The following is a 47,904-nucleotide window of genomic DNA, read 5'->3' on the forward strand; positions in this document are numbered from 1 at the left end:
GAGGAGCTGGTGGATAACCGCCGCTCAGGGCGCTACCCATGAAAGCTGGTTTATGCCCAGTCAGAACGGATGGATATTCGGGAGCGGATTAGCAGGCTGTTGAAAAACGTTATCGAGGCCGCCGAGACAAGGAAAAAACAGGCGAAAAAGCGGAGTTTAGTGAACTAAATGAGCATTTTGAGCCTGTTTTTGACGCGGTATTCGGCAACGCAGATAGATTTTCAACGACCTGTTAGAGAGCAAGCAACGGAGTGTAATACCCTCCCGCAACCACCAACCTGAGCACTCCCAGAACAGGAGTGCCTGCCGATGCCCCTTCAGCTTGCCATGCCCGTGGATGAGGCTATCTCCACCGTCTCGCCGCTGACCCGTTATGACTGGCCCGCGCTGTTACAGCAGCTGGATGAGCGCGGCTTTGCCGTCTTCCCCGGCATACTGGATCACTTCAGCTGCGATGCTCTCGCTACCCTTTACCCCCATGAGACCGCCTTTCGCAGTCAGGTGATCATGGCCCGTCACGGTTTTGGTCAGGGCGAATACCGCTACTTCAGCTATCCGCTGCCCGCCATCGTCCAGCAGTTGCGGCAACAGCTGTACCCCCTGCTGGTGCCGCTGGCCAATCACTGGGCAACACGGTTGCGCCTGCCTCAGCACTTTCCAGCCGAGCATCAGCATTTTATTACGCAGTGTCATCAGGCGGGACAATGCCGCCCTACCCCTCTGTTGCTGCGCTATGGTCAGGGTGACTACAACTGCCTGCATCAGGACTTATATGGCGAGCAGGTTTTCCCGCTGCAACTGGCGGTATTGCTGTCTGAGCCCGAGGAGGATTTTCAGGGGGGCGAATTCGTGCTGACCGAGCAGCGTCCACGGATGCAGTCGCGGGCACAGGTCGTCAGGCTTAATAAAAGTGATGGGGTGGTGTTCGCGGTCAGTGCCCGCCCGGTGAAAGGCAGCAGAGGTGACTATCGCGTGCTACAGCGCCACGGTGTCAGTGAGGTGACCGCTGGCCGGCGTTTCACACTGGGCATCATCTTTCACGATGCAGCGTAACGCCAGCAAACGTATTGTCAGAAGACAAAGCGGCCACCTGTTCGGGTGGCCGTTGAGTTAATCAATCAGGGAATGGCCCTCAGTTGACGATGCGTTTGAACTCGTCAAAGAAGGTGGGGAAGGTCTTTGAGGTACAGCCCGGATCATTGATGGTGATCGGCGCGGTACCGAAAGAGGCCAAGGCAAAACACATGGCCATGCGGTGATCGTTGTAGGTATCAATGGCGGCAGACTGCAGCGCCTTCGGCGGCACGATACGGATAAAGTCGTGACCTTCTTCCACTTCTGCACCGACCTTGCGCAGCTCGGTGGCCATGGCAAACAGACGATCAGTCTCTTTCACGCGCCAGTTGTAGATATTGCGGATGCAGGTTTCGCCATCGGCAAACAGTGCAGTCGTGGCGATGGTCATGGCCGCATCGGGGATGTGGTTGAGATCCACGTCTACCCCTTGCAGCTGACCATTGCCGCTGACTTCAATCCAGGTCTCGCTGTAAGTGACGGTCGCGCCCATCAGCTCCAGCACCTCGGCAAAACGGGCATCGCCCTGCACACTGGCGGTGCCGGTGCCATGCACACGTACCGGACCCTGACCAATGGCGCCAGCGGCCAGGAAATACGAGGCGGATGAGGCATCCCCTTCCACCATGATCGAACCGGGGCTGGTGTAACGCTGACCTTGCCGGATCACGAAGGTATTAGCGTCCGGCTGCTCGACCGTCACGCCAAAGCGCTGCATGACATCCAGCGTGATATCAATATAGGGGCGAGACACCAGCTCACCTTCCACCCGCACCGTCAGGGTGTCTTTGGCCAGCGGGGCTGCCATCAGGATGGCCGTGAGGAACTGGCTGGAGATATTGCCGCGAATACTCACTTCGCCGCCGTTCAGGCCCCTGGCATGGATCGCCAGTGGCGGGTAATTGGGGTTTTCCAGATAGTCGATGTTGGCACCGGCCTGACGCAGGCAGTCCACCAGATCACCGATGGGGCGCTCCTTCATGCGCGGCTCACCGGTCAGCACAAACTCGCCCTGCCCCAGACACAATGCCGCCGCCAGTGGACGCATGGCCGTGCCTGCGTTGCCAAGATACAACTCCTGAGGAGAGGCACTGCTGATAGCGCCTGCATTACCGTGCATCCAGCACTGAGTACGATCTTCTGACAGACGATAGCTCACGCCCAGTTGCTTGAGTGCGGTCAGCATGTGACGGATGTCGTCACTGTCGAGCAGATTGGTGATGTGAGTTTCACCTTCAGCCAGAGCAGCCAGCAGCAGAATGCGGTTGGACAGACTTTTTGATCCGGGCAAGGTGACCTCACCGCGGGCAGTCTTCACAGGAGATAGCGTCAGAGAGTTCATGCTCATCAGGCTCTTATAATGCGTTAACGAAAGGGCATCATTCTATGTGCCGATGGCCTCAATGTCACACGACAAGCCGACTGATTTCAGGCCGTCACCAGCGGCCGTGCAGGCAGCAGATAATGCAGCGCATAACGCAGCATCACATAACCCACCGCCAGTGTTGCCATCAGCAGTTCACCACTGGCCAGCAGCCTGATCTGCGCGACATAGTCCTGACTGAATGGCCACTGATGCAGCAGCGCCGCTACCTTGTATTGCGCCGTGGCACTGATGACCAGCGGAAAAGTAAAGGCTGCATAGCCGGGGCTGAACGGTAGCCGTAACAGGCGGAAGAACGCCAGATAGATCAGCGCCGTCATCAGCACGGCAATACCGAACAGCAACGCCACCAGCAACAGTGAAGGCTCGGCGGTCAGGGTCAGATAGCCCGCCAGACTCAGGCTGGCCGGCGCTGCCAGAATGGCGATGGTCGGCTTGGACGCATCAGCCACTTCACCACAGAAAATCAGGCGATACAGCATCACCGGCAGCATCACCGCATAACTGCACAATCCCATCCACAACAGTGCATGAGACAGCGGCAACCAGTCTCCACCCGGCGTCGCCACTGCCGCCACGATGATCCCCACAGGTGGGACAAACCAGCTGGGCAGCAGATGCTGCACTTCAAATACCCGCAGGCGATGCCAGAGGAACGTCAGCAGGAAGATGACATGCAATGCCACTGCGGCGAGCCATAAGCCCTGCCCCAGCCACGGCATGTGCATGCCCAGCGCTTTGGACACCACCATGGTCGCCATGGCAAAGGTCGGCACAACGCTGCCCACCACCGGATGTTTGAGGTCGGCCAGCAGCAGATGGGGGTGCATGACAAACTTGGTCAGCAGAATCAGCAGCAATACCGACGCCAGCATTGCCGATGACAGCTGTGCCAAGCCCTGCAATGGGAAGGCATTCTCCCAGCACCAGCCAAGGCTGGCGATGCCCAGTGCCAGACCCGCCATGGGTGTTGGTGCCGCCGCAACCTGAACTCGTGTGATTTTCATCATGACGCCCCACATCAGTCATCTACGGCAGCGATCATAGGTCTTGCCTTCAGCAGGGCATATCCATATGTTTTTTAGATATTGTTTAGATTTTATAAACGACTACTGATACACCGTTTAAATCAGAGTGGGCCACCATGATCAAAATCACCGTCAGGCAGCTGGAAGCCTTTGCCGCCATCGCCCGTCACAGCAATCTGACCGATGCTGCCAGTGAACTGAGCCTGACCAAGGGTGCGCTGTCTCAGGCGCTGCAACAACTGGAGCAACGGCTGTCTACCCCGTTGTTTGATCGCGTGCATCCGCGCCTGAAACTCAACAGTGAAGGGCTGGCGCTGCAGCCACTGGTCGAGGAAGCCCTGAGCCGTCTCGGTGATATCGAAGCTCACTTCGACCCGGAGCATATTCACGCCGGGCAATTGCGTCTGGGCGCCAGCCAGACCATCGGCAACTACCTGCTGCCAAGGCTGATCGCTGATTGCAGCCGAGAAGGACGGCTGATCCCGGATATCCGCATCACCAATACCCACAACCTCTGCGAGCTGCTGCAGGCCTTCGAGATTGATCTGGCACTGATCGAGGGGGAAAGCCATCTGCCGGAGCTGATCACCGAAGAATGGCTGGAAGATGAAATGCTGGTGGTAGCGGCACCAGACCATCCTCTCTGCAAGCAGGATGAAATCCATGCCGAAGCGCTGGCCGGGCAGATCTGGATTCTGCGTGAAGCCCATTCCGGCAGCCGCGAACAGTTCGACCGTCAGCTGCGTCCGCTGTTTTCACATTGCGGCCAGATCGTCCAGCTCAACACACTGGAGGCCGTCATGCTCACCGTGGAACAAGGCGTGGGCTTGAGCTTTATCTCCCATCTGGCAGCCGCTGACCGTATCCGCGAAGGCAAATTGAGAGCCCTGCCCATCACCCGGCACTTCCCGCGCAAATTAAGGCTGGTGTGGCACAGCAAAAAGTTTCATTCAGCGGCACTGAAGAGCTTTTTGCAGATGTGCAGGGGGTTTGGAGGGGGAGCGGAATAGGTGGCATGTGCCGGAAACAAAAGCCCGAGTGGTAAGCGGCGTGCTCAAGTCTGGCAGTGCATAGTGTTGTATTAACCAGTGCGCCTCCTTCCTTAACTAGATTAGGGGTGTTTAGACCCAACTCATATGAACTCAGTACAGCTCGTCCAGCCTGCAGCAGCCCATTCCAAGTTCTCAGGTATGAGATAGCGATTACTAGTATTCGCCAGATGCTGGTGAGCCATTTCCTCAGCGGTGTTAAACAGTAGTTTGGAGGTATCAGTACTGGGGCTCTGAGTACTGTACTCAGCTGGCGCGAGTAGCCATTGACTGGCTTTCACAGGATTCAGCTTGGCTTTCCCAAGGTTAACCTGAATGGCAACAAACTCCTGCCGCATGCGTTTACCTTGCGGGTCTTGCCAGCGCAGCATGGCGCCGAGTAGTACCCCTTCACCGAGTTCTGGAGCTTTGAGCCTTGCAGTCAAACCGCCAAAGTCGTGCTCGCAGGCCTTGCCCAGCAGGTACTGCATCAGCTTAGAGTTGAGATCGAGCATATGGGTATCAGGTCGGTTTACAGCCAGCATACGATCCAAAGTCACATCCATACGCTGTGATGCCTTCATGGATAGCCCCATTTCGTGCATCACCTGCTCGGACAATCGTATACGCATAAGCCGCTCTTTATGACTGCGCTCCACGATCTGGATGCCCAACTGTTCGAACATGCCTAGGACGAAGCTGTAGAGATGCTCGACGGTGATTTCAAGCTCGTCGCGTAGCTCATTGGGGTCGCTGGTGGCGGCGTGGACAAACAGTTCTCGTTGTTTGGCGGCAGCAGTGCGTGCCTGCTTTAACGCTTCATCGATACGCTCTCGGGTACGGTCGATGCCGAGTTTTGTGGCTTGTTGCAGGATCACTTCCACATCAATCAGCTCGGCCAACTGACCGAGGATTTCGTCTTTCAGGCCATCATTGAATTCATGCTGCTGAACCTCGGCCAGGTCAGTCACCACGCTGTCGATTCGCTCATACATCAGGTCGACGATGTTCTGATCCAAGCTGTCGGTTTGCTGGATGTTGAACACAACAACCTTCTTTTTCTGCCCGTAGCGGTACAGGCGGCCAATGCGTTGTACGAGGCGCATCGGGTTCCAGGGCAGGTCATAGTTGACCATGACGTGGCACTTGCTCTGAAGGTTGATGCCTTCCCCTCCAGCCTCGGTCGAAATCAGAAAACGTCCTTGTTCTTCAAAGCGCTTGATGGCTTCACGCCGTTCGGCATGCTGCATGGAGCCATTGATTAACTCGACTTGGTCATTGCCATAGTGCTCTGCTAAAGCATCCCGCAGATAGTTTTGAGTAGTGCGGTATTCGGTAAAAATAAGCACTTTCTCATCGGCATTGGTTGCGTGAATTTTGCGGATGATTTCTTCGATAAACAGCTTCAGCTTAAGGTCATTCGCCTTTAGTGCGGCGGCCTCAGCAATCAGATCTTTCAGCAGCTGCACCTCGCCCGCAAAGAACTCGCGTGCGTCGCTGGTGAACTGTTCTTCCCATTCACCCAGGTAGCGCTCATCGCTGGGCTCTTCAGCAGACGTACCGTTTACTTGATCGTCGAGTAGGCGCTGGAGGCGATTACACAGGGCCCGGTGAATGGCCGCTGCGCTGGAGGCCGCCAGTTTGCGGTAAACCGTCATGACGAACCCAATGGTGTTACCTTTACGGCCTAGCGATTCACCTGCGCTGTAGCCTTTGCGCAGATAGTCCTGAAGCGTTTTATCGAACTCTACGGACTCCAGACTGCTGGGCACCTGCAAAGCCTTGGTGATCTTACCTTGGAAGATGAAGTTCCCTTCTGCGTCCGTTACATCGGCTTTGTGGTTGCGGAATACCATGTCATGCAGGATTTCAGGTTTCAGGTTGAGCGCCATCAGCTCGGTACGGCGCTCAGGGCGCAGCAGCTCTAGCAGTGCGACGAATTTGTCCTGCATGCCCTGGTGAGGGGTCGCGCTCAGCAACAGCATGTGCTTGGTTTGGCTGCGCAGACTTTTCGCCAGGTCATAGCGCTCAGAACTGTCCAGCTTTTGCCCGTACTGGCGGCGGCTGAGTCGATGGCCTTCGTCAAAAATCACTAGATCCCAAGGTTCTGCCTGGAGCAGGCTTTCCAGGTGACCTTCCTGCTTGAATCGATCCATGGAGCCGATGACACAGTCGTGCATCTTCCATTGGCGGGGTTCATTGATGAAAAAATCCTCGCCATAGATCTCGAACTCTTCGAGTTTGAACTTGTGATAGAGCTCTTCCTGCCACTGCTTGGTCAGGCCAGCGGGCGTGATCAGCAGGATGCGTTTGACCAGATCTCGCTGCCGCAGTGCATGCAGCAGCATGCCGGTCTCGATGGTCTTACCTAACCCCACATCGTCTGCAATTAACCAGTTGAAGTTGCCGGATGCGAGGATGTGGTGCACCAGATGAACCTGGTGAGGCAGTGGCTCAATTTCTAGGTGGGAAAGGGCACCGGTGTTTTCATTCCATACCTTGATGGCATGGGCCAGCATGCGCAGACGCATACGCTCTGCATCGTGTGCTTCGGTTTTACTGGTGGTGACAAATCGATGTTTAACCCCTTTTACCTGACGCAGGTATTGATAGGGCAGCCAATGGCGCTCACCACACTCAGGAAAGTCAACCAATACTTGCTCGCTGCCTGCCAAGGTACGCTGCTGCATGATGACGCCCTGCCCTAGTGAGCGAACACCACTACCAGGGGTTTCGTCGACCACGTCCATGCCATTTTGAAAGCCCGAGCGCACGGCAGATGCATCGACATAGGCCAGCTTCTTCTCCGGACTGAACCAGTGAACCTGAAGCTGATCTTCGGCCTCTTTAACAATGGCCATTTTGACGATACCTCTGCGTTCATTCTGGCCGCTGGGTAGTGTTTGGCTGACCCAGCAGCCTGGAACGTGGGTAAGTCTGAGGGGCTTCATGGGCTAGTCCTTACGGCTCAATGCTTGGAGGGTTGGTCGATATTTTGTGTGTGTAAGGCAGAAACAAGGGGCGCTGCTGACCATTGAGGCGGTGCTTCATCAGCATCACCGTCACTGCTCTCTTCCTCAGTCTCAATGTCGCTAGGCATTTCAGCGTTTTCAGGCTGTTTCTTCGAGCGCTTGTCGGCATTGAGCGACGGCGTTTCCTCTACTGCTGGCTTGTCACTGAAATAGCAGCTGGGCTCCTGCGGATGTTTGGTTTGAAACACGCCATAGGCCCTAAGAATTTCGGTTTTCTCACACTCCAAGGTGTCGTACAGACCTAAATCGCTGTATTCCTCGGCAGGTAGCTCGCGAGGGTTACAGAAGTCAAAGTGCTGGTTGGCGGGTAAGCAACCTTGCAGATTGGCGAATCTGAACCATAGGTATCGAGCAAAGGCCCTAAAAGCGCGGCGTAGGGAGTTGTTCTCATACCAAGTAGCAAAGAGGCTTTCGAGGAAGACCTCAATTTCTTCCACCTGCGGTAGTGACTCAAATGAGCGCACAATCAGCAAGGCTGTAGGCCAGGACAGTACTTGGTGAGAAAGGCGACTACTACCGGTCTTATCAAAAGCTATCCAATAAATATCGTTCTCGGCCCAGATCACCTTGATATGCGCTGCGAGGATTAACTCGTCAGGGGTGAGCCCTTTATCGATTTCTCTCTCCAAGGCAAGACGAGTTGCTCCCCAGCCGCTCATGACAAAAATCTGCTGAACCAGAGGGAGAGTGCTGATTGACCAGTTGGCTCTACCGATCAACTCGGCGGCTTTCTGTAGCGCACGGTCTTCGCGAGATATTTTGCCTGTAAGCCAGTCTTCGGGTTCGGCAGTGGAGGCTTCCTCACCGTCGAAGATTTCATCTGGGTCAAAGGCGTATGCCGAATAGTAGTCATCCAGGTCACGGAAGTCCTCGACATCATTCTGGTTGCCGTCTTCCTGCTCTGTCTCAAGCTCGTAAATCGATAAATCCTGTGAATCATGATCGAAATCGATGGGGTCTTCAGGATCCTCATTGCCCAAACTCCACTGAGATGAAGTCGGGATGTTTAGTTCTAGATCAGTCAGCGCAAGGTCTTCAGCATCCTCGTCCTCATCATTCTCGTCAGATATTTGATCGCCAGGTTGGGGCTCAGACGCAGGAAACTCCGGGGTTGGCGATGTCGCTGCTGAATCGTCTAGCTTTGATAGCGATTCAGCAAAACTCGATGACTCTTCAACCTCCAAATCTGTTGATTGGACAGAGATTAGTGAGCGCCCTGATTTGTTTAAAATCTTGACCTTGGCTAACCCTTCTTCAGCTTCTGTATCCTTCCGTGGATGCGCAAGTTTGAGAATGCTTTTCGTGGGCTGCTGGGCGTTCTCATCCTCAGTCGGATGCTCATCGGAGGAGTCGTCTGTAGCAGCTGGAACCGCAGCAGTTGCGTCATCAGCTTCGGGCTCATCAAGAAATGATGAGGCTTCAGATGGAGTTGATTCTGATTGGCCCTCCCACCAGCCGTCAGTTTTCAAAGAGGGGTATTTAGAAGCCGTGTTCTGAATAAAGGTTAACGAATCATCGACGGTCGCGGTCAACGCCTTGTTCGTTGGAGCTGATGGGCCTTCCAGGGTCGTCAGATGCTCGGCTGCGTCATTGAGGAATGCCAGGTCATTGTATGTTGGGAGGTCGTCTGTCGACTCTTCAGGCTCAATCTCGACAAAGGCCTGCTGCTGGCGTTTCAAAAGGAGAGCACGCTGCTTGGCCTTTGCCCCATCTATGGGGCGGCGTTGTAGCATGTACACACGACTGAGCAGATTCAGGAAGTCAGGTTCTTCAACCGTTTCAATGGCTTCCAGGAGAAGCGACTCGGCAGCCTGCAATTTGCCAGACGCGACCAGATCGTTGACGTCTTGGATGAGCAGTTCTTTGCTGCGTTGCTTGCTCTTGATCGAGAGCGTTTGCGGTGTGCGATGCTTTTTGAAGTGGAGAATCAGTTCAAGCCTGCGCTGTATATCATCTGCTGACTGATGACTTTTCAGGAATTCGGTAAGGAGCGCCCTAGCAGTGGCACGCTGCCCTTGAATAATCAGCAGCGAAATGGCTTGAATTAAGCCTTCGGAAGAGTGGCCTTTCAGACACAAACGGATCTTCGTCTCTAGCTCTTTTGGATCCGATGCGGCATAACCCCACAGTTTGTCTAACAGTGCTTCCCAATCCATTTCTATGCCGACTCCTTAACAGCCCAGCCTAGCTAGCCCTTCGCAAATCGTGGCACCTATGGTTACTTTTGTCGTCCGTCAAATTATCCAGACCGATTTAGTGGGTACAGGCAAGCAGTCACCAGAACGTTAAGTTTTCGCCCATACATCTCAGCGATCTATCATTACAAAATTAACTCACATCAACGAGCATCGAAAGCTTTACAAACCTAGAGCCTTGGTTTAAGGACTGGATCCTCAGCTCCTTTTTAATGCCCAACGATCGCATATCTTCGATAACGAGTCTCGAAAATTAATGATGGCTTAATAGTCTAGCCAGTAATACGCGAAAGAACGGCCCGATAGGCGCGGAATACACAACTCACTGAACGGATTAAAAACAACAAGGACGCCTTATGCAGCCTGTAACACCCACCTCTCTGCTCATGCAATTTGACCGGGGCCTGAACCACGCAGCCAGTTATCTGCTGTGTGGCCTTAAACACCTCGCACTCTGGCTCACAGGGCTGCTCTCCATCTGCCTCTACAGCGGGCTGATTTTCGATTACAACGAAGGGCTCGCGGATATTTCCCAGTTCGGGTGGGTCCTCATGTTACTGGCACTCCTGCTGGTCTGGCGGCATTGCCACTATGCACGGCTCTTTGGCTATGGCTTCTGGCGCGGTCTGGCACGAGGGCTGGCCGCACAGGGTGTGGCATTGATCACTGAGATGACCGTACTGGGATTAATAGTGCTGATGGTTTTGTCACCAGAATGGCAAACCGCTAACAATGCTATCGGCGAGGGAGATGTCGCCACCAAGACATATCAGTTACTTGGCCAGATACTGGTACTGCTGGCCCTGTATTTCGGTGCTCCGACTCGCCCACTCCATGATACGCTCCCTCTGCCGAAGCCAGAGACAGCACGTCAGGACCCCACCATCTCCCCGACTCTCGACAAGGAAGTAACGCTGTGAAATGCCTGTACCCCCTGTGTGCACTGATGCTGCTCAGCCTGCCATTCCAGCCTGCTCAGGCCAGTACCGATGCAACCCGGCTGATCGAGGGCTGCACTGAGCTGGTCAACGTCTATACCAAACGCGATGAGCTTCGCTTCGCCGCTGCGCAAACCACGTCGCTTTCCGAGGCCATGCGCGCTGGCTATTGCCGGGGCGTGCTCGATGAGTATCAACGCCATAACTACTGCACCACCCAGGACTGGCGAAAGCTGGCCAATACCATTGCCAGTCAGGCCCTTGAACAGCCACAAAATATCGACTCACTGCTGAGAAAAGCCTGTGGACACTGAATGCCGTCTTACCGAGGCCCAGGCAGTGCAGCAGCTTTTTGGCATTGCATTGTCTAAACATCCGGTACTGCGGCATTCGGTCAGCACGCTGGTCACGGCACTCACCAAGGATAAAGTCCTGCACTTACAGAAAGTGAAAGAATTCCACACTACAGGTAGTCGCAGCCGCAAGACACTACCGGCCAGTGATCTGACTACACTCAGTAATGCCATCATTCTGCAGGGCATTTTCGGCGAGCCCAAAATTGTGCGCAGCCTGTTCACCGATCCAGCAACCCGCAGCGGGCACGCCGACCGGGCCAGGAGTCTGTTACTGGAGCGGCAATCGGTGGCGAGCGTAGGGTTAATCAACCAGGAGCTGCTGCGCTTACTGAGCATGCTGGACTCTCCGGACGACCTCAGGCAGAAGCGCTTGCCAAACCCGTTCGATAACAACGTTTTCCCGCAGATGGGGCTCAGTGACTACGGTGGCAATCTGCTCAGGGCTCTTGCCTGCCAGACAGCTTCACTGTCGCTGGGTGACAGCATGATGGCCTACTACCTCAAAGGCGAGCTGGAGCAGGCTTACCTGGCTGCCAGTGAGCTGCAAACAGAGAACGTGATATTGCTGCAATATCAACGGGTGATTCTGCGTGACTACAGGGAAGCTCAAGCTTTTGATGAACTTTTGGACGCCTGGCGATAAAAAGCCTTGGTAGTGGATTCCACTAATAAATACTGGCTCCGTCTTCACAGAGGAGCCAGCCATGAGCACCATCGAACACATCCTCGCAACCTGTTCCCATCAGGTCAGCCCTTGCTACCAGAGCAAAGCCATCGCAATTGATCAGGCCCTAAAAGCCGGCATTCCTTTCACTGCCCTTGGCGGAAAACGTGTGCGCTGCTGCAGCGGACTGGTGCGCTTCAAGCTGGGCTACGCCTGGCGCTTACTCTACAAGGTCGGCGCGCAGGGTTATCTGCCACATAGTCTGGTCAGCCGTCAGTGTTTTGACCGTGAACTGAAGCGAAGGCGGGTTCTCAAATCCTAAGCCCCGCAACACTTCAATTCACTGGAGATATCTCTATGACTGCAATGATCGCTCTGAATCAACCACTGCTGGCCGCTGATGGCCTGGAGCTGCAAGTAAGCCAGCTGGACTTCGCTCGCCTGAAACACAAATACACGACATCTTCCGAGGCTGAAATGAGCGTTGAGGAATGGGAAGCAGGCGAGCTGGAGTATCGCCGCTTTCTGACCCTCAAATGTCTCTATCCGTCTGTGTCGCTAGTGCCGAGCAAGCAGGTCGATGCTATCTGGCATGCACATATCCTCGATACCCGTGCCTATCGCAACGACTGTTATCAGGTATTTGGTCGTTTTATCGACCACTACCCCTACTTTGGCATCTATGGCCAGGAGGATTATCAGGATCTGAAGAACGCCTTTGCTCACACGGTGGCGTTGTACGAGAAGCACTTTGGTGCCTACCCCGATGGCGGCAGCGAGTCACAGGCTATGCGTTGTAAGTCTCACGCATGTCACGTACCGACTGCGTGCGCCTGTCGCGTGGAAGGCGCCTGCAAGTAAACAGTACTGTCATGGACAACCCCATTCTGGAGATAAATAAGATGAGCAAACAACCGAAAAAATCAGGCAAGCAGCCAGAAACTCCACCTACACAGGTACCTAATTTGCCAAGTACCACCGGGAATAAATCAGGCCGTCGTCGCGGCAACTACCCACCCAAGCACTCCTAAGGTCGTAACAGGTACAGCAGTGGCATCACGCCACTGCTGTACCCCACCGACTCGTCCCCATATAACTACTGACTGCATAGTTCACAAGCGTAAATGCCTTCAGATTTACGCTGCATAAAACGGCAACGTCTAACAAGGGTGCTCTGATAGGTGCGGTGTGATCTGACGAGCCTCACCAGCACTTCTACAGTGATCAGAAACAACAAAGCCCGCATGAAGCGGGCTTTTGAGGGCGTTTCGTAGACTGTCATAGACAGTCAGAAACTGGTGTATGGTGGTGGGATGGAACCCTGCGCCAAACCTATGTAACTCAGCGCCTTACGACCGCTTCGAACTCCTGCGGAAAGGTGCGGAATCCAGCCCCTACTGGCCTCAATCCTACCAGTTCTGCACTGGCCGGATCACCAACCGAGCGCATCGGGCAGGACGCCAGTTCGATTCCCATTTGCGGAATTGAACCCGCGTCCGCCCGGCGTCTACGCTGGCCTTATCGCGGGCGACCGGAGCGGGTCATGCCAGCCGGACTGGCCGTGCAACTTTTGGACGGCGAGCTGAACTTGCAGTCTGCAAGTTTGCTTCCCGGCTGAGAATTCGAAGGACCGCTTGGTCATGGTGGAACGCTCGGAATGCTTCAGTCACGGCGCTGTCCACGAATGTTGCAGTGGTCTGGCCGTCAGCCGGGGCGGAAACGATGCCATCCGGGATGTCCCGCGACCAACCCCTGGCAGCTCGAAATCCACTCACCATGTGCGAGAAGTACGGCCATGCGTGGTCAATATGCGCGTCGTCGATGGTGACCATATTTCCGGTCAACTCGCACTCAACCCGGCCCTGATCGTCGCCGTACTGGGCAAACGCCTGCTTCTTGGCGAGGACGAGGTCGAGTGCGACCGCCTGCCGGCATGCGTTGTAGAAGTCTTGGGACCGCCCCTTCGGCTTGCCCTTGACCGCATCGATGTACGAGAAGTCGGTTTCAGTGCCGTCCTGCCGAACAACCCAGAACCCCGATGTGCTCCAGCCAGTCCCGGTATTCAGGCTTCGCTCAAAGTGAGCAATCTGGCCGGCGCCTTTTGTGGGCTCCCCGACAGCATCGAACACCGGGTCAAAGCGTTCGATGAGCGCCACCAGGTCTGTGTGGTCAGCTGGGTCGGCGATCCGCTGATCGTCCTGATACCGGTGAAGCAGCGCCTTATAGTGGTCGAGGGCGCTGATCTGGGTTCGGAAGCTCCGCGAGCCGATGACGACAGGTTTAGCCATCTTTCATTTCTCCTGGCTCATCACTCACTGCCCCGCAAGCGCCGGATGTCGGCAGTCACTTGTGAGCCCTAATCCAAGTCTTGCCCGTGGACGTACTCTTGAACGTCTCCCATCCTCTGGGTTGTGAGCCGAAAATCGCATTCATCGCCTTTGAAACCAGGTTGTACGCAAACTGACGGCGGTCTTCCAAGTGTTCCGGCAGGTGGTCAATCAGAAACTGCTGAACTCCATACCAAGGCATGCCATTCGAAGATTCGAGCTTCTGACGGATGTCGGCATCTCCTCGCAAGGCATCAATCGCTCGCTGCTCTATGGTTGCCATGATGTCCACTGGCTCGGAGTCTTCGAAACCAGTCTCAGCGGAAAAGAGCGAGCCTGAAGCGTTTGCGTCTGGAACCCGAGCTGCCGCAGCACTCTGCTTCATTCCAGAGAAAGTGCTGCGCAGCGTTTGCGCATATGTATTCCCTACGGGTTGGTTGTAGTCATGGTCCCGCATTGAATACATCTTCTCGAACGACAGCGCGCGGAGGCTGACCGGATAAGGTTTGCCTCCCACCGAACTCCAGAACACACCTTGGCCTGGGATCGGCTCATTGAGTAGCGAACTCAAAAGGTCGTCACTGAAATGGGCGTTGGCTCGTTTCAGGGATGCAAGGTCAGCTGCGGACAACAGATGGAAGATGAACCAGTTGTCGCCTTGGCTGAGGATCTCGACTGGAATGCTGCCAGGTTGCTGCGTGATCAGCAGTGCCCCCAGATCGTATTTACGGCCTTCCTTGACCCATGCAATGTAAGGCTCGGCGGCAGGTGCGTTCTCATTTAACACAGATTGCGCTTCTTCGACGACGGCGATTGTCGGAATGGTCTTGGGGGCGGCGGCCGTGAACTCTTGCTGATTCCGATCGAAGATCCTGCGTAGGATCAGGCCAGAGAGAACCAGGGACTGGCCTCCGCGCATCTGGGAGACGTCGATAACGCACAGCTTTCCCTCGGAGAGCGCATGAACCAGCATGTCCATGAGCTGGCTGCTCTTGTCATGCAGCATCTTCACGATCGCCGTCATGTTGCCCCGGGCTGCCAGCGCCTCGGCCTCCTGTCGCTGAGGGTCGAGATCGAGCAGTCCACACACGTCTTCGAGCGGCGTGGTGTTGCCATTGGCGTCTATAAGATTGACCAGCGACTCCCAACGATCTTGTGGAAGCCCTCTGAGCTTTCGCACGTTCTGCTGTTCCTGGCGCTCTGACCCGAGCGCAATTGAAATTACATCCCCAGGGCGAAGTCGACGGATATCGAGCTTGATACCGCCAGCAACGAACGATTGGTAGAAAGGGCTTGGATTCTTTCGGTCGGTGAAAACGACGACCTTGTCTTCCAGCGCCGGAACATCGCACAGGCCGGGCCGGCCCTTGTCGTCTGGCCAGAAATACTCCCCATCCGGGTCAAAGATGACCGTGCCCACCGGGACCTGCTTGCCTGCGCGCTTGGTTACGAAGGGCGTGTTTTCGTAGAGCTTCGAGAAAAGCAGTTTGTTGAGGTTGGATTTACCGAAGCCCGCTCGCGCAAAGATAAAGCTGCGGCGAGAGACCAGGGACTCGATCGGGAAGCGAACCAGCACTTCTGGGTCGACCACCTGCATCCATTCCTGCGATTGGAATGATTTGTTGCCGGCAGCGTAGATGTATTCCCCGAAAGCCAGATGGCCTATGGGAGCGCCATCAATGTTGTGTCCAGCGATCTCGCGCAAAACCTCGGCGCTTGGAAAGGCAACCTTGCTGCCAACATGGGGAAGACGACGATGGGAGGGAACGAATGTCAGCCCGTTGCCGTTCTTGCGTAGAACACCGAGCACGCGGATGTTGATCCGATACTTGAGATACTGCTCACGCAAATCCTCCGGAATAGGTCTTTCCTCGCGAACTGCACGGATGTTGAATTCCTCGCCGGAGCCGAACGACAGCTTGCCCTCAGAGGAAAAGGAGGCAATGCGGCCCAACACCGCCTCATCGGGTGTCTCCAGTTGGACGATGAGGAATTGTCCGTGCATCGGGATGTTCTGGAACTCGTTTCGGTACGGCAAAACGAGGTCGGCGTGGAATTCCATGCCTCCCTGCTGGAAACCACGAAAGATCCCGACGACCTGTTCTCTGGGAAAGAGTTGGATTTCTGCCATGTTGTTCTCCCTTATCCGTACCGACGCTGCGCAGGATCGGCGTCCTGCAGCTGAAACGCATCCAATGTGCCCGCGTCGCCGCCGAGACTCGTACGCACACCCTCGTAGATGAAGTCCTGCAAAATATCGAAGTCGAAATCGACCAGCGCCGCATTTTCATGCGCCTTTTGCAGGCAGCGTGGGTAATGGGGAACTGGAAAACCGTTGATCGCATCCGCAAGCAGTGACCCGAGAATTGCCTGGGACTCGTTGACTTGTGGAACAAAGATGTCGATTGGCCACACGGGATCGCGGCGGTGGGAGCCAAACTTCACCAGGAACATCTTGCCGCCGACAAATTCGCCCTCTGCGAATTCCGACCAGACATACGAGTGCCGTTCGATTTCTCGAGACACCTCAACGTAGGCCGGGTAGTCGGTTTGAAGGACGCCTTCCAGCGCCATTGCCAAGCGATATCGTGAAAGCACTTGACTGTGTTTCGCCACGCCAGCCAAGTACACCCGACGACGGCTCTTATTCCACTGTGCGTCGATACGCGCTTTCATGCCGTTTAGCAGTTTTGGAAACAAATCTTTTGCGAATGCTTTGCTTCGTAGCAAACCGTCGCAAATGATGAGCGTGTCGGTGCCGTAGTCCTTCCCAAGAATCTTGAAGAGGATGGCCCATTCCACCAGTTCCCGGTAGACCTGCACCCAGCTGGGAGAGACCGGTTTTCCATTGTCGGTTGGTCGAATCATGTGCGACAGCTGAGGGAGCGTACTAACGCCGAGGAACTGCATCATTTCCCCCAAGGCCGAGATACTCCCGTTCTCATCGCGAATGAATTGGCGCGTATTGAGCTTTTCAATCGGCGTCGTCGGTGAGACTGCTTCAATGCAGTACTCGTTGTTGCTGCTATCCACTACCCGGACCAGCTGAATCAGGAAGGGATCGAACCGGAGTTGATTGTTGCCTCCATCAGTGCCAACTAGTGAAATCGATGTCGTGGCGCGCGGCTGGATTCGCCGCGTAGCACTCTTCAACGGCTGAATTTCTTCTCGTAGAGCATTCAGCACCCCTTGATCGGTTCCGATGCAGTCTGCGATGGCCTCTTTCAGTTGGGCCTGGCTTGCCGGGTCAATCATGCTCCCTCCTGACTTTTCGCTGCTTCAGCGCGATGCCAACCCTCGTTGGGGAGTCCTGGCTGGGCCCTACGGTTTCCACTCATGCAGATTCGCTCCTTTTCTATAAGAGAGCGATCCGCCAGCTGCCGCATGGTCATAATCATAAGGCGGCGGACATGAGCGCTCTGTGAATCGCATAGACGGAGTGTAGTACGTGCCATATACTACCCGCAACTATCATCACAAGCATCCGTTAACCCGCATGAGCCCCAAGGATGTCTGACGAACAACTTGACGACCTTACCCAGCCGCAGCGCGATCGCCTTGCCTTCGTGGAGCTGCGCGTGCGCTTCATCGGAGATATCCGCCGCCAGGACCTGGTGTCGCGGTTTGGAATCCAGTCGGCCGCCGCCACGCGTGATCTGGCGATCTATAAGGAGCTGGCGCCGGGCAACATCGATTACGACACCAAGGCCAAGTGCTATGTCCTTGGTGGAGTCTTCAAGCCGCTCTTCGACTTTCCGCCTGAACGGGTTCTGTCCTGGCTGACGCAAGGCTTCGGAGACGGAGAGCCCTCCCAGCTCAAGGCGTGGGTGGCAAGTGAAATCCCGTCAAGGCTCACGCATCCCGATCTGGATGTGCTGGCCTGTGTGACCCGGGCGATCCATCAGGAGTGTCCTATTCGGGTGGTGTACCACTCGATCTCAAGCGGCCAGACCGAGCGCCAGATCGTTCCCTTCGCGCTGATCGACAACGGCCTGCGCTGGCATGTGCGGGCCTTCGATCGCAAGTCTCAGGAGTTTCGTGATTTCGTGATCACCCGAATCAAGGGACCAGTCTTGTTGCGAGATGAAGAAGTGCATGCCCATGAGCGCAGCGACCAGGACATCCAATGGACCCGAATCGTCGAACTGGAACTGATTCCCCATCCGGACCAGCCACGTTCTGAGGTTACCGAGATGGACTACGGCATGCGGGATGGCGTGCTGCGCATGAAGCTCCGCGCCGCCACGGCTGGATACATTCTGCGCAAGTGGAGTGTGGACAGCTCGCCCGATCACAGCCTGAGAGGGCCGGAGTACCGGCTCTGGCTAAAGAACCCCTTGGCCCTGTACGGCGTCAGGAACGCTTTGCTCGCGCCTGGCTACCGATCGCCGGACCAAGCATGAAGAGAACGACTTGATGCAAGAAGCTGCAATCAATCTCAGTCAGCTAGAAGGCCACCTCTGGGAATCCGCCAATATCCTGCGTGGCCCGGTGGATGCGGCTGACTTCAAGACCTACATCTTCCCGCTCCTGTTCTTCAAGCGGATCTGCGATGTCTGGGATGAGGAATACGCCGAGATCGTCGATGAGACCGGCGATGCCGAACTGGCCCTCTTCCCCGAGTCGCATCGCTTTCAGATCCCGGATGACTGCCACTGGAATGACGTTCGTGCCGTGGCGACTAACGTCGGCAATGCCCTGCAGCGCGCCATGCGCGAAATCGAGAAGGCCAACCCGGACACCCTGTACGGCGTTTTCGGTGATGCTCAGTGGACCAACAAGGATCGGCTCTCCGACGCGCTGCTCAAGGATCTGATCGAGCATTTCTCGCGCATCTCCTTCGGCAACAAAAACATCGCCTCCGATGTGCTGGGCGATGCCTACGAGTACCTGATCAAGAAGTTTGCCGATGCCACCAACAAGAAGGCCGGCGAGTTCTATACCCCGCGCAGTGTCGTGCGGCTGATGATCGAAATGCTCGACCCCAAAGAGGGCGAAACCATCTATGACCCGGCCTGTGGCACGGGCGGCATGCTGCTGGCAGCCGTTCAGCACGTTAAAGAACAACACGGCGATGTGAAGCGTCTGTGGGGCAAGCTCTATGGGCAGGAAAAAAACCTCACCACCTCGTCCATTGCCCGCATGAACCTGTTCCTGCACGGAATTGAGGATTTCCAGATCGTGCGCGGCGATACCCTGCGCAATCCGGCGTTCTTCGAGGGTGACCGTCTGGCGAGCTTCGATTGTGTGATCGCCAATCCGCCCTTTTCCCTGGAAAAGTGGGGCGAAGACCTATGGGTGAACGATCCCTTCGGGCGCAACTTCGCAGGACTGCCTCCGTCCAGCAGCGGTGACTTCGCCTGGGTGCAGCACATGGTCAAGTCGATGGCCGAAGGGGCTGGGCGCATGGCCGTGGTGTTGCCCCAGGGCGCGCTGTTCCGCAAAGGAGCCGAGGGAAGTATTCGCCAAAAGCTACTGGAGATGGACCTGGTCGAGGCGGTCATCGGCCTGGCGCCCAACCTTTTCTATGGCACAGGCCTCGCCGCCTGCATCCTGGTACTGCGCAAGAAGAAGCCGGCCCAGCGGCGCCAAAAGGTGATGATTGCTGACGCCTCCAGGCTCTTCCGGCGCGGTCGGGCACAGAACTATCTGGAACCCGCGCACGGCCTCGAAATCCAGGGCTGGTTCGAGAAGTTCGAGGATGTGCAGGACGCGGTGCGCATCGTCGGCCTGGATGAAATCAAGGCCGAGGACTGGACGCTGAATATCTCGCGCTACGTACTGCCGCCGTTGCAGGAGGATATCCCGCCGCTGCCGGAGGCCATCGAGTCCTTCAAGAGTGCACTCACTCGCTGCCGGGAAGCGGAAGACAGGCTGGCCAAGGTCATGGTGGAAGGAGGCTGGCTGCAATGAGTGCCCGCATTACTCAACAAGAACTCGAATCCTATCTCTGGGGCGCCGCCGTGCTGCTGCGCGGCCTCATCGATGCCGGCGACTACAAGCAGTTCATCTTCCCGCTGCTGTTCTTCAAACGCATCTCGGATGTCTGGGACGAGGAATATCAGGCTGCGCTCAAGGAGTCAGGCGGCGACTTGTCCTATGCCGAGTTCGCCGAAAACCATCGCTTCCAGATACCGGATGGCGCACATTGGAAGGACGTGCGCCAGGTCCCGAAAAACGTCGGCATGGCGATCCAGTCAGCCTTGCGGCAGATCGAGTCGGCCAACCCAGACATGCTGGCCGGCATTTTTGGCGATGCGCCTTGGACCAACCGAGAGCGCCTGCCGGATGAAACCCTCAAGAACCTGATCGAACATTTCTCGACGCAAACGCTCTCGGTCGCCAACGTGCCCGAGGACGAGCTCGGCAATGCCTACGAATTCCTGATCAAGAAATTCGCGGACGACTCCGGCCACACAGCCGCCGAGTTCTATACCAACCGTACCGTTGTGCATCTGATGACGCAGTTGTTGGCTCCGCAGGCCGGCGAGTCGATCTACGACCCCACCTGCGGCACCGGCGGCATGCTCATTTCCGCCCTGGCCGAGGTCAAGCGTAGCGGCGGTGAGTACCGCACCCTCAAGCTCTACGGTCAGGAACGCAACCTGATCACCTCCGGTATCGCCCGGATGAACCTCTTCCTGCACGGCGTCGAGGACTTCCAGATCATCCGAGGCGACACCCTGGCCGATCCAAAGCACATCGAAGGCGACCGGCTGCGCAAGTTCGACGTGATCCTCGCCAACCCGCCGTACTCCATCAAGCAGTGGGACCGCGAAGCCTGGGGCCAGGATAAGTGGGGGCGCAACTTCCTCGGCACCCCGCCGCAGGGCCGGGCCGACTACGCCTTCCAGCAGCACATCCTGGCCAGCCTTTCGGACCGAGGCCGCTGCGCCATCCTGTGGCCGCATGGCGTGCTGTTCCGCAACGAGGAACAGGCGATGCGCGCCAAGATGATCGAACAGGATTGGGTAGAAGCGGTGATCGGCCTCGGACCGAACCTGTTCTACAACTCCCCGATGGAGTCCTGCGTCATGGTCTGCAACCGGCGCAAGCCAGCCGAACGCAAGGGCAAGGTGCTGTTCATCGACGCGCTGAACGAAGTCACCCGCGAACGGGCGCAGAGCTTCCTCAAGCCGGAACACCAGCAACGCATCCTGGAAACCTTCCGCGCCTTCGCGCCGATCGAGGGCTTTGCAGCGGTGGCGACGCTGGACCAGATCATCCGCAACGGCGCCAATCTCTCCATTCCGCTGTATATCAAGCGGGCGACGAGCGCGGCGAACGGCAACGGCACCATTGAGGCCGTCAGCCTGAGCGCGGCCTGGGAGAAATGGCAAAGCGACGGCCGCGCCTTCTGGCAGCAGATGGATGCTTTGGTGGAAACGCTTGATGGCCTGGAAGTCGAGGAGGTCGAGCGTGCTTGATAAGGTCCAAAAGCCAGGCTGGCGCCAAGTGAAGTTCGGCGACGTGGTGCGCCAAGTTAAGGAAAAGGTTGAGCCAGAGACTTCAGGGCTGGAGCGCTACGTCGCCGGTGACCACATGGATACCGACGATTTGCGAATCCGTCGCTGGGGTGAGATCGGCAGTGGCTATCTCGGGCCAGCATTTCATATGCGCTTCCGGCCAGGGCAAGTGCTTTACGGATCTCGGCGAACCTACCTCCGTAAGGTGGCTGTCGCAGACTTCGATGGCATCTGCGCCAACACTACCTTTGTGATTGAGCCAAAGAATGCGGAGGAGTTACTGCCCGAGTTTCTTCCGTTCCTCATGCAAACGGGTGCTTTTAACGAGTTCTCCGTCAAGAACTCCAAAGGCTCAGTAAATCCGTATATCAACTTCTCTGATTTGGCGCGATTTGAGTTCGCGTTGCCTCCGCCGGAAGAACAGGTGCGGATCGTAGAGGTGCTGCGTGCTGCTACAGAAACAGTTGAGACCCAAACAGAAGCCCTCGATGCCCTAGAGGTTGCGCGCAGGTCCACCATCGACCATGCATTTTCAATGACTCATGGGTGGAATATTGCGCGCTTAGAAACTGTGGCCAGCATGCAAAACGGGCGGCCGTTTCCCGGCAATGAATATGGGGACAATGGAGTAAAGCTACTGCGGCCAGGGAATCTTGGTATATCTGGCTATTTCTATTGGGGTGTGGAGAAAACAGTATCCCTCGACCCGAGTTGGGCGAGTACTGCTTCAGACTTCCTGATTGCTCCGGGTGATGTCGTTATAAATCTCACCGCCCAATCTCTTGACGACGGCTTCATGGGGCGGGTATGTCTCGCCAGAGAGGGTGATGAAAGCCTCCTCAATCAGCGGATTGGCCGTTTTCACTGTAACGAATCTGCGTTGCTACCAGAGTACCTTTTCAGGGCACTTCAGACTTCCCGATTCCGACAGCATGCGCATGCCAACTGCGAGGGCAGCAAGGTAAAGCACCTCTTCTGGCAGCACTTGGCCAAGTACGAGATTCCAATTCCGCCACTGAGAACGCAACGCCAAATCGCCGCGCAATGCGCCGAACTCGACCAAGCAATTTCAGCCTTTAGAGATCGGATTGGAATATCAAGGGCGATGCAGTCGCACTTGGTAAATGAACTCATGGGGGAAGTTTGAGATGGGTTTCACTGAATCCAACACCGTCGAAGCCTACCTCTACGACCTGCTCTCCGGCCCGACAAAGTCCGTCCCGACCAATGTCGTACAGGAGCCAGAAGCCACCTACGGCCGCAGCCACAAGGGGATCGGCTGGCTCCGTGTCGCCAGTGCCGACATCCCGCGCCAGAACCAGGACGTACTGATTGAGTCCTGGGTGCGCGAGGCGCTGATTCGCCTCAATCCGGAAATTGCCGCCCAGCCCGATCGCGCCGACGAGGTGCTCTACAAGCTGCGCGCTATTGTGCTAGCGGTGCGCTCCGATGGTCTAATCCGCGCCAACGAGGAATTCACGGCTTGGCTCAGGGGGGAGCGTTCCATGCCCTTCGGCCAGAACAATGAGCATGTGCCGGTTCGCCTGATCGATTTCGACAACCTCGACCAGAACCAGTACGTCGTCACCCAGCAGTTCACCTTCCGCGCCGGCAGCGCCGAGCGTCGCGCCGATCTGGTCCTGCTGGTCAACGGCCTGCCGCTGGTTTTGATCGAGGCCAAGACGCCGACGCGCTCGGCGGTGAGCTGGGTGGATGGCGCGTTGCAGGTGCACGACGATTACGAGAAGCACGTGCCGGAGCTGTTCGTCTGCAATGTGTTCTCGGTGGCCACCGAAGGGAAGGAATATCGCTACGGCTCGCTCGGACTGCCTATTAAGGATTGGGGGCCGTGGAACCTGGAGGATGACGGCGATGCGCTCAAGCATCCGCTGAAGGGCTTGAAACTGGCTGCCGAGAGCATGCTGCGGCCCCATGTTGTGCTCGACATCCTGGCCAACTTCACCCTGTTCGCCACCAACAAGAAAAAGCAGCGCATCAAGATCATCTGCCGCTATCAGCAGTACGAGGCGGCCAACAAGATCGTCGAGCGGGTGCTGGCCGGCTATCCGAAGAAGGGCCTGATCTGGCATTTCCAGGGGTCAGGCAAGTCGCTGCTGATGGTGTTCGCGGCGCAGAAGCTGCGCCTGCATCCGCGCTTGAAGAATCCCACGGTGCTGATTGTGGTCGACCGTGTTGATCTCGATACCCAGATCACCGGCACCTTCACCGGGGCCGATATCCCCAACCTCGAGAAGGCCGACTCCCGCGACAAGCTGCGCCAACTGCTGGCGCAGGACGTGCGCAAGATCATCATCACGACGATCTTCAAGTTCGGCGAAGCCGATGGTGTGCTGAATGATCGCGGCAACATCATCGCCTTGGTGGACGAAGCGCACCGCACCCAGGAAGGCGACCTCGGCCGCAAGATGCGTGATGCGCTACCGAATGCTTTCTTGTTCGGCCTGACCGGTACGCCGATCAATCGTTTCGATCGCAACACCTTCTACGCCTTCGGCGCGGAGGAGGATGACAAGGGTTACCTGAGCCGCTACGGCTTCGAGGAGTCGATCCGCGACGGCGCGACACTGAAGCTGCACTTCGAGCCGCGCCTGCTGGAGCTGCACATCGACAAGGCAGCCATCGACGCCGCCTTTAAGGAGATGACCGGCGGCCTCTCCGACCTTGACCGCGACAACCTCGGCAAGACTGCCGCCAAGATGGCAGTCCTGGTCAAGACGCCGGAACGCATCCGGCGCGTGTGCGAGGACATCGTCCAGCACTTCCAGAGCAAGGTGGAGCCGAACGGCTTCAAGGGCCAGATCGTCACCTTCGACCGCGAATCCTGTTTGCTCTACAAGCAGGAGCTGGGCAAGCTGCTGCCGCCGGAGTCCTCCGACATCGTGATGACGGTGAACGCCAACGAGCCGCAGTACAAGGCCTACGCCCGCACGCGGGATGAGGAAGAGCGGTTGCTCGACCGCTTCCGCGACCCCAACGATCCGCTCAAACTGATCATCGTCACCTCGAAACTGCTGACCGGCTTCGACGCGCCCATCCTGCAGGCGATGTATCTGGACAAGCCGCTGCGCGACCACACGCTGCTCCAGGCCATCTGCCGGGTGAACCGCACCTACTCCGAGCAGAAGACCCATGGCCTGATCGTGGATTACCTCGGCATCTTCGACGACGTGGCCAAGGCGCTGGAGTTCGACGACAAGAGCGTCACGGCGGTGGTGTCGAATATTCAGGAACTTAAGGACCGGCTGCCGGAGGCGATGCAGAAATGCTTGGCTTTCTTTGCCGGCGTGGATCGCACCATCGAGGGTTACGAGGGACTGATCGCCGCCCAGCAATGCCTGCCCAACAACGAGGTGCGCGACAACTTCGCGGTCGAGTTCAGCCTGCTTAACAAACTATGGGAGGCCATCTCGCCAGATCCGATCCTCGGCGAATACGAGAAGGACTACAAGTGGCTCTCGCAGGTGTACCAGTCGGTGCAGCCCTCCAGCGGCCACGGCAAGCTGATCTGGCATTCCCTTGGGGCCAAGACCATCGAGCTGATCCATCAGAACGTGCATGTCGATGCCGTGCGCGATGACCTTGATACGCTGGTGCTGGATGCCGATCTGCTGGAGGCGGTGCTCTCTAATCCCGACCCGAAGAAAGCCAAGGAGATCGAGATCAAGGTGGCGCGGCGACTGCGCAAGCATCTTGGCAATCCGAAATTCAAGGCGCTGTCGGAACGGCTCGATGCTCTGCGGGATCGCTTCGAGTCCGGCGTGCTGAACAGTGTCGAATTCCTCAAGCAACTGCTGCAACTGGCCAAGGAAGTGCTCCAGGCCGAGAAGGAAGTGCCACCCGAGGAAGATGAGGATCGCGGCAAGGCGGCACTGACGGATCTCTTCAACGAGGTCAAAACCGCCGAAACACCGATCATGGTTGAACGCGTGGTGGCCGACATCGACGAGATCGTGCGCTTGGTGTGCTTCCCCGGTTGGCAGGACACACTGGCCGGCGAGCGCGAGATCAAGAAGGCGCTACGGAAGTCGCTCTTCAAGTACAAGCTGCATGCCGATGAAGAGCTGTTCGAGAAAGCGTATAGCTATATCCGGCAGTATTACTGAGGCCCGAGCATGAAAGCAGAAGACACGCTGGTTACCAATCTGCTGCAGGGCGCGAAGCAATTCATCGTGCCGATCTTTCAGCGCGACTACAGCTGGGGCACGAAGCACTGCCAGCAACTGTGGAAGGATGTGATTCGCGTCGGTAGCGACCCAAATGTGAAGGGGCACTTCCTTGGCTCAGTGGTCTATGTCGCGGCTGAGGACAACACAGCCACCATCACTCGTTGGCTGTTGATCGACGGCCAACAACGCCTTACTACGCTGACGCTTTTGTTGATCGCGCTTCGTGACCAGATGGCACAGCTTCCTGGAAACTCAGGTCAGGGAGAGGAGGAAGCGACGCCTGATGAGCTGGACGACTATTACCTGCGCAACCGGCACGGCAAGGGGGAGCGGCGGCACAAGCTGCATCTGCGCCGGACAGATCACGAAACGCTGATTGCGCTTTTGGATGGAAAGACGTTGCCAGAGGCCGTCTCGGAACGGGTGAAGGAGAACTTCCTGTTCCTGCGTGATTTGGTCGCCCAGGCAGACGTGCAAACCGTCTACAACGGCATCAAGAAGCTGGTGGTCGTGGACGTGAGTCTGACGCGCGGCCAAGATGACCCGCAAATGATCTTTGAGAGCCTGAACTCTACTGGGGTGGATTTGACTCAGGCCGATCTGATTCGAAATTTCGTACTGATGCGACTGGATGAGTCCTCCCAGACTCAGCTCTACGAAGAACACTGGCAGCCGATCGAGCAGGCTTTCGGGCGGCGCTACCGTACCGAGTTCGATAAATTCGTGAAGGATTTTCTGACGCTGCAACTGCGTCCCGGCACGCCATTGAAGGCGGCCGAGATCTATCACGAGTTCCGCAGCTACTTCTCCCGTACTGTCGAAAAGCGTGGTGTCGATGGCATTCTCAGCGACTTGCGCCGCTTTGGCAGCTACTACACGGCATTCAGTCTCGGACAGGAGAAGCAGCTGGCATTAAAGGAGGCATTTGCCCGCCTGCGTTCCCTGGTCGAGGTGGCTTCGCCGGTCGTGCTGACGCTTTACGACTTTCATGACCGAGCAAAGACCCTGCGTACCGATGAATTCGTCGAGGCCGTCGAGTTGCTGGAAAGCTTTGTGTTCCGGCGTTCAGTGTGCGACATGCAAACGCGCAGCCTCGGACAAATATTCGCAAGCCTCGCCTATCGGATCACCGAGAGCCAGCCGTTGCTCAGTTTAAAGGTGGCGCTGTATCGGCTAGGCAAAAAGCGCCGCTTTCCGAGCGATACCGAATTTCGCGAGGCGCTCGAAACCCGCGATGTCTACGACATGCGAACTTGCTTCTATCTGCTGGATCGGCTTGAGAACTTCAGCAAGGAGCGCATCGATACCTCGAACTTCACCATTGAGCACGTTATGCCGCAGAACGAGGATCTTCGTCCGGAATGGCGAACGATGCTCGGTAGCGACTGGAAAGCAATACAGGAAACGTGGCTGCACCGCCTGGGCAATCTGACGCTGACCGGATACAACTCCACTTACAGCGACCGTCCATTTTCCGAGAAAAAAACGATTGCCGGTGGTTTCGATGAGAGCCCGCTGCGCTTGAACAAGTTCATTCGCGAACAATTGGCGTGGGATGGCACGACCATCGAGCAGCGAGGCAAGTTGCTCGCTGAGAAGGCCGTGACCGTATGGCGACCATTGGTTGTCGATTTGCTGGCCGTGAAGCAACGGGAGTTGGAGGAGCACAAGTCCTTTGCCGCCAACTACAGGATCGAGGACCTGGAACTGGATGACATCGCAAAGAATTTACTGGAGGCTTTACGTCCACAGATCCAGGCATTTGGTGAAGATGTTGTCGAGCTGCCCAATGATCGGAGCGTCATCTACCGCGTGTTAGATTTCTTCGTCGAAATCATCCCGCGCAAGCAGCGGCTGAGCCTCTTGCTGAATATGGATTTTGCCGACTGCGAAGATCCATCAGGCAGGGCCCGGGATGCCACGGAATTCGCCTTCATCATCGGCGCAACTGAAACGGGTGGAGTGCTGTACAACCTGGACTCGCAAGACGATGTGCCGGCCGCGATCAACGTGGTCCGACAAGCGTATGAGCGTGTGACTGAGTGATTGTCGACTCTAAAAATGCCTGATTGTCTGGAAATGATCTGATATGCCGAGCACTGCAAAGAAACGAATCTCCAAAAGCACTTTGTCCATGTACCTGCGGACCAAGTGCGATCGCGAACTTTATCTGTCTTTGCATGAAGACTCGGAGCTTGATTCGCATGGCATGCCGGTTCCGTTGCAGGCACGTCCTGGAATCGGTGTCCTCCAAACGGCAGGACGGGATTTTGAGGATGAGCGCAACGATCAGTTGATTCAGGCGTTCGGCAGTCTGGTCATCTATCAGCCGGACAAGGGAGGCGCAAACAAACCAGTCAAGGCCCCGCTCGCGTCGTTGCTTGGCAAGGTAACAGCCTTGCCGTCGATCATCCTGCAAGGGAAGTTCGAGCCCTCTTCCTTCCAGAACGCCGTGATGGCAAATATTGGTCTGCAACCCGGACAGATCACTCAGGTGCCGCCAATCGCAGGGCTCATTCCTGACATCATCGTCGTGCGCCAGGCCACAGCAGATGACGAGGAGGTGGGGCCAGACGGATGTCGTCGGCGAATTGACCCGGCAACTGAGACGCGGCGTGCATTGAGCATCATTGATGTAAAGCACACCAGCGAGGCTAATCCGAGCTACTCCGCCGAAGTCGCGCTTTACGCACTTTTTCTGGCGAACTGGATCGCCGACCAGAGGTTGCAGAATGAGTATTTCGTAACGATTCGCAGCTACCTGTGGACCCGATTCAAGCAAGGCCAGTCTGAACTCGACGCGTTGATGTCGGGCACATCCCCAGCGACAGCGATTCAGTATCTCAATGCGCTGATCGCCGATAGCGAAGACGCCAACTTGCGCTTCTATCTGCCCACCGTTCTGCATTTCTTCCGGGAGGACTTGCTCCGGGTCATCGCTGTTGGCGACGCATCAACCAACGGGTGGCAGAACCTTGAATGGCATGTCGATGGCAGGTGTAGTGCCTGCGACTGGTTGGGGCACGAAAAGTGGGCAAATGCGAAGGACAAAGCGCGAATTGCGGCTCAGCCGAACCACTACTGCTACCCCGCAGCGAAGCTGACTGGGCACTTGAGCCAAATCGCGGGTATGACACGAGGTGCAAGAAAGACGCTCCAGATTAATGCCATTCAGGACACGGCGGGTGCGGCAAGCGCCCCCTCCGCACATCCTGCCTTCCAGCAACACAGTCATCTCAAAAAGGAACGAAGCCGTATCCCCGCGCGAGCGCAGGCACTAATTTCTTCGGCTACGACGGTGGACAGCGCCGCTGTGCTGGCGAGTTTGGCGCCAGCGCCACAACTCCATGTGGCGATCGCGGTCAACTTCGATCCGAGCGCTGGGTTGCTCACTGGCCTTTCGATACTTGGTAGAGCGACGGCCTATGTGACGGGACAGTCGCCCCGGCAGTTTGCGACGAAATGCTTTGTCGTGGATCAGAAGGCGCTGGTTGACGAGTGGGTGGCTTTGGAGGGGCTCCTGTCGACACTGTCTGACATGATTGATCAGGCTGAGACATTTGTTCGCGCTGCCGGACGAACCCAGCTAACCGCACAAATCGCGTTCTGGGAGAAACGACAGTTCGAAGAGCTTTGTGCGGCGATGGGGCGGCATTTGCCACGTGTATTGAGCCTGACGAATCGTAAGACCAAGGCGCTGGCCTGGCTTTTCCCTGCCGACGAACTGATCGAAAAGCCCGATGGCGCAGTCAGCCCCTGCGTTGTTTTCGTTGATGAGATTGTCCGGCGAGTTGTTTTTGCCCCTACACCTCATGTGATCACCCTGTTCGATACCGTCGAAACCTACTATTCGGGTCCTGGACCAGTTCGGCTGGGTGATGCGTTCTATCGTGAATTCCTCACCAACGGCATTCCTCGGGAACGCATTTACGAGATTTGGAGCAACGTCACCACGATTAAACGGGGGTCCGTTACTGTTCCACGCAACACCGTCATTCAGGAATTCGGCAATGCGCTGGAGAAACAGTGCCGGGCATTGAACAGCATCGTCGAGAGACTGCGCACGGACTTCAAGGGGCAGCTCAAGGCAAACGCTCCAAAGCTGACACTGTCTATTCCTCAGGGCGCTCGCGACGTTGCGTTCGACAGCAAGCTTTGGGTTTGGTGGGAGGAATTGCAGTATCACACCAGAAAGCTGGAGTCCCACCAGCGCCTGGCGCTTGATGCCGAGGCACTAGAGGCCAGTTACGAAGCGGTTCGGCTCACCAACGGGCAACCTACAGGGACCCCGAATGAGTACGTATTCGACGTGCTTCCTGGGTCCACCGAAGCCAAGCTCGACGACAACGAAGGCTATTTGGCTCTCGGCAAGGAAGGTCATCCTGGGCTTCCGTTGCAGCGTGGAAGGGATCTGATCGCCGGTGGCGCGCCGCTTTACCCAGGGCAGAACGACACGCTGCTCGCACCGCTGTGGTCCGCACTTTCCGTAACGCTTGTGTCCTTTGACAGAGGCATGCAAAAGGCTGTCCTGAAGCTAACCAACTGGCGTGAACCGGCTTTTGTACCTTATCTGCTGGCCAACTCCACTGTTGATCTGCTGAACGACATCTTTATCACCAAAGGCCAGGGTTCGTTCAAGTGGTACGAGACGGTCAAGCGGATTCTCACTGCAGTAGGGAACCCGTCGATAGCGGTGGCAGATAGCAATGCGGCCACTGCGATGGGGGCGAGGCCTCCGCGCCCCGGCTCAGACCCGGTTACCCCTCTTGCCCGCGTACTCTGGGAGGCCGACACTCTTCACGCGACATCCGTCGTAGCTGCGACGCAGGCCTCTTCGGTTGCAGCCTACGCCAAGGCCAAGCACAACCTGAACAAGAGTCAGACCGATGCTGTCACCCAGGCGGCAGAAAAAGGGCTGACTATCGTCTGGGGGCCGCCAGGCACCGGGAAAACGCAGACACTAGCTGGATGTATTCACGGCCTTGTGCATGATGCCGTGCGGCGGGGGCAACCATTGAAATTGCTGGTCGCCGGGCCGACGTACAAGGCTGTTGAGGAGATTATTGGTCGTGTTGTTGAGGCGTTAGACAACGATGCAACCTGTCCTGCTGAGGTCTTTGTTGGATATTCCTCTTCGCAAACCCCAAAGGTGTTCTCGGCAAGCAAGTCACATCTGCTCGTTGAGTCATTCAACCTGAACCAGGGCAATCAGGAAACACAGGACTGTCTTGCTAGTCTGGCGAAAACCGATGTTGTCACGATTGTCGCCACGGCGACGATGCAGGCGTACAAGCTCGCCGAGTGGACCTATGGTCGCCATGTTGCACCGATTTTTGACATCGTGATTGTCGATGAAAGCTCTCAGGTTCAGGTCACTCATGCAATCTCGCCACTGGCCACCTTGAAAGACGATGCGAGACTGATCATTGCTGGTGATCATCTTCAGATGCCGCCAATCATGGCGCTTGAACCACCCAAGAGCGCCGAATACCTGGTGGGCAGCATCCAGAAATACCTGCTCGACCGTCCGTTTGGCAGCCAAATCGTTCCATGTCCGCTGGAAGAGAACTACCGCTCGGCGGAGGACATTGTTGCCTATGCCCGCACGATCGGCTACCGATCGACGTTGAAGGCGTCAAACGCCGCGACGGCACTTCATCTCTTGGCTGCGGTGCCAACTCCCGCATCAGGTTTTCCAGGGGCCTTCCCTTGGTCATCTCTGTGGCCGGATATTCTTGACCCCACGAAGAAGGTGCTGACGTTGCTCCATGACGATGATCTATCGTCCCAAAGCAATTCCTTCGAAGCAAAGATCGTCGCCGCCTTGACCTGGTGCTTGAGGCAGACAGTGAGCGCGGAACTTGATGGGCGAGGTGCCGTGACGCATGCGTCACCTACGCCCGATCAGTTCTGGGGGCAGTGCATCGGAATCGTGACGCCGCATCGCGCTCAACGTGCCCTGGTGGTTCGCGAACTGCGGTCAATATTCCCGTCTGATCCGCCGAACTTGATCGACTCGGCCGTTGATACCGTGGAAAAGTTCCAGGGTGGTCAGCGGCACACAATCGTCGTGACTTTTGGTGTCGGGGACGCGGACGTGATCATGGGAGAGGAAGCGTTCCTGATGCAGCTAGAGAGGACAAACGTGGCCATCTCACGCGCGATGGCCAAGTGCCTGGTAGTCATGCCAATGACGCTCGCAGGGCACGTCCCTCAAGACAAGAAGGCACTCGAAACTGCACACGCAATCAAAGACTACGTCGACGAATTTTGTAATCAGGGGCTTATTGGTCAAGTCTCGCTTGGGGTAATCTCGAGACAAGCGAAGCTGCGTTACCACCAATAGCAGCAACAGTAATCAAACTCTTTCGACGTGAAAATCAAACTCGACGGCGGCGGCAGACTCGGCTTTCATCTGATCTGCTTGCCGTTTGCCAACATCAGCTGACTTTGCTGAGCGCGTAGAAACCAAGCGCCAATTGATTCCAGATTCCTCCAAAGAGTCCCTGAAGAGCTTTTTTGCATCAACCAACGCTGACGGAATTATTCCGAATCGGATGTACATATGGAGCGAGTCGGAGGACGAAGCAGTATTGGCAATATTGCGCCAAACCTTTCCAAGCGAAGCTGCAAATGCCTGTTGCCCACCGTGATCAAGTTGCGGGCCAGCTGAATAGTCAATGGAACTGGGGCCGCCCAGAAACCAATTTCTCAGCCATTGGTCCTGAACATATGTACGCATTCCGTAGTATGGAGGAGAAGTGATTACAACCGAGGGCGCTTTGCTGATCGACTGAAATAACTCTTCCGACTGAGCGTCTCCATGTAGGACATGAGATATCGGACAAGGTGATGCTTGATCAAGTCCAGCCAACCGCTCGATCTTTCGACGCAGTACTCGGAGTACATCGATCTTTGGCGCTTTGAGGTCGCGGTCCTTCCAGAATCGCACCGCGTAGTCCGGTTTTGACGCGTAAGTCCTGGGCATTTGATTTGAAAAATAGCCCGCGTTCTCAACATGCTTGGGAAGTGGGCCATGCAAACATCCGAGTGCGGCAGCACGCAATATGGACGATGCATCCGTTTCATTTTCGAGTCCGAGCAATCCTTCGCGCAGGGCGCAAATATCACGGAGCGTCGACCGGTGATACGCGGAACGAAAAAATGGAGTGTCTGGCAAGTCGGCTGGCTCGACGTCTGCAATCAGTTTAGCAGCAAGCGCTAGAGGAGCCTCAATGTCGCAGCTCGCAAGTTTGGCTTTTGCAATAGCAACAGCAACTGGCGATGAATCAATGCCCCAGGCAGAAAACCCAAACTTTCGCGCAGAGAATAGAGTGGTGCCTCGACCACAAAATGGGTCGAGCACAACAGGCTGTTCCTTTAGATGCTTTTTGAGCACCCTATTCGGATACTCAAGCGGAAACATCGTAAAGTAAGGGCAAATTGCGTTCAGCGCATTTTCTTTGTTGTAGGCTAGGGCCACGTTCTTGGTACTTGTGCTTAGCGTGAATTTTGGATATAAGGGCCAGTTTACACGGCTATGGGCGTGTAGGGAACGATTCGAACTCATAGATCTGCTCTCCCGCGCAACAGCAAGCATTCGGCTTGCCTACGAGCAACCAGCCCCGGCAAGACTCTTCCACTCCCGTAGACCCATCGCTTCAGTTCCTGTTCGGCAAGGCCCCAGTCTCTCTGATTAACCCGGCGACGCAGTGTCGACGTCTGCAGCCGCCCCGCCCCGAGGTTGAAGGTGAAATCCACGATGGCTGCCAGCCGCGTCTCCGGTTCAGTAGCCAGCACCGGGCAATAGCGCAGCGTCGCCGCCATTGCGGTCTGCAGATCGCGCGCCAGATAGACCTCGGCTTCTGCCTCCGTGATCGGTGGGTGCTTGGGATCGCATAGATGGCCGTACCCAATCGTCCAGAAGCCTGCTGGGCAGATGTAGGGAACGACAGTGATCTCGTTTCCGCGCTTCACCTTGCGCTCGAACCCCTCGAAGCGCTTGGCCAGCGCGAGGTTTTCCTTGGTGAACTCCTCGATGGTGAGGTTCACGGTGGCCGACTTTTGCTTGACCATCCGGCGGTCGAGCGAGCGCTGGCCGGTCTGGCTCTCGTAATGCTCCAGCACGTCGGTCTTGAGCGAGAGCTTAAGCTCGGCGACGTTGCCGGGCGAGCGCACTTCGATGGGCAGGCCGGATTCGTCGCGCTTGCCGAGGAAGACGCGGCCCTGAAAACTGGCGTAGGTGCTCATGATTTGGATTCCTTGCGTTGGGTGGTGATGGGTCGGATGGGCTCAATGGGTGTGCCGTCGCCTTGCGGCTGGGGCTCGGGTACGGGCTGGCGGTCGTGACGGGCGATGCCGTTGGCGATGAGCCGGTCGGCGGTGCTGCCATCCACATCGAGCCGTTCGCCCGCCTTGTGGGCTTGGCCCGCGTGGGTGTGCGGTTGGGTCAGAACGATGGAAGTCATGGGGGTCATCCTTTGGCTGAAAGATCGGTGTCGAGCGTCCGGTAAGTGATCGCATAGCGCGCCGGGATTGATGCGGCCACCGCATCGGCGTCCTCGACGTCCCACTCGCATTCCTGCTCGCGGATGCCCAAGGCAAGGCAGCGCAGCATGGGCGGCAGTGAGCAGCCGGTCAGCCTCGGTTTCCGGAATGGCGGGAAGTACCGCGCGGGCCAGCGCGACGAGGCGCACCGTGAGCTCGCGTGTGACGCGGTCGTTGGCGCGCTCGGTGATCGATTCGGACTCGGGGAACACCACCAGTGCCGGGCACTGCTCCCGGCTGATGGCCACCGTGGGCGAGCGGTGTAGCGTCGCACCGAGCGATTCCACCGGCGTTCGGACAGCCGCCATCACCGCGAGCCGGATCTGTTCGCGGATCGAGTTGCCGGACACGGCGCTACACCCGGGTGCTACGCACCTGATAGATCACGCCATCGATCTCGACCGTGTCGCGCGGAGCCAGCCCTTTGAGGACCGAGGCCGGGTACGACATCTGGTGGTCGGTGGTCGAGGTAAGCCCGTCGAACACGGTGTCGTCCGGCGCAGTGAAGCCGACCGGATGGTGCTGCATCGGTGAGCCGTCCGAAGGACGCCAGAAGCAGTCTTTCAGCAGTCCGGCATTGGCGGCCGATGCGTAAATCTGCTCGACGAGACTCATCACGACACCGTCAACTTGATCAGCACTCCCGTCGAAGCCGACTTACCCTGGCGGACGAGTCGCTCCTCAAGAAAAGCGCGGTCCTTCTCCGCCATCCGCTCGTGCTCGACGAGCATGTGTTCCTGGTAGGCGGTCACCACCACGTCGATCAGCATCAGCACTTCGTCTTTGCTGTAGTCCGCCAGCGGTCGCTGCATGCCGATGGAGCCCACGTACTCACCCAGCGGGCCCAGGCAGGACGCCATGGCGGCCAGTTCCATATCACTGGGGTCAATCATGTGACCTCCCGTCTTTTCCATGAGCCGTGAAAAGGCGTTCTGACAGCGCATGGAGCAGAACACCCAGCGATCCGAGTAACGGCGTGGATCGCTGCGCGGCAGGCGTGGATTGAAGTAGCCGAAGCCCTTGGCCTTGCGGGAGCAGACTGCACATTTCACGCGGCCTCCCGGTGGGCATCGTTGGCAGCCACCACGAGGCGCTGAATCGACGACTTATTGAACTGGAAAGACAGCAGCGCAGAGGCCTGATAGCGCGTCATACCGAAGTCGGCGCGCAGCGCCTGCGGCAGATACTGCAGTTGCTTCGCGGTCGGCGGCTCGTTCAGCCAGCGCCGGGTCTTGTGCGCAGAGTCTGCCGACTCGCGGTCATTCAGCCAGTCATCGGCTTTGGCCATGCAGACGGTGCGGTCTCCGACGGCCAGCAAGCGTGGCTGCAGATCCTTGCCACCGCCCACGGCGTGCCAGCGCCCATTCAGGAAGAACACGCCACCCCAGGCGTTGAAGCCGGTGGCCATCAGTGCATCGTCGCAGCCGAACAGGTCGCACCAGCGGAAGTTGGAGCGCTTGAGCAGATCGATCTCGGTCATCACGAAATCGGCCAGTGCATCACCGTCCTCGGTGGTCTCGTTCTCCCAGACGAATCCGCACAGCGGGCATTCGCGGCAGCCGAGCGGGATGGTGGCTTCACAGGACGGGCAGTCCTTGGTGGGCGCTTCACCGTGATGCTGGTGCCCGTCGAGGTTGACGTCCTGCTCCAAGGAACCGTGCATCAAGGTGGCGGTGCCGAAGTCCAGCACCACGCAGTCGGTCTTGATGACGACTGGATGCTCCGCTGGGTCGATGGTGCGCAGGCCGCGCCCGATCATCTGGGTCAGCGTCGATTTGTGCGAGCTAGGTCGCAGCAGAACAACACACGACGTAGGCGTGAAGTCGTAGCCCTCCGTGAGCACGGCCACATTGACGACCACCTGTGCGGCGCCGGACTCGTACTCGGCCAGTCGTGCCTTTCGCTCTGCGTCTGAGAGCTCGCCATGCACGATCACGGCAGACACCCCGGCATCCTGAAAGGCCTGGCGCACACATTCGGCATGGGCGACGGTCGAGCAGAACACGATCGTCTTGCGCTCGCCGGCATTCTCCCGCCAATGACGGATCACGGCATCGAAGTGGGCCTGGCTGAACGGCTGGTCGTCGCGCAGCGCCGGGTTCGGACCGCCGATGTACACCGCGAAGTCACGACACTCCTGCCAGGTGCGCGGGCGGATCGTGTCACCGGCCCAGCCCTCGACAGCCAGATCTCCAGCTTCAAGGTCGAAGAAAAGCGTGGCAGTGGGTTTCAGCGTCCAGAGCTGTGACGTTTTGCCGATGCCGCTCTTGCCGACGAGCACGCCTTTCACGCCACGGCGCTCGGCCAGGCGCTGGTCTGCAGTAATGATGGGGAGGCTCATTTGCCGGCCTCCTCGGCGCTGATGTTGGCGAACGCGTCAGCGACGGTGGTCACGCCGAGTGCGCCGCGCTTGCGGGCCATTTCGTACAGGTCGCGCAGACCGCCCAGACGGCGATGGATCAGACGGGACTCCGACTCCATGCCCTGGATCGCGAATGCCAGGTCATCGATAGTGGCGTCTTCGAGGCGACGCACGACTTCGTCGGGGCGATTGCCGTCCAGTGCCGGAATGCGGATGTTTTCCGGCAGATCCCGGAGATACAGTTCCGGCTGCTTGCGCAGCAGTTCGAGCAGCGAAGGTTTGGTTTTCATGGCGATTACTCCTGAAGCAGAACGAGACGAAAGCCCGGCTTGCCGGTCTTGAGGGTGCGTGCCGGAGCGAAGGCGCTCTTGAGCGACTCGGGCCACGCGTTGAACTTGGTTTCCGAGATCCGGTAGCTGATCTCCACGTACTCGGACGGGTCGTCACCATTGGCGGCGATGCGCTGGCTGATCTCGGCGAGCCGCTTCTGGTCCCAGTCGACTTTCTTGGGCAGATCGGCGGAGATGCGGACGTGCCCGTCGTCGAAATAGACGACGCCGGTGTCCTTGCCTGCTGCCAGGCGGAGCTGGTGGGCGCGGTCGGCGTACTTGAGGTCCAGTGCGCGATCGACGTGCTCGACGATCGCCTTGGCAGCAGCCAGAAGATCAGCCGCGTCGTTCTTGAGCTGGAACAGCGACTCGCTGCCAAGGGCGGCGAGCTCGCCGGCTGGGGTGGTAAGGACTTCGTCGGGGGAAATGCGGTTCACAGTGCACCTCCCGCATTGACGCGTTCGGAGGTGCTCTTGCGCAGGCTCTCGGCCTCGTAGGCTTCGATGTCCTCGATGCGATACGCGACGCGGCCTTGCAGCTTCAAAAATACTGGGCCGATTCCCTCGGAACGCCAGCGCTCAAGCGTGGCTTCGCTGACTCCCCAGCGTTCGGCCAGTTGGCCTTGGTTCAGATGTTTGACACTCACGATGCACTCCTTCTGGTTGTTGCGAATTCGTGAGGTCAGTTTCGAAGTCGGCCTGTGCGGGCGTCTGCCGCCGCCATGTACGGGCGGATGTACGGGCGCAGCTTCTGAGGGGAAAAGCGGAGGCCAGAAAGCAAAAAACCGCCCGAAGGCGGTTGTGCGTAGTGCTGCCAACTGGTGGCAGGTCAATCGCGGCGGAAGCCATACTTCCCCTTTTCAGGGTTGTCGATGTAGTCCTCCCAGTCGGTGTTGCCACTGAACAGGTTCTGCATGCGCTGACTGCGCGCCGTCTTCTTGTCGGCATAGGCGGCGTCGAGAATTTCAGCGGCTGAGAGAATCCACCTGTCGTTGATGGCCTGCTCGAACATGTAGCGGACTGCCGCAGCCTGACGCTCGCCCTTGATCGTCCAGGGCTTGGTCTTGGTGCGGATGGTCAGCGTGTTGGTGTACTCGTCAAAGTGCACCGGCAACACGGGGCGGATCGCGCCATCGGGTGGCGCGGCCAAGATGCGATGCAGCAGATCCATGTCGATGCATGGCGTCGCGACATAGTCGACGATTGCTTCTCGAAGCGACGCGAAGCGGTAGCTGCGAGGCGGGCGAACAAACTGCGGCAACACACCGCCAGACGACAAAATCAGACCCTGGTCAGGAAGACCTGTCTGGCCGAAGTGGCGGAATACCTCTTCGACGGAGTGCGTCAAGCCGCGAACGAGCCAGACGTCTGTCAGCGCGGGGCCGATTCTTGCCTTCCCCAAATGCCAGAGGGCATCGTCCAGCAGCGGCGCATCGATCCCTTTTCGCAGAGCCTGCGCGATACCCAGGAGGTCGGCGATGGCGCTCAGGATTCCAGCTGGCCGAACGCTGTAGACGGCGACTTCAGCGGCGGGAACAAATTTCCACCGAAAAGTCTCAGGGCAGCGGTAGCGATATCGATCAGCTTGGTCATCTTCAGTCAGGTCGACTTGAATGAGATCGTCATCAAGCGATGCTGGGTAGCTCCCCGCGTAGCCGACGCAGTCGGTCCACTGCTCCAGCAGCTTCTGCGTCAATGACGTCCGACCAAGGACTTTCCACCCAGGCACCCCACGAAGCCGCTGTCCGTCGCCGTCGGCAATCGGCTGCCCAGACCGTTCGAACAGGTCAATCAGATCAAGCAGCGACTGCGTCTGCAGGGGCTTCGACGACATCGCCGATCTCCTTCACCAGATGCCATTTGGCCAGCAGTCGGTCGCACAGCGCCCGGTCCTTTTCCCGCTTGGTCTTGATGTTGCACTTGTTGTCGTCGCGCAGGATCACGGTGATCGTCCGTGCGCGGTCCTTACCGACCTTTTTCAGCTTGATGGACAGCTTGGCGTAGTTGAGGTGGTGATCGCGGAAGTCGAAGGCGGGGCCGATCAACGACCGGGCGGCCGCATAGATGTCATCGACGTCCTTGGTCCAGATCTTCACCAGGAGCGACCGCCCATTTCCGGCGGCGTAACCGAGCTCGACCACCTTGACGAACGCTACCGGCTCGCCGGACAAGTCGAAATTTCGCGGCGCCGCCAAGCTCTGGTAGTCGTATTGCTTGAGCGGGATCTTCTCGCCGGTGATGGGCGATTGCAGCAGGGTGTCGGCCACGATGCGCGCCAACGCTTCCCGGCCCGCCGTATCTTTCGACAGCACCTCCAGGTGCCCATTGGCCGGCTCGTAAGTGATGTGCGAAGACACTGCCCGAACCACTTCCTGGGGCACCAGTTCGCTGGCCTGCACGCAGTCGATGATTTCCGGTGGGCGGTTGTGATGGATGCTGATCTGGTATAGATCCACGTCCTCGCCGGTCTGCGTGTCGGGCCGCAGACGCTTGAAAATCTGGATCGCGACCGCGTCATCGGAGCACCCGAGTTGTTGGGCGACGGTCTGGTGGAACGCCGCCTTGGCCGCTGCGTCGTCGAGTACCGCCAGGTTGGCAGGTGCCATGAATCCGGAGTAGCAGGAGGCACTTTGCCGGAATACGTCGGCCTGTCGGGCGTTGAGGGCTTCCTCAAAGATCACGGGTTCATGGACGTGCAGCCACAGCGCCCGCTCGTACTGGTTCGGAATCGCTGCGAAGGTTTCCCGGGCGGCGTCATCGAAGATGTCGTCCTTGAAGCCGTCGATGACGTCCTGGCCGGCGCCGTCCGACAGCAGCACGATCCGTTCGGCCACTTCTTCGATCCGCTGCCGCTCGCCCACCCCAAGAGCCGCGAGCACAGCCTCCATCTGTTGACGCTGTTCTTTCTTGGGCTTCTTGGCGTCCGCATCCGGCATGGCCAGGCCGAATTCATCCACCATAAATTCACGGAACACCGCCGGTGGCAGGTGGCAGGTGGCAGGTGGCAGGTGGCAGGTGGCAGGTGGCCCAGGAGCTTGCTCAGGTTTTCTGCATCGTTCATCTACATACCCCTCAAAGGTTTGGATCGGCTTGGTATCAGCCTCGACGGCCCCTTCTTCTTGTTGGGGTGTGCAGACCGATGGCGTTCGGTGTACCGAACGATTCAGATTGTCGCGGAGCGGTTAGGGGTTTGTCAAGCAGGTACGAAATCGTTCGGCGTAGTGGTATTATTTTCGGATTGAAGCCAACAAATGAGGAAATGCCAGTGCCATCGCCCCTGGGGGACAAGATCCGCGCACTGCGGAAGCAAAAGAAGCTCAGCCTGGAACAGTTGGCCGAACTGACCGACTCCAGCAAGAGCTACATCTGGGAACTGGAAAACAAAGACGACCCAAAGCCATCGGCCGAGAAGATCGGCAAGATCGCTGCCGTCCTCGAGGTCACCTCGGAGTTTCTGCTGACCGAGTCGGCAACCACCCCGGACGAGGAAGTGCTCGATGAGGCCTTCTTCCGTAAGTACAAAAACATGTCCGAGCCGGACAAGAAGAAGATCCGCAAGATCCTCGATGCCTGGGAAGATGAATGACGGACGCGAAAAAGCCCATGGCCGAGGCCAACCGCATCTCGTCGATGCTCAACACGGTTCTCGGTGCGGATCGCTTTCCAGTCAAGGTTGACGAACTGGCGCTGGAGTATTCCCGCCAGTGTTTTTCGGACTCGCCGATCGACACGGTTCGGGGCGAGGATCTGGAAGGTTTCGATGGTCTACTGAAGGCCAACAAGGCGCGCTCGAAGTGGCTGGTCCTCTACAACAGCGCCACCCCGTCGGAAGGCAGAAAGCGCTTCACGATTGCACATGAGTTCGGCCACTACATCCTGCACCGTCACCAGCAAGACCTTTTCGAGTGCGGCGACGGCGACATCGAAACGGGCGACAACAACGAACGCGACATCGAGGCAGAGGCAGATCTGTTCGCCTCGACTTTGCTGATGCCGCTGGACGACTTCCGGCGCCAGGTCGACGGGCAACCGATCAGCTTCGATCTGCTGGGTCACTGCGCCGACCGCTATGGGGTATCGCTGACGGCTGCCGCCTTGCGCTGGACCGAGATCGCTCCCAAGCGCGCCATACTGGTGGCCAGCCGCGACGATCACATGCTGTGGGCCAAGTCGAACAAGGCGGCGCTCAGGTCTGGCGCCTACTTCGCGACGCGCAAGAACACCATCGAGCTGCCGCACGATGCGTTGGCGCACAGCTACAACGCCTTTGACATGGCCGACAGCCGAACGGGGCGCGCCCAGTCCTGGTTTTCCCGGGAGCCTGCCAGCATGCCGATCACGGAGATGACACGCGTCGCGGGTCAGTACGACTACACGCTGACCTTGCTACTGCTGCCCGAGGCCGAGTGGCAGGGAGCTCGGCACGATGATGAGGAACCGGAGGAAGACACCTACGACCGCTTCATCCGCAACGGCCAGTACCCGGTGCGGTAGCTTATGGTGGATCGATCATGAGCGCCCACAAGTGGCAATTCGCTTCCCGTTTTCGCCGGCATGCCTTTGGCTGGCGGTCCGACACGCCGGTGCAGCGGATCAAGGAAGCCATCACGGAGATCAAGCAGGTCGCCCGCAAGGAGCCTGTAATCGCGGCTGAGGGCGCCATTATCCTGCTAGAAAAGCTCTCGCCGGCGCTGGAACAGGTGGACAGTTCATCGGGGGCACTGGGTTCGGCCGTCAACAAGGCCATCGATACCCTGGTGCCCATCATCGTCAAGGCTGACGTCGAGCCGAAGCTGCGAGAACGCTGGCTCGAACGCTTGTGGCAAGCGCTGCAGGACGACGAGATGCCCTACATCGAACTGCTCGGCGATTACTGGGGCGAGTTGTGCGTGACGCCGGAGCTGGCCTCGCACTGGGCCGATGAGTTTTTGCCGGTCGTCGAGAGCGTGTGGAGCCCGAAGGCTTCCGGACATGGATTCTTCAAAGGCACCAGCGCTTGCCTGGCATCAATGTTCGCGGCGGGTCGCTACCAGGATTTGCTGGCACTGCTCGACAAGGCACGGTTCAAGTGGTGGCACGATCGGCGCTGGGGTGTGAAGGCATTGGCAGCGATGGGCAGGAAGGCCGAGGCGATCCGATACGCCGAGGAGTCGCGCGGTCTCAATGATCCTGGCTGGCAGATTGCCGAGGCCTGCGAAGAGATCCTGTTGTCCTCTGGTTTGCTCGACGAGGCTTACCGCCGCTATGCCATCGAGGCAAATCAGGGCGCAACGAACCTGGCGACGTTTCGCGCCATTGCCAAGAAGTATTCCCACAAACAGCCAGATGAGATTCTGCGCGACCTGATTGCCAACACGCCTGGCGCCGAGGGTAAATGGTTCGCGGCGGCGAAAGACGCGGGGCTCTTCGCAGTGGCTGCTGAGTTGGCAGCACGCAGCCCGACCGATCCGCGCACGCTGACGCGCGCTGCCCGTGACTACGCCGAGAAGCAGCCAGCATTCGCGCTCGCCGCAGGTCTTGCTGCGTTGCGCTGGATCTCTCTCGGCTATGGCTACGACATCACCGGCGCTGATGTGCTCGATGCTTATTCGGCAGTCACGCAGGCGGCAGGGAACGCAGGTGTTCCAGCCCAACAGATCAACGAGCAAATCCGAGACATGCTTGCCAGTACCCCGCTCGGCAATTCGTTGATGAAGACCATCCTCGCCCGTCATCTGGCGAACTAAAAGGGACCTGCTTTTCGCAGCAACCCGCATCGGTTCGCACGACTCCGAAACTCCCTCATGGTGTCGGCAGCAGTCCATCCGGACAATTTCACTGCATGTGAGTTTGACCGAGAGGACCGCCACCGATGCATCAAATCAACCATCTACCACCGGAGCGGATGACGCCGGAACAGCGTCGCCACGAGATCGCGTCGTTGCTGGCCAATGGCCTGGCACGCCTGCGTATCACCGGCACAGAACAGTCCGCAAACAGGGCCGAAGCGAGCGGGTTTGAGCTTGGCTTCTCTGGCAACCAGCGCGTTCATACAGACCCCGTCAACAAGACAACTACGGAGTCGAAATGAGCTCGCAAACACCATCGTTTTCCACGCCGCCATCGGTAGCGGCGCAGATCGCCAGGTTGCCCGAGATGCCGATGGCAGAGATCCGGGCACTCTGGCAGAAACTGGTCGGTGGCGACACGCCCACCCACAACCGTCATTTCCTCGAACGCCGGATTGCTTACCGTCTGCAGGAGTTGGAGTTCCGCAAGGTCGATGCCAATCTGCTGGATCGCAACCAGCGTCGCATCGAATCACTGGTCGAAACCGGTAAGGTGAAGAAACGCGACCGCGATTACCGTCCGGCCGCAGGCACGGTACTGGTCCGGGAATACAAAGGCGTCGAGTACCGCGTGATCGCAACCGCCGACGGCCAGTATGACTTCCAGGGACGCATGTACCCGAGCCTCTCGATGATCGCCCGCGAAATCACCGGCATGCGCTGGTCGGGTCCGCTGTTCTTTGGCCTCAAGCCGCCGTCCAACACTAAGGCCAAGCCGTCCACCGAGAAGAGAGGTGGGCGATGAGTGAAGTCTTGAAGCGCCGTATGCGCTGTGCAGTCTACACGCGCAAATCCACCGATGAAGGGCTGGACCAAGAGTACAACTCGATCGACGCCCAGCGCGATGCCGGTCATGCCTACATTGCCAGCCAGCGCGCCGAAGGCTGGATACCGGTCGCCGACGATTACGACGATCCCGCTTTTTCCGGCGGCAACATGGAACGCCCGGCGCTCCAGCGCATGATGGCGGATATCGAGGCCAGCAAGATCGACGTGGTCGTCATCTACAAGATCGATCGTCTGACGCGCAGCCTGGCGGACTTCTCCAAGATGGTAGAAGTGTTCGAGCGCTACGGCGTGTCGTTCGTGTCGGTCACCCAGCAGTTCAACACGACGACCTCCATGGGTCGGCTGATGCTGAACATCCTGCTGTCCTTCGCGCAGTTCGAGCGCGAGGTCACTGGCGAGCGCATCCGCGACAAGATCGCGGCCAGCAAGCGCAAGGGTATGTGGATGGGTGGCGTGCCGCCGCTGGGCTATGACGTCGAGAACCGGCGGTTGGTGCCCAACGAGCGTGAGGCCAATCTGATCCGGAACATCTTCCAGCGATTCGTCGAACTTGGGTCCAGCACCGCACTGGTCAAAGAGCTGAAACTGGATGGCGTGACGTCAAAGGCGTGGACCACACAAGATGGCAAAGCTCGCGATGGCAGGCCGATCGACAAGGGCCACATCTACAAGCTCCTGAGCAACCGCACCTACCTTGGCGAGTTGCGGCACAAGGACCAGTGGTACCAGGCCGAACACCCGCCGATCATCAGCCGCGAACTATGGGACAGCGTCCACGCGATCCTGGAGACGAATGGCCGGGTGCGGGGCAACACGACGCGGGCCAAGGTTCCCTATCTGCTCAAGGGCATCGTGTTCGGCAACGACGGGCGCGCGCTGTCGCCGTGGCACACCACCAAGAAGAATGGTCGGCGCTACCGTTACTACGTGCCCCAGCGTGATGCCAAGGAACACGCGGGTGCCTCGGGGCTGCCGCGACTGCCTGCCGCAGAACTCGAATCGGCGGTGCTTGATCAACTGCGCGCGATCCTGCGTGCACCGAATTTGCTCGGCGATATGCTACCGCAAGCGATCAAACTCGACCCGACCCTGGACGAGGCCAAGATCACCGTGGCCATGACCCGACTCGACGCGATTTGGGATCAACTGTTCCCAGCGGAGCAAACCCGGATCGTCAAGCTGCTGGTGGAGAAGGTGATCGTGTCGCCCAATGACCTCGAAGTGCGACTGCGCGCCAACGGCATCGAGCGGCTGGTGCTGGAACTGCGTCCCGAGCCGGTCGAGCAACAAGCGGAGGCCCTGGCATGAGCGACATCCGCATCCAGAAAACCGGCGAGCCGGACATCCTGCAGACCAGCGACGGCAGGCTGACCCTGTCCGTGCCGATCCAGATCAAGCGCCGCAGTGGCCGCAAACTGGTCACCTTGCCGAACGGCGAAACCGCGCCGGTCAGACCGTGGGACGTAGCACCGTCCTCCATCCAGTTGGCGTTGGCCAGAGGCCACCGCTGGTTGGCGATCCTGGAGTCAGGAGAGGCGAAGTCCTTGAAGGAGATCGCTACGCGGGAAGGAATTGACAACAGCTACGTCAGCCGGATGGTCAACCTGACCACACTGGCACCCGACATCGTGGCGGCCATCCTGGACGACGCACTGCCGAACCACATCACATTGTTCGATCTGGCGGTTGATCCGCCGGCGCTGTGGGATGAGCAGCGGGAAAGAATCTGGGTCACCACGTGTAGCGTGTCCCGCTAATTGCAGCGGTATACAGATCTGATCCATTCAGCATGGATCAAGGTGTGATCATTGGTTGTGGCGGGTCTTCTTGGAGACTCATATGTTCCAGACGCCATTGCTTCAGCATCTCACGTTGAGCGACGGTAATGGCACTGTCCGAAATTGGGTCGCAATACATGAGGCAGATGTTTTTCCATCCTAAGTCCTTGGGGTGAAAGGCTGCCTCGAAAAGCTCTTCCAGTGCTTCAGCTGCCTTGCTTGCGACTTGTGCAGCAGTCGGCTCGTCTCGAAGGCTGTCATAGAGCACGACAATCCCAAGCTGATAGACGTCATCCGGCCCATCGCGCTCAACGTCTTTACCTTCATCAAGATCGAAAAGCAGTGCGCGTATGTAATCGCCACCGTCTGCCAAGACGCTCTCTATGCGTTTAAGAAAGGTTCGTTTTCCGGGTAGGTTGGCGCTACGCAGGCGATCCTCAAAAGCTTCTGGAAACGCGGCGCGGTGATAGCGAGACGCGAGCCACCGCTGAAGTATTCCGATACCCTGGCCATCGAGCCATATGTCTTGGCGGGGTTGAGTGGAAAATAGTTCATGCTTTGCTACTGGCCGCTTACTCGTTGCCAATAGTTCAATTGCTATAGATCCGGCTTCTGACTGATATTCGATATGCAGGCGCCTGGCAGTTTTGCCGAATGAATCGCCACCAAGCTTGTCAATGCGTTTTCCGATCACGATCTCAACACATGGTTCTTTGTCCTGCGATGCTGATAGGTCGCAGTCGTGGGAAGCGACCACAGCGAAGTGCTGATCATCACATTCGGGTGTCAGCAGATCGAGCGCCTTCGCTGCTTCAAGAGTTACGACATTGCCTTGGCGCCATGAAAACTGCCGATCGTTGTCTGCCATGCAATGGCTCCTCACGCATTTTCATCAAGGTGAGGAGAGCCAAATTCTGTGGAAGTATCGGGAGTCGCAGATCTTCCCGCTAGGCGTGCAGCGAGACGCTGGCGTTGCTGGGATTCCCTGACCAGAGTGGTAGCGAGCGTTTTTGCCAACTCCGCGACATTTCCGTTTTCTCTGACGGCGTCCAAAATGGACTGGCCACCAGCAATCTTTCTGCGGAAAAATTGAGGGGATGCCTCGATTCCAGCTTCAAGAAATACGTCAGTAGCTCGTGCCAGCTCTGAGAGACGTTGTGCGTTTCGCGGCGAAAGAGTGCCTCCCTTAATCCACTCATGTACCGCTTGTCGCGATACGCCAAATACCCTGGAAAGCTCAGAAACTGAGATCTTTGTGACCGCACGAATGTGTGCGATGTCTCGAGCAGATTCACTGATGGTGCCTTCCGAGTTTTCGCTCTGTCCGCTGATCTCGATTTGATTGATGTCCCAATTTGCAGTGGCCGCGCTAGCATGCAAATAGTTCGGCGACAGCAATCCAAACGTACCAGCGACGCAATAGGTCAAGATACGCCCACGAAGATTATTCTGTCGCGCCATGTCCACAAGAAGATCATCTTCTTTCGTAAACGCGGCAGTTCGGGTTATGGGTCTTGCTGGCCCATTGGACTGATAGGCTGCGTACATGGTTATCTCCTTTGCGTTTTTAGCTATTCCACGCTGAGACCGCGATCGGCGTAACAGTTGCGTCAAATGCAATCCCGACACCATCACGCAACACTTGCAGCTGAGATTTTATGAGTTCCAGATTGAAAGGGTGCCGACCTTCGATTGATGCATCGGTATCCACTATGGCATGAACGCCATTGATCTCGCGGAATCGATCGGCAACCTTCATTCCAATGGGTTGAAGATCCATAGGGAATCCAAGCGGCCCAGATTGGATGATCGTTCGTGCGAGAACGGCGCACTTGGCTGTTTGGATATGTGTTTCGGCAAACGAGTGAGAGACCGTGACTTCTTCCGGCAAACGGCTGCTGAGCCCGAGCACACCAGGCGCCAAGTAGTCAGTGAGTCCTGTCTCACCGCCAGGAGGAACGACTGCGTCGAGGTACCGTAGCCCAATCCGCTCGGAGTGGGCCAACGTGACGCATTCGTGAACGATGGCCAGCCCTCGCATGAATTCGTCAGCAAGGGATTCAAACGTTTCATACTCTGTCGTGTGAAACGATAGGGCGTTCTGCTCGACGATGAATCCCCTAGTGCTGTCAGTACTAAAAAACATCAGCCGCTCGACTTGTTCAACGACTGGGGGCTGCGGCTGTGGGGCGTCTCCCAGTTGGGGCGCGAGCGTAAATGCCATGGCGATCCCCTTCTTAAAGTCGGGGTAGCCTGCTTTCCGCATGCGATCCTGAATGTCGGGTGCGTAGGAGCCGAGCCGAAGGACGGGGTTGTGCCGGACTTGGGCAATGGTGAAGTACACCGGTGCGTTCTTCATTTTTTGGCCCATGGCACTCTCCAGTTGACGGCGGGATTGACACTTTACAGTATAGTTGACACCTTGTGAAGCGGTAGGTTCACAAGGAAAGACACTGCTGTAAGCGCTGATGCAGATGTAGTGGTCAACTATTTCCGGACAGCTTCTTAGCTTCTTTTTCCCTCATCACCGGGGTTAAACCACCGTTGTGGCAATGAGGCCTCTGTTCGTTGTAATAGCTCATCAGGTAGTCAC

At 57.6% G+C, this 47,904-nt stretch carries 42 protein-coding genes; 21 read left to right on the forward strand and 21 right to left on the reverse strand.

What is annotated here, in order from left to right:
* Positions 1-309: 309 nt before the first annotated feature.
* On the forward strand, positions 310-1,053 hold the full coding sequence (locus WH50_RS17455; protein ID WP_243410154.1) for a 2OG-Fe(II) oxygenase: 744 nt from the start codon (positions 310-312) through the stop codon (positions 1,051-1,053).
* A 79-nt stretch (positions 1,054-1,132) separates the two neighbouring features.
* Here WH50_RS17455 and aroA read toward each other — a convergent pair whose 3' ends face one another.
* Both aroA and WH50_RS17465 read right to left on the reverse strand, forming a co-directional pair.
* Positions 1,133-2,416, reverse strand: coding sequence for a 3-phosphoshikimate 1-carboxyvinyltransferase (gene aroA, locus WH50_RS17460; RefSeq protein ID WP_110188550.1), 1,284 nt, complete (start codon positions 2,414-2,416; stop codon positions 1,133-1,135).
* An 86-nt stretch (positions 2,417-2,502) separates the two neighbouring features.
* Positions 2,503-3,468: a TDT family transporter gene (locus WH50_RS17465; RefSeq protein ID WP_110188623.1), complete on the reverse strand. Its 966-nt coding sequence runs from the start codon at positions 3,466-3,468 to the stop codon at positions 2,503-2,505.
* Positions 3,469-3,602: 134 nt separating this feature from the next.
* Between WH50_RS17465 and WH50_RS17470 the strand changes: the two genes are divergently transcribed.
* Positions 3,603-4,496 carry a LysR family transcriptional regulator gene (locus tag WH50_RS17470; RefSeq protein ID WP_207780369.1) on the forward strand — a complete coding sequence of 298 codons (894 nt, stop codon included), beginning with the start codon at positions 3,603-3,605 and terminating at the stop codon, positions 4,494-4,496.
* Positions 4,497-4,618: 122 nt separating this feature from the next.
* Here WH50_RS17470 and WH50_RS17475 read toward each other — a convergent pair whose 3' ends face one another.
* Together WH50_RS17475 and WH50_RS17480 are read right to left on the reverse strand one after the other, a co-directional pair.
* Entirely contained in the window at positions 4,619-7,465 is a 2,847-nt protein-coding gene (locus WH50_RS17475) for a DEAD/DEAH box helicase (protein WP_207780370.1), read from the reverse strand.
* A 17-nt stretch (positions 7,466-7,482) separates the two neighbouring features.
* Positions 7,483-9,702 (reverse strand): hypothetical protein, encoded by a 2,220-nt coding sequence (locus WH50_RS17480; RefSeq protein WP_110188552.1) that lies wholly within the window; start codon positions 9,700-9,702, stop codon positions 7,483-7,485.
* Positions 9,703-10,292: 590 nt separating this feature from the next.
* Here WH50_RS17480 and WH50_RS17485 point away from each other — a divergent pair.
* From WH50_RS17485 to WH50_RS17505, 5 genes are all read left to right on the forward strand, one after another.
* Positions 10,293-10,661: a hypothetical protein gene (locus tag WH50_RS17485; RefSeq protein WP_133251360.1), complete on the forward strand. Its 369-nt coding sequence runs from the start codon at positions 10,293-10,295 to the stop codon at positions 10,659-10,661.
* Positions 10,658-10,993: a hypothetical protein gene (locus WH50_RS17490; protein ID WP_110188556.1), complete on the forward strand. Its 336-nt coding sequence runs from the start codon at positions 10,658-10,660 to the stop codon at positions 10,991-10,993. The genes WH50_RS17485 and WH50_RS17490 overlap by 4 nt, the downstream gene beginning before the upstream one ends.
* Positions 10,983-11,678: a hypothetical protein gene (locus WH50_RS17495; protein WP_110188558.1), complete on the forward strand. Its 696-nt coding sequence runs from the start codon at positions 10,983-10,985 to the stop codon at positions 11,676-11,678. Before WH50_RS17490 ends, WH50_RS17495 begins: the two co-directional genes overlap by 11 nt.
* Before the next feature lie 61 nt (positions 11,679-11,739).
* Positions 11,740-12,021 carry a ParE family toxin-like protein gene (locus tag WH50_RS17500; protein ID WP_110188560.1) on the forward strand — a complete coding sequence of 94 codons (282 nt, stop codon included), beginning with the start codon at positions 11,740-11,742 and terminating at the stop codon, positions 12,019-12,021.
* A gap of 35 nt (positions 12,022-12,056) precedes the next feature.
* Positions 12,057-12,560, forward strand: coding sequence for a glycine-rich domain-containing protein (locus WH50_RS17505; RefSeq protein WP_110188561.1), 504 nt, complete (start codon positions 12,057-12,059; stop codon positions 12,558-12,560).
* A gap of 680 nt (positions 12,561-13,240) precedes the next feature.
* Here the strand turns inward: WH50_RS17505 and WH50_RS17510 are convergent.
* The 3 genes from WH50_RS17510 to WH50_RS17520 are packed head-to-tail and all read right to left on the reverse strand — an operon-like array spanning position 13,241 to position 17,281.
* The gene (locus tag WH50_RS17510; protein WP_110188563.1) at positions 13,241-13,987 is read right to left on the reverse strand and encodes a DCL family protein; all 747 of its coding nucleotides are present in this window, start codon (positions 13,985-13,987) and stop codon (positions 13,241-13,243) included.
* 55 nt (positions 13,988-14,042) lie between these two features.
* Positions 14,043-16,157 carry an ATP-binding protein gene (locus WH50_RS17515; protein ID WP_110188565.1) on the reverse strand — a complete coding sequence of 705 codons (2,115 nt, stop codon included), beginning with the start codon at positions 16,155-16,157 and terminating at the stop codon, positions 14,043-14,045.
* A gap of 11 nt (positions 16,158-16,168) precedes the next feature.
* On the reverse strand, positions 16,169-17,281 hold the full coding sequence (locus WH50_RS17520; protein ID WP_110188567.1) for a hypothetical protein: 1,113 nt from the start codon (positions 17,279-17,281) through the stop codon (positions 16,169-16,171).
* Between the two features lie 254 nt (positions 17,282-17,535).
* Here WH50_RS17520 and WH50_RS17525 point away from each other — a divergent pair, with 254 nt between their 5' ends.
* The 7 genes from WH50_RS17525 to WH50_RS17555 all read left to right on the forward strand — a co-directional run bounded on the left by WH50_RS17525 (position 17,536) and on the right by WH50_RS17555 (position 32,025).
* Entirely contained in the window at positions 17,536-18,429 is an 894-nt protein-coding gene (locus WH50_RS17525) for a WYL domain-containing protein (RefSeq protein WP_110188569.1), read from the forward strand.
* 13 nt (positions 18,430-18,442) lie between these two features.
* Positions 18,443-19,939 (forward strand): type I restriction-modification system subunit M, encoded by a 1,497-nt coding sequence (locus tag WH50_RS17530; RefSeq protein WP_110188570.1) that lies wholly within the window; start codon positions 18,443-18,445, stop codon positions 19,937-19,939.
* Positions 19,936-21,453 carry a type I restriction-modification system subunit M gene (locus WH50_RS17535; protein WP_110188572.1) on the forward strand — a complete coding sequence of 506 codons (1,518 nt, stop codon included), beginning with the start codon at positions 19,936-19,938 and terminating at the stop codon, positions 21,451-21,453. Before WH50_RS17530 ends, WH50_RS17535 begins: the two co-directional genes overlap by 4 nt.
* On the forward strand, positions 21,446-22,639 hold the full coding sequence (locus tag WH50_RS17540; RefSeq protein WP_133251361.1) for a restriction endonuclease subunit S: 1,194 nt from the start codon (positions 21,446-21,448) through the stop codon (positions 22,637-22,639). The genes WH50_RS17535 and WH50_RS17540 overlap by 8 nt, the downstream gene beginning before the upstream one ends.
* A 1-nt stretch (position 22,640) precedes the next feature.
* Positions 22,641-25,616, forward strand: coding sequence for a type I restriction endonuclease subunit R (locus WH50_RS17545; RefSeq protein WP_110188576.1), 2,976 nt, complete (start codon positions 22,641-22,643; stop codon positions 25,614-25,616).
* A 9-nt stretch (positions 25,617-25,625) separates the two neighbouring features.
* Positions 25,626-27,725 (forward strand): DUF262 and DUF1524 domain-containing protein, encoded by a 2,100-nt coding sequence (locus tag WH50_RS17550; RefSeq protein ID WP_110188578.1) that lies wholly within the window; start codon positions 25,626-25,628, stop codon positions 27,723-27,725.
* A gap of 88 nt (positions 27,726-27,813) precedes the next feature.
* The gene (locus tag WH50_RS17555) at positions 27,814-32,025 is read left to right on the forward strand and encodes an AAA domain-containing protein (protein WP_207780371.1); all 4,212 of its coding nucleotides are present in this window, start codon (positions 27,814-27,816) and stop codon (positions 32,023-32,025) included.
* Between the two features lie 12 nt (positions 32,026-32,037).
* Here the strand turns inward: WH50_RS17555 and WH50_RS17560 are convergent, their stop codons facing one another.
* The 11 genes from WH50_RS17560 to WH50_RS17620 all read right to left on the reverse strand — a co-directional run bounded on the left by WH50_RS17560 (position 32,038) and on the right by WH50_RS17620 (position 39,876).
* Positions 32,038-33,249: a DNA methyltransferase gene (locus WH50_RS17560; RefSeq protein ID WP_110188582.1), complete on the reverse strand. Its 1,212-nt coding sequence runs from the start codon at positions 33,247-33,249 to the stop codon at positions 32,038-32,040.
* Positions 33,246-33,929: a phage tail tube protein gene (locus tag WH50_RS17565; RefSeq protein WP_243410155.1), complete on the reverse strand. Its 684-nt coding sequence runs from the start codon at positions 33,927-33,929 to the stop codon at positions 33,246-33,248. Before WH50_RS17565 ends, WH50_RS17560 begins: the two co-directional genes overlap by 4 nt.
* Positions 33,926-34,576, reverse strand: a complete 651-nt coding sequence (locus WH50_RS17580) for a DUF7210 family protein (protein WP_207780372.1) — start codon at positions 34,574-34,576, stop codon at positions 33,926-33,928. Before WH50_RS17580 ends, WH50_RS17565 begins: the two co-directional genes overlap by 4 nt.
* A 4-nt stretch (positions 34,577-34,580) precedes the next feature.
* Positions 34,581-34,841 (reverse strand): head-tail joining protein, encoded by a 261-nt coding sequence (locus WH50_RS17585; protein ID WP_110188586.1) that lies wholly within the window; start codon positions 34,839-34,841, stop codon positions 34,581-34,583.
* Positions 34,841-35,278, reverse strand: a complete 438-nt coding sequence (locus WH50_RS17590; protein WP_110188587.1) for a DUF6511 domain-containing protein — start codon at positions 35,276-35,278, stop codon at positions 34,841-34,843. Before WH50_RS17590 ends, WH50_RS17585 begins: the two co-directional genes overlap by 1 nt.
* The gene (locus WH50_RS17595; protein ID WP_110188589.1) at positions 35,275-36,567 is read right to left on the reverse strand and encodes a helicase-related protein; all 1,293 of its coding nucleotides are present in this window, start codon (positions 36,565-36,567) and stop codon (positions 35,275-35,277) included. The genes WH50_RS17590 and WH50_RS17595 overlap by 4 nt, the downstream gene beginning before the upstream one ends.
* Positions 36,564-36,878 carry a hypothetical protein gene (locus WH50_RS17600; protein ID WP_110188591.1) on the reverse strand — a complete coding sequence of 105 codons (315 nt, stop codon included), beginning with the start codon at positions 36,876-36,878 and terminating at the stop codon, positions 36,564-36,566. Before WH50_RS17600 ends, WH50_RS17595 begins: the two co-directional genes overlap by 4 nt.
* A 5-nt stretch (positions 36,879-36,883) precedes the next feature.
* Positions 36,884-37,354, reverse strand: a complete 471-nt coding sequence (locus tag WH50_RS17605; protein ID WP_110188593.1) for a hypothetical protein — start codon at positions 37,352-37,354, stop codon at positions 36,884-36,886.
* Positions 37,351-37,563: a helix-turn-helix transcriptional regulator gene (locus WH50_RS17610; protein ID WP_077144371.1), complete on the reverse strand. Its 213-nt coding sequence runs from the start codon at positions 37,561-37,563 to the stop codon at positions 37,351-37,353. Before WH50_RS17610 ends, WH50_RS17605 begins: the two co-directional genes overlap by 4 nt.
* A gap of 182 nt (positions 37,564-37,745) precedes the next feature.
* The gene (locus WH50_RS17615; protein WP_110188595.1) at positions 37,746-38,750 is read right to left on the reverse strand and encodes a hypothetical protein; all 1,005 of its coding nucleotides are present in this window, start codon (positions 38,748-38,750) and stop codon (positions 37,746-37,748) included.
* Positions 38,713-39,876: a hypothetical protein gene (locus WH50_RS17620; RefSeq protein ID WP_207780373.1), complete on the reverse strand. Its 1,164-nt coding sequence runs from the start codon at positions 39,874-39,876 to the stop codon at positions 38,713-38,715. Before WH50_RS17620 ends, WH50_RS17615 begins: the two co-directional genes overlap by 38 nt.
* 299 nt (positions 39,877-40,175) lie before the next feature.
* Here WH50_RS17620 and WH50_RS17625 point away from each other — a divergent pair, with 299 nt between their 5' ends.
* The 7 genes from WH50_RS17625 (at position 40,176) to WH50_RS17655 (ending at position 45,290) form a co-directional block, all read left to right on the forward strand.
* Positions 40,176-40,502 (forward strand): helix-turn-helix domain-containing protein, encoded by a 327-nt coding sequence (locus WH50_RS17625; protein WP_243410156.1) that lies wholly within the window; start codon positions 40,176-40,178, stop codon positions 40,500-40,502.
* Positions 40,499-41,410, forward strand: a complete 912-nt coding sequence (locus WH50_RS17630; protein ID WP_110188597.1) for an ImmA/IrrE family metallo-endopeptidase — start codon at positions 40,499-40,501, stop codon at positions 41,408-41,410. The genes WH50_RS17625 and WH50_RS17630 overlap by 4 nt, the downstream gene beginning before the upstream one ends.
* A 17-nt stretch (positions 41,411-41,427) precedes the next feature.
* Positions 41,428-42,642 carry a hypothetical protein gene (locus WH50_RS17635; RefSeq protein ID WP_110188599.1) on the forward strand — a complete coding sequence of 405 codons (1,215 nt, stop codon included), beginning with the start codon at positions 41,428-41,430 and terminating at the stop codon, positions 42,640-42,642.
* Between the two features lie 125 nt (positions 42,643-42,767).
* Positions 42,768-42,986 carry a hypothetical protein gene (locus WH50_RS17640; protein WP_110188601.1) on the forward strand — a complete coding sequence of 73 codons (219 nt, stop codon included), beginning with the start codon at positions 42,768-42,770 and terminating at the stop codon, positions 42,984-42,986.
* The gene (locus WH50_RS17645; RefSeq protein WP_110188603.1) at positions 42,983-43,489 is read left to right on the forward strand and encodes a DUF2924 domain-containing protein; all 507 of its coding nucleotides are present in this window, start codon (positions 42,983-42,985) and stop codon (positions 43,487-43,489) included. The genes WH50_RS17640 and WH50_RS17645 overlap by 4 nt, the downstream gene beginning before the upstream one ends.
* Positions 43,486-44,841, forward strand: coding sequence for a recombinase family protein (locus tag WH50_RS17650; RefSeq protein ID WP_110188605.1), 1,356 nt, complete (start codon positions 43,486-43,488; stop codon positions 44,839-44,841). Before WH50_RS17645 ends, WH50_RS17650 begins: the two co-directional genes overlap by 4 nt.
* Entirely contained in the window at positions 44,838-45,290 is a 453-nt protein-coding gene (locus tag WH50_RS17655) for a LacI family transcriptional regulator (RefSeq protein WP_110188607.1), read from the forward strand. The genes WH50_RS17650 and WH50_RS17655 overlap by 4 nt, the downstream gene beginning before the upstream one ends.
* 37 nt (positions 45,291-45,327) lie before the next feature.
* Here the strand turns inward: WH50_RS17655 and WH50_RS17660 are convergent, their stop codons facing one another.
* Genes WH50_RS17660 through WH50_RS17670 form a run of 3 tightly spaced genes read right to left on the reverse strand, consistent with a single transcriptional unit; the run spans position 45,328 to position 47,682 of the window.
* Positions 45,328-46,179, reverse strand: a complete 852-nt coding sequence (locus WH50_RS17660; protein ID WP_110188615.1) for a hypothetical protein — start codon at positions 46,177-46,179, stop codon at positions 45,328-45,330.
* An 11-nt stretch (positions 46,180-46,190) separates the two neighbouring features.
* On the reverse strand, positions 46,191-46,859 hold the full coding sequence (locus WH50_RS17665; protein ID WP_110188617.1) for a helix-turn-helix domain-containing protein: 669 nt from the start codon (positions 46,857-46,859) through the stop codon (positions 46,191-46,193).
* Positions 46,860-46,878: 19 nt separating this feature from the next.
* A complete protein-coding gene (locus tag WH50_RS17670; RefSeq protein ID WP_110188619.1) occupies positions 46,879-47,682 on the reverse strand; it encodes a TIGR04255 family protein in 804 nt (267 codons plus the stop codon).
* Between the last annotated feature and the right edge of the window lie 222 nt (positions 47,683-47,904).

The organism is Pokkaliibacter plantistimulans (genome assembly GCF_003194385.1).
Lineage (GTDB): Bacteria > Pseudomonadota > Gammaproteobacteria > Pseudomonadales > Balneatricaceae > Pokkaliibacter > Pokkaliibacter plantistimulans.

Bases quoted from the DNA above. Each gene is read 5' to 3' on its own strand.
- WH50_RS17455 (WP_243410154.1), top strand. From the start codon at position 310: ATGCCCCTTCAGCTTGCCATGCCCGTGGATGAGGCTATCTCCACCGTC.
- aroA (WP_110188550.1), bottom strand. From the start codon at position 2,416: ATGAACTCTCTGACGCTATCTCCTGTGAAGACTGCCCGCGGTGAGGTC.
- WH50_RS17465 (WP_110188623.1), bottom strand. From the start codon at position 3,468: ATGATGAAAATCACACGAGTTCAGGTTGCGGCGGCACCAACACCCATG.
- WH50_RS17470 (WP_207780369.1), top strand. From the start codon at position 3,603: ATGATCAAAATCACCGTCAGGCAGCTGGAAGCCTTTGCCGCCATCGCC.
- WH50_RS17475 (WP_207780370.1), bottom strand. From the start codon at position 7,465: ATGAAGCCCCTCAGACTTACCCACGTTCCAGGCTGCTGGGTCAGCCAA.
- WH50_RS17480 (WP_110188552.1), bottom strand. From the start codon at position 9,702: ATGGATTGGGAAGCACTGTTAGACAAACTGTGGGGTTATGCCGCATCG.
- WH50_RS17485 (WP_133251360.1), top strand. From the start codon at position 10,293: ATGTTACTGGCACTCCTGCTGGTCTGGCGGCATTGCCACTATGCACGG.
- WH50_RS17500 (WP_110188560.1), top strand. From the start codon at position 11,740: ATGAGCACCATCGAACACATCCTCGCAACCTGTTCCCATCAGGTCAGC.
- WH50_RS17505 (WP_110188561.1), top strand. From the start codon at position 12,057: ATGACTGCAATGATCGCTCTGAATCAACCACTGCTGGCCGCTGATGGC.
- WH50_RS17510 (WP_110188563.1), bottom strand. From the start codon at position 13,987: ATGGCTAAACCTGTCGTCATCGGCTCGCGGAGCTTCCGAACCCAGATC.
- WH50_RS17515 (WP_110188565.1), bottom strand. From the start codon at position 16,157: ATGGCAGAAATCCAACTCTTTCCCAGAGAACAGGTCGTCGGGATCTTT.
- WH50_RS17520 (WP_110188567.1), bottom strand. From the start codon at position 17,281: ATGATTGACCCGGCAAGCCAGGCCCAACTGAAAGAGGCCATCGCAGAC.
- WH50_RS17525 (WP_110188569.1), top strand. From the start codon at position 17,536: ATGTCTGACGAACAACTTGACGACCTTACCCAGCCGCAGCGCGATCGC.
- WH50_RS17530 (WP_110188570.1), top strand. From the start codon at position 18,443: ATGCAAGAAGCTGCAATCAATCTCAGTCAGCTAGAAGGCCACCTCTGG.
- WH50_RS17535 (WP_110188572.1), top strand. From the start codon at position 19,936: ATGAGTGCCCGCATTACTCAACAAGAACTCGAATCCTATCTCTGGGGC.
- WH50_RS17545 (WP_110188576.1), top strand. From the start codon at position 22,641: ATGGGTTTCACTGAATCCAACACCGTCGAAGCCTACCTCTACGACCTG.
- WH50_RS17550 (WP_110188578.1), top strand. From the start codon at position 25,626: ATGAAAGCAGAAGACACGCTGGTTACCAATCTGCTGCAGGGCGCGAAG.
- WH50_RS17555 (WP_207780371.1), top strand. From the start codon at position 27,814: ATGTACCTGCGGACCAAGTGCGATCGCGAACTTTATCTGTCTTTGCAT.
- WH50_RS17560 (WP_110188582.1), bottom strand. From the start codon at position 33,249: ATGAGTTCGAATCGTTCCCTACACGCCCATAGCCGTGTAAACTGGCCC.
- WH50_RS17565 (WP_243410155.1), bottom strand. From the start codon at position 33,929: ATGAGCACCTACGCCAGTTTTCAGGGCCGCGTCTTCCTCGGCAAGCGC.
- WH50_RS17585 (WP_110188586.1), bottom strand. From the start codon at position 34,841: ATGAGTCTCGTCGAGCAGATTTACGCATCGGCCGCCAATGCCGGACTG.
- WH50_RS17595 (WP_110188589.1), bottom strand. From the start codon at position 36,567: ATGAGCCTCCCCATCATTACTGCAGACCAGCGCCTGGCCGAGCGCCGT.
- WH50_RS17600 (WP_110188591.1), bottom strand. From the start codon at position 36,878: ATGAAAACCAAACCTTCGCTGCTCGAACTGCTGCGCAAGCAGCCGGAA.
- WH50_RS17615 (WP_110188595.1), bottom strand. From the start codon at position 38,750: ATGTCGTCGAAGCCCCTGCAGACGCAGTCGCTGCTTGATCTGATTGAC.
- WH50_RS17620 (WP_207780373.1), bottom strand. From the start codon at position 39,876: ATGGTGGATGAATTCGGCCTGGCCATGCCGGATGCGGACGCCAAGAAG.
- WH50_RS17625 (WP_243410156.1), top strand. From the start codon at position 40,176: ATGCCAGTGCCATCGCCCCTGGGGGACAAGATCCGCGCACTGCGGAAG.
- WH50_RS17630 (WP_110188597.1), top strand. From the start codon at position 40,499: ATGACGGACGCGAAAAAGCCCATGGCCGAGGCCAACCGCATCTCGTCG.
- WH50_RS17635 (WP_110188599.1), top strand. From the start codon at position 41,428: ATGAGCGCCCACAAGTGGCAATTCGCTTCCCGTTTTCGCCGGCATGCC.
- WH50_RS17640 (WP_110188601.1), top strand. From the start codon at position 42,768: ATGCATCAAATCAACCATCTACCACCGGAGCGGATGACGCCGGAACAG.
- WH50_RS17645 (WP_110188603.1), top strand. From the start codon at position 42,983: ATGAGCTCGCAAACACCATCGTTTTCCACGCCGCCATCGGTAGCGGCG.
- WH50_RS17650 (WP_110188605.1), top strand. From the start codon at position 43,486: ATGAGTGAAGTCTTGAAGCGCCGTATGCGCTGTGCAGTCTACACGCGC.
- WH50_RS17655 (WP_110188607.1), top strand. From the start codon at position 44,838: ATGAGCGACATCCGCATCCAGAAAACCGGCGAGCCGGACATCCTGCAG.
- WH50_RS17660 (WP_110188615.1), bottom strand. From the start codon at position 46,179: ATGGCAGACAACGATCGGCAGTTTTCATGGCGCCAAGGCAATGTCGTA.
- WH50_RS17665 (WP_110188617.1), bottom strand. From the start codon at position 46,859: ATGTACGCAGCCTATCAGTCCAATGGGCCAGCAAGACCCATAACCCGA.
- WH50_RS17670 (WP_110188619.1), bottom strand. From the start codon at position 47,682: ATGGGCCAAAAAATGAAGAACGCACCGGTGTACTTCACCATTGCCCAA.